Source organism: Streptomyces sp. NPDC013187 (genome assembly GCF_042899705.1).
Taxonomy (GTDB): domain Bacteria; phylum Actinomycetota; class Actinomycetes; order Streptomycetales; family Streptomycetaceae; genus Streptomyces; species Streptomyces hawaiiensis_A.
The window spans coordinates 1-55552 of record NZ_JBIBAF010000010.1; the positions used below are offsets into that span (position 1 = coordinate 1).

Consider the following 55552-nt stretch of genomic DNA (forward strand, 5'->3'; position numbering starts at 1 on the left):
CCCTCCAGCACAGCCCGCTGGGCATCGGTCACCGACAACGGCGGAATCTTAGGACCCGGACGACTCATACCGAACCAACGATGAATCTCCGACTCAGGTCACTAGGACTTGTCCGGCCGATCAGGCTGGAGTCAGACCTGCCACGAGTGCCTGCGCCATCGGGGCCACTCATTGTCATGCGACGCAAGTATCTTGCGGCGCATGACAATGGTTGACTATCTTGTACCGCATGACAAAGGGGCTGCCCGCGACCGGTGACCAGCGTCGTAGTCAGCTGCTGCGCGGAGTGCTCGACCTGTGCCTGCTGTCGCTGATCGCCGAACGGCCGCGTTACGGCTTCGAGTTCGTGGCGGCACTCGCCGACAACGGGCTCGATCTCGTGAGCGAAGGCAGTATCTATCCGTTGCTCACCCGGCTGGAGCGGGAGGGGCTCATCTCCTCGTACCGCGCCCCGTCGGCCAGCGGTGGCGCCCCGCGCAAGTACTACCGCTTGACCGAAGCGGGAAGTGCCGAACTGGCGAGCGGCCGGGCCGTATGGCACGCCTTCAGCAGGCGTGTGGGGCGGATCCTGACCGCTACCGAACCCACGGGGGGAAGCGCACCATGACGGACCAGCGAACCATGACGAACCAGCAGATACTCGCGGTCTGCCGCAGTAATTGGGAGTACCGGGGCATCGACGACGGATCCGTCCGGGAGATGCTCGATGAGCTCTCCGCTCATCTGGACGACGCGGTGGCCGCAGGCCGCACGCCCCAGGACGTCGTGGGCAGCGACGTGAAGGGGTTCGCCGCCTCCTGGGCCCGGGCCCGCGCTCCGTTTGCCCGCCGGCTGCTGCGCACGGCGGCGATGGTCTGTTTCATGATCGGCTGGCTGATGCTGGCCACGTGTCTGCTCCGGTGGACCACCGAACGGGTCGTGAGCGTCAACGATGTTGCCTTCTGGACTGTCGTCGCAGCGGTCACGGTCGCCTGGGAGCTGCGGCGCGGCAGCCTGGGGCTCGGTAGGAGCCTGGCGGTCGCCCTTGCCGTCGGCCTGCCCGCAGTGCTGCTCTCCCAATGGCTGGGCGGCGACGGGGAGCTGTTCGCATTGCCACTGTGGGTGGCCCCGGCGCTGCTCCTTCCAGGGCTTCCGTACGCCGTCGCCGATGCGCGGAGCAGGAAGAACACCGCGCCCGGCGTCGACTAGGACAAGCCCGTCCGATCATGTGACTATCCAACTGTTGTCTCGTTGTCCCAGACATGGGGCGGGGTGACTTGACGGATGCGGAGTGGGAACAGCTGCGGCCGTTCCTGCCGGTCAGCAACGGACGTTGCGGCCGGTGGCGCGATCATCGGCAGGTGATCGACGGGATTCTGCACCGGGTGCGGACCGGGGTGCAGTGGCGCGACCTGCCCGAGCGGTTCGGGCCATGGAAAACGGTCTATGAACGCCACCGGCTGTGGTCGGCCGACGGCACCTGGGAACGCCTGCTGCAGCAGGTCCAGGCCGCGGCCGACGCAGCAGGTGAGATCGACTGGGCCATCGCGGTGGACTCGACCATCGTGCGTGCGCATCAGCATGCAGCCGGTGCCCGCACCGATCCGCCGCCGGCTCCGGAAACAAAGGGGGCGGCAGAAGACGAACATCAGGCCGAGACGCCGTGGCAACGCCTGCTCGCCCGCCTGGTGGAGGTGGCGCAGGAAGTGAGGGCCTGGGCCGCTCGCGGGGCGGGTTCACCAGCAAATTCCACCTGAGTGCCGACGGCCGCTGCCGTCCGCTATCGCTGGTCGTTACCGGTGGGCAGCGGGCCGACTGCTCCCAGTTCACGGCGGTGCTGGAGAAGATCCGCGTTCCCAGGCTTGGACGCGGCAGGCCACGCAAGAAGCCTGAAAGCCTGGCGGCGGACAAGGCCTATAGCAACGGTCCCTGCCGTGAGTACTTGCGGCGCCGGGGCATCCAGCACTCCATCCCGGAGAAGACCGACAGCCAGGCCGCCCGCCTGCGCAAAGGCTCACGCGGCGGACGGCCACCCGGCTTCGACGAAGAGCGGTACAAGAAGCGCAACACCGTCGAGCGGGCGATCAATAGGCTCAAGCAGTCACGGGCCGTGGCTACCCGATATGACAAACGCGGCTACGTCTTCCTCGACACTGTCACTGCGGCGGCTCTCGTCATCTGGCTCCGCACATGATCGGCCGGACAAGTCCTAGTTCACCGGTGGTGCGGTTGCGGCGGATCAGCAGTTGCTGGCTGCCGGGGCGGGGTTCGGCCAGGTCGATGACGGCCCAGGCGTAGAAGCGGTGTCCCTTGGTGCCGTCCCCTGTCGCCAGCTTTTGTCAGGCCCGCTTCGGCACCTTGACCGCCAGGGCATCCGCGCGGAACTTCCCGGCATCGGCCGTGACTTCATGGGAGCAGGCGACGGCGAGCACATAGCCGACGCCGCGCCTTTCCAGCGCCGCCCGGAGTTTCGGGTTGCCGCCGTAGACCTCGTCGCCCGCGACCCAGGCCACGCGGTACCCGGCGTCAAGGAACCGGCCGATCATCCGGGCGGCCAGCTCCGGCTTGGTCGCGAAGACGGTGCCCTCGGCCAGGCCGGCGGTCCGGCAGCGGGCCGGGTCGCACGTCCACGAGCGCGGGATGTACAGCTCACGGTCCACTGCCGCGTGTCCGCGGCGGCCCGAGCATGTGCTGCATGCCGTCCGGACTCGCTTCCCCGGCCCACTCGGCGATGCTTCAGCAGTTCTTGCGCGGCAGGTCCGACAGCAGCCCCAGCACCAAGTCCTGTACGCGGCGCCGGGGTTCAACCCGCGCGAACCGGCCCGCTATCCGGCCCCTCACGACCTCGAACGCCTCCTGCCAGCGGACAGGGTCTACGCTATGACCCGCGGCTATCGCATGATCTACAGTCTTCACACACCGATGATCACCGGTGGCCGCACCGTCTTCACCCCCCCTCGGTCACGACGTGCGAAGACGGGGCCGCATCCGGTGTCCCGCTCGGGCATGCAGCGTCCGCCCGCCGACTCGTACCAGGAGGACACATGCAGCGCGGCGAAGTCTGGTGGGTCGACTTCGACGAGCGACGCCCGGTCGTGCTGCTGTCGGACGACGAGTCATCCGGGTTCCAGGTGATGCAGGTCGTTGCGCCAGCGGGCGTCGATATCAGCGGCCTGGGCATCGAAGTGGCGATAGGCGCCCGGGAAGGGCTGCCTTTCGAAGGCGTGCTGCGGTTCGCGTTCCCCCGTCCAGGCTTTACTCCTTGCACCTGGCTGACCACTGTCGCCCGGGACGACCTGATCGAGCGAGCGGGCACGTTGTCCTCCGCGAAGCTCAGCGAGGTTGGAGCCGCCCTCCATACCGCCGGACAGAGGAGGGAGTGGACCCCGATGTCGGCTGCCAGGCTCCGCGAGATCAAAGATGCCCGCCGTCTCGGAGGACTCGAGTAGCGGACGCCTCTGCTGCCCGGCTCGATCTCGTCGACGACCGACGGCGGCCCCCTCTCCACCGCCCTCCAGCAACAAGATCACGATCTACGGCTGGAGTACTCAAAGACACCGGTGCCAGCAATCTAGGTGCGATCGGCGGCAGTTGCAGGCCGTCGTTGGTCACAGCAGTCAGCGAGCAGTTGCTGAAAGGTGGGCACGTTTCTGCCAGGCGGCCGCAGCGTGGATCAGCCCCGGTTGTCGCTCGCTCGTTCGGCGAACGGGCACGCCGAGCCGTCCTGACCAGCGCGAGGCTCCGGGGCGGACCTCGACGCCGCAGGGCCAGCACCTGGCTCAGGGGTCAGGGCCGCAAGCTCAGCACGCAGACGCCGAATCGTCGGGTCGGGCCCTCGGCCGTCACCCCTGCGTCCTTCGAACGGGTGAAGGTCCTCGTCTTCGCGCAACCGCAGGAGTCGGGAGTGTGTCCTGCACAGGCGACACCACCCGCTCAACCATGGAGGGCCCGCTCTTGCCTCAGGACCACGTCACGGCTGCTGCTGTTGCGGCCGGCGCGCTGACCGCCCCGTCCTTCGTTCCCGCACACGCCGCCGAGTACCGCTCGGCATTGGAGATCCGCAGAGTGCAGTACGACGCGCCGGGCCGGGACTCCAACACATTCCTCGGGCAACACCGACGAGGAGTACCTGATGGTGAAGGACTACTCGTCCCGCTCGACGATCAACCTCAAGGGCTACGCCGTCAAAGACGCCACCAGTAACCGCTTCGCCTCCACCGCCAACCACTACCTGCAGCCCGGTGACTATGTGAAGCTGCGCGGCGGCCACGGCACCGACTCCGACACCCACAACGTCGTCTACCGCGACAACTGCAACTTCCTGTGGCTCAGCCCGCTTTGGACCCTGCCGTCGTCAGTGAGGCGAAGGTGCCAGCACCGCGAACACAGAGCCTCCGTCCCAGCGCACCACCGACCGGCCCGTCGGCGAGCGACCACTGCCCGCGCCGATTCACGCTCCCGCTCGCGCGCATCGGGTCGTGAGCGACGGTTGCCCGCCCAGGGGAGAGAGCTGCTGTGGTCACGGGCACTCGAAGGGATGAGGAAGCTTTATGGGCGACAAAAAGGGACGTGGGTACGGCAACAGCCACGCTGTATGGACAGGTCAGGGAAAGGCTGGCCGATCCAAGCGTGCCTCCGGCAAGGTCGTGCGCCTGTACCGCCGATACCACGCGTGGCGTGCCCCGTTCCCGCTGTGGGCGAGGATCATGTGCGACGTCCTGTTCTGGGCCTTCACCGCCGCAGCGGCCTACATCGCGATCGGCAGCCTGTGCGGGGCCATCCTCATCGCAGCTCCCCTCCTCGGGTTCCTCGGACTCGCATCGAGCAAGGAGCGCGACGACGGCATCGACTGGAGCGACCACCGCATGGGAGGGCAGCCCAGGAACCCTGGGCCCAAAATCTAGTGCTGTCCTTGTCCTCATCAACCTGGGCGCCGACCTCGACGAGCTGGTCGCGCGCACCCCGCGCGGCGGGCTGCGCGCACCGGTCGGGCAGCCCGGCCGGCCCTCTCCCCTCCCCTCCTCGACCGCGCCATGTCCGGCGCCTTTGCCAGGACCACTTACGAGGTCTGCGGTCGGCGCTTCAGTGCTCGAAGACCGCCGTCGCCACCGGCACCGCCAGCAGCAGGCTGAGTCCGATCAGGGGGAGGCGGTCCAGCCACAGGATGGCGGCGAATTCGCGCAGTGTCGCGGCCAGCCAGTAGGCGGGGGAGGTCGGCGCGCCCACGACGTGCACGGGCACGCCGAGGCGGCGGGCCAGCAGGGTCGTGCGGTAGACGTGGAAGTCGCTGGTGACCACCGTGGCACGGTGGCCGGGAGTCGTGTCGTCCACGAGGGCCGCGCTGAAGCGGAGGTTCTGCCCGGTGTTGACGGAGCGGTCTTCCCGCACGATCCGGTCGGCGGGCACTCCACGTCCGCGCAGATAGTCGGCCATCGCGTCCGCCTCGGAGCGGACCTCGTCCTCGCCCTGGCCGCCCGAGACGACGAACACCACACGAGGCGTGTCCGGTGCGCGGGCGGCGTCGATCGCGAGGGCGCGCTCCAGCCTGCGGGCCAGCAGCGGGCCGGGCCGGTCGCCGTTGAGCCCGGCGCCCAGGACGACGACATGGGTGGTGTCCGCCAGGGGGCTGCTACGGCCCCGGACGAACACGTAGCCGGCGAAGACCAGGAAGAGCAGAGTGAGGTATCCCGCGCCCGCGTTCACCGCGACGACGAGGGCACCGAACGCCTCGCCGCCGACCGCGTGGAAGACCGCGTCGAGGCCGAGCACCGCCAGCACCGCGCAGCCGGCGGCCCCACTCGCCAGCAGGGCTGCCTGCGGTCCATAGCGCCGGACCAGGAGGACGCCGTCAGCCAGCAGTAGCAGTCCCAGCGCCAGCGCCAAGAGCAGGGCGGCGACGGCGAGGAGGGGGGCGATGGCCGGGTGGGCTGACGCACTGCGAGCGGCCAGGCCGAGTCCGGCAGAGGCCACCGTGAGGCAGAAGAGGACGGCGGTGGAGAACCGGTGCGGTGCCAGCAGGGCGTTGACGACGCCGCCCGCGGCGAACACGACCGCGGCGAGGTACTCCGGGTACTCCGGCATGTGCCGCACCGCTCCGCTCTCCCGCCCGCCCGCCGGGCCGCTGCCTCTACCCGCTCGCCTCTCGCCGCCCGCGGGTTCCCATCCCGGTACGGACGGCTGCCGGCCATCCTCCCAGACCTGCTGTGCTACGCCGAACCCGGGCGGGCGGCGGTGCGTCCGGCGGGACCGGCACGTCGTGCCGGTGGTGCTGCCCGCCGGCCGCTCGGGACACACAGATGGACGGTGTGGTTTTTGGCCCGGCCCGCAGGCGGTGCGCCGCCCGTGCCGCAGCAGCAGCCGCACTCCACTGCCCGCTCGGCCCTGCTGCGCTCCCGCTTGCACCGGCTCGCCTTACCCGCCCCGAAGCCCCCTTCCGCGTCAGCCAGTCGCCGGAGCCGTAGCAGACCAGCACAGACACAACACAGCACGATCCAGCCGGCAACCTGCCGCCACCCTGACAGCGCACGGACCCGATGAGCGGGAGAACGCGGGGTATCCGGGAGACGACGACGCTGTCCGGGCTCCCCTTGAAGGAGGTCTGCGCTGTGCTCTCGCTCAAGCGCTTACTCGACCGCAGTCTGACCGCGCAGGCGACCCTGGTCTTCCTGCTGGGACTGGGCGCCACGGCCCGGATCCGCAGGGACGAGCACCCGGCTGTCTGGGTGTTTCACAGCGCTCTCTACACCGGGGCCGCCATCGCGGTCCTGGCCGTCCAGCGCCGCCGGGCCGCCCGAGCCGTGGGCACCGACGCGGGCGGCCTCGCCGATCTGAATCGGAAGATCCGCCACCATGAGGTGCCGCAGGACCTCGAGGAGCAGGCGGCCATGCGACGGCTGGTCGCCGAGCAGCTCGGCCAGATGGAGCGGGCGGGCAAGTGGCTGCCGTACTGGCTCGGCGCCATGGGCCTCATCGCGGTCGGCATGCTCGTCCTCGGAGCCGTCAGCGGGTCCCTCGCCTTCCCCCTTCTCTTCGCGGGCGGCATGGTCGCGCTGTGCTCCTGGGTCCTGTGGATGCGCCGCCGCTCCCTGGACCGCCTCCGCCGGATGCGCCAGGTCCTGCGAGAGGAGTGAGCGGCCAGGCAGGGCGGGGACGGTGGGCAAGTCCCGAAATCGGCGGCCTTTCGCACTGGTGCACTCGCGTGGCGGGGGTACCGGCAGGGCTGGTGCCATTCGCCTCCTCATGTACCTGCGCCGCTGGGAGTCAGATGTGGGAAGTGAGGCCCGTTTCCGGGTCGTGGGAGATCAGCGTCGGCATCCCGGGGTCATACCGGACGGTCTCGCCAGTCAGCAGGGCCCTTCGTTGACTGGCCGTTGCGATCTCCGCCAGGAACCGCAGCACGGCGGCCACCCCCGCCCCGTCGAGGACGTCCTCAGGCCAGACGGAGAACTCGATCTCCTCCTCGTCGTAGGGCAGGGCGAAGAACCACACGGCGCCGAAGCGGGCCCGGAAGGAGAAACTTGTCCCCTGCCCCTCCGGCTCGTCTGCCCAGACGCGGAAGAGGTCGGCCATGGCGGGACGTACGGGATCGAGCTGGGGGTAAGGGTGCTCCACCTCGGTCTCGTCGGCCACAGCACGCAGGCGTTCGAGGACGGCGATCCACTCGACGCGGGTCGTACGGAGCACCCGAATGTCCCTCAGGCTGCCGTCACGATGGAAGACATCGCACATCCACGGCTCGGGCAGGCACCGCGCGTGGGTGCCGCGCTCACCACAGTGGATGTCTTCGTGCCGCACCTCACCCGCCCCCTCGCGTTCGTCTCTTCCGTAGCATGAAAGGATTGCCTGGTTCAATGTCAGGGGCGATGATCAGCGGATGACTTCGACTGGTCCGGATGGGCGGGCAGGTATCGACGCAGCGCTGGTGAGGCGATTGCTCGCCGCACAGTTCCCGCAGTGGAGCCGCCTACCGGTCGTCCCAGTGGCGGCGGACGGCTGGGACAACCGCACCTACCGCCTCGGTGACCACATGACAGTCCGCCTGCCCACTGCCGCCGGGTACGCGCCGGCTGTCGACAAGGAATGCGAGTGGCTGCCCCGCCTGGCCCCCTTGTTGCCGACAGCCATTCCCACCATCCTGGCCAAGGGGGCCCCGGCCGAGGGGTACCCGTACCCTTGGTCCGTGCGCCGCTGGCTGCCCGGTGAGACGGCCTCCAGCGGACGCATCCACGACATGGCCCAGTTCGCCACCGACGTCGCCGAGTTCATCCTCGCCCTCCAGCGCTGCGACACCACCGGTGCTCCCCTCGCGGGGCCGCACAGCTTCCACCGCGGCTCGTCGCCCGCACACTACGAGGACGAGACTCGCCGCTGCATCGCGGTCCTGGGCAGCTGCATCGACACCGCGTGGGCCACGGATGTCTGGCAAGCGGCGCTCGCCGCCGAGTGGCACGGGGCGCCGGTGTGGTTCCATGGCGACGTTGGCGCCAACAACCTGCTCGTCAAGGACGGCGAGTTGTCGGCAGTGATCGATTTCGGCACCTCGGGGGTCGGCGATCCGGCCTGCGACCTCACGATCGCCTGGACCATGTTCCGCGAGGACAGTCGCGAGGCGTTCCGTCAGGCGGTCGGCCAGGACGACGGCACATGGGCCAGGGCCAGGGGCTGGGCGCTGTGGAAGTCCGCACTGACTGTTACCGACTGTTCCGACCCCCGAGACGAACGCATCGCCACTCACCTCGAAGTGATAAACGCGGTGCTGACCGACCACGAACGCTTCGCGTGACCAGGACCGTGGGGCCGGCCGCCACCGTCCCTCACCTGCTGCCAGCATCCACTGACTGCGACAGGTCGTCCTCCATGTCTCATGAGACACCCCAAGGTCTGGAGAAGGATGGCTACCGCGCGCAGTTCGGTGGAGCAGGTTGGGCCCGTCGATAATCACCTCGACAACAGTGGCGTGATCGGGGACGCTTCGCGCGATGACCAAGATCGACGACACACCGCCCGCGTGGGACGAGCGCACCCAGCTCACCACGTTTCTCGACTACACACGTGGCACCGCCCGTGCCAAGTGCGACGGCGTCTCTGCGGAGAACGCCCGCAAGGCGCTCCTGCCCCGCTCACCGCTGATGACCATGAGCGGAGTGATCAACCACCTCCGGTGGGTCGAGTACTACTGGTTCCAAGTGGTCTTCCTCGGCGAGGAAGACCAGGGCCCCTGGACCGAGGAAGACCCCGACCGCGAGATGCGTATCGCGGTCGACTTCCCGCTCACGCAGTTGCTCGACGAATACGCTGAACAAAGCGCCCGCTACCGCGAACTGGTTGCGGGGACCGGCCTGGACACCAAGGCCAAGCGAGCAGTCCGCGACGGTCTGCATGTCGACCTGCGCTGGATCCTCCTCCACCTCACCGAGGAGACAGCCCGCCACAACGGCCACTTGGACATCCTGCGCGAGATGCTCGACGGCACGACCGGCGACTAGATCCGGCGGAGATCATGGTCGGAGCCAGAGTCGGATCGAGGCGACGGTGACGGTGCTGTGGAAGATGCAGCCCCGCTTGTCGAACCTCGTAGCCACGGCCCGGGAGTTCGCTGGTTCTTCGGCTCGGGGATGGTGTGCTTGATCTGGCGTCGTCGCAGGTGACGGCGGTTGCGACGGGAGGAGTACTCCTTGTGGCCGCCGTCCCAGCTGCTGCCGTCGGCGAACCTCAGCGTCAGTGTCAGGGCGCGGGCGGCTGGATGACGCGGCGCAGCAGCAGAGCGAGGCTGACCACGGTGTCGAGAAGAGCGGCGCGGACTGCGGCGCTGTCCAGAGTGTGCCGGTGAAAGGCCGTGCGGATGGTGGCGGAGGCGGGCAGCGGACGGGGGACGACCGGGCGCGGGTCGATGCCGCGGGCACGGTCGGCTGCCAGCCGTCCGGCGCGGCCGCCCAGGAGGCGCCGCACCGTGGCGGGCGGGATCGCGGCGGGCAAGCCGACATTGTGGACGCCATAGTCGCACAGCACCTCCGCCTGCCGGAGCCGGATGCCGTGGAGCGCTTCGACCAGGAGTGTGGCCGGCCGGGCGGCGGCGTGGTCGGGGTCGACGGCCAGCACGCCGCCGGGCGCCTCGACCTGTGCGGAGGCGGTGGCAGCGACGGTGATCGAGGGGCCGACCCCGACGCGGACGTCGACACCGAGGCGCGAATGGTCCGCACCCGCAGAACCTCAGCGAGGTGGCGGGCGCCGGTGCCGTGTGTGGGCATGCCGTTTCCTGCTGCTGAGCCCTGTCTTGGCTGACCGGTTGAACCGACAGCCCGACGGCAGGGGGATGGTGTGCGACAGGAGTGGTCGCTCAAGGTCATCCACCACCCGGCCGTCGGCACGCTCGACCTCGAGTACACCGATTTCGACCTGCCCGGCGACCCCCACGTCTCGATCGTCACCTACACCGCCGCGCCGGGCAGCCCGAGCGCCGACGGCCACGTCCTGCTCGCCTCCTGGGCCCAGACGCGTAAGGCGGCCGCGCAGAAGGCGGACGGTCCCGCAGACCAGCGCCGCGGCTGAGCCTCGCCACGGTCCGAGAGGAAGAACCGGGCGTTCGTGGACGCGGCGGGCCTGGTCAGTCCTCCGCTGCGTCTCCGTCCTCGTCGTCGTCCAGCCCGACCGCGTCTGGGTCGCGCAGCGGGCGCAGGGTGCCTCCGAGCTCGACTGTGCCTGCTCCCATGTCACGCGCTTGCTAGTCCCGAGCCTTGAGGGTGTGATGGGCTCGACCCCCGGAGGCCATGACGGCCCTTCCCTTTGACTCACACGACGTGTGGCGCACGCCAAGGTCCTGGCCAGGTGCCCCAGACCTGCCCGAAGCGGGTCCTGTAGAGCCGAACCGCAAGTCTGCAATGAAGGCCACCGAGTGACCGTGCCCTTCCCGGCCGGTGCGGCAGTGCGCAGCGTGGGAGGCATCCGGGCGTGACATGGTCCTTGCCCGAGCCGATGCTTACTGTGGCTGTGGACAGCCCGCTGCCCACTGGATACGCGGCGGAGCCGAAGTTATGGACAGCGTTCGATGCTGTCCGTTGTTCACGTGTACGGCGTGGCCGCAGGTGTCCGCTTTATCCGAGCAGCATGACCAGCGTGCCCGCCGCGATCAGCAGCACGGCCAAGGAGGTCCAGCCGACGCCGAGGCTGACAGGAGACTTCTTCTCGGTCCACCGTTCCGCCTGACCCGGGTAGTGGGCGTCGTAGACCAGGTCGATCGGCTCCCCCACGCGTGGGAACGAATCGGGGTCGGCATCCACATTCCAGCGCATGGAGCGGCCGTCCGCGGTGGTGCCCGTGCAGACGAGCCGTCTCGGATTGGCGCTGTTGCCCTCGTAGATGTGGTCGACGCAGGTGGCTACCACGCGTACGCCGTTGCGTCTCATACTCCGTTCGACGTACCAGATCCGCAGCCCGAACGGCAGGAGGAGCACTCCGAGACCTATCAGTCCGGTCACGTTGCCCCCACTGTCGATTCCCTCACTCAGCGCCGACGGCCCCCGCCCCGGTCGTTCACCAACCTACCTGCCGCCACCTCCATTTCCTCCCGCACCGCCGCCGGCACGGGTACGTTCCTGGCCGTCATGGCCGCTGCCTGCACATCGAGCAGATCATCGAGGCCAAGCACGAACACCGCGCGCCAGCATGGCTGGAGGAGGCGAAGGAGACGACGGACCGGCCGGTGTATGCGATGGCCGCCCAGAGCGAGTCCGTGCTGAAAGCCAGGGCCTCCATCGGCGAAGACCCCGACACACGAGCTGTGGACATGCCCCACGCACAGGCAGTCGGCCGAAAGACCACCGCGAAGAGAACCACGGCGAAGCAGTGCTCAGGCAGCCGCCGGTCGCCGCCGCAGCACCGCCGCCCTGCGGTACGGCTCGGCCGCCTCCTGGCGCCTGCCAGGCGGGAGATGCGGCAGCTCCGTTCTTGTGAGGGCTTGTACAGGTAGATGAGGGCTTGTACAGGTAGAGGGGTGTCCTGGCTGCGCAGACGGTGCAGACCAGGCCGGGCCTGACAGGCTGGGCCACTTCCCGCCCGTTCCTCAGCGGACTTTGGCGGCTGTCTTAAGGCTTCTTGAAGATGACCTCGGACAGAGGTCTGCGCCCCGGCCGGGTCCTAGGCTCTCGAACACCCCCCACAGGTCCGGTGGCCGCGATCGCGGCCACCGGCCACGGGGCCGAGTCAGCCGACCGACCAACCGAGGTGTCCTGCATGGGTTCCCGCCGAGCCGTTCGTCCGTCCCGCTTCCAGGCCCGGCCCCGCAGTGGGCCGAAGAGGCGCGGTCCCGCGCTGGCCATGGGAGCCGTCGCTGCGATCGCCGGCGTCGGGATCACCCTGGCCGTCGTCAGCGGCGAGGACGGCGACGCGTCGGACCGGGTGGTCGCGAACGGCACGGACAGGACGCCGGGCGCCGGCGACACCACCGGCAAAGCGGCGTCGCTCGCCTCAGCGTCGGCGAGCCCGAGCACCACGGCGAGCAGCTCGCCGAGCGCGAAGGCGAAGGAGAAGCAGAAGCGGTCGGCGAGCCCCACCCCCCGTGCACAGAAGACGACCGTCCCCGCGCCGAAGGCACCCGCGGGGACGACGGCGAAGAGCAACGGCGGCGGGGCGGCGAGCGGTTCGGGCGGCAGCATGCGGCCGGGCGGCACCAGAGCGGACGCCGGGCCGGGTTCCGGGTCGGGTTCGGCGTCCGGTGACGGGCCCGAGGCCCAGGTGCTCGCGCTGGTCAACAAGGAGCGGGCCGCGGCGGGATGCTCACCGGTCACGGCGAACGACCGGCTCACCCGGGCCGCCGACGACTACAGCGACGTCATGGCGAACAGCGGCGTGATGTCCCACACCGGCCCCGACGGCTCGACGATGACCACCCGGGTCGAGGCCGCGGGCTACCAGTGGTCGACCCTGGGCGAGAACATAGCCCGGGGCCAGGCGGACGCAGCCTCGGTCATGAAGTCCTGGATGAACAGCCCCGGACACCGCGCGAACATACTCAACTGCTCCTTCAAGGAGCTCGGCGTGGGCGTCCACTTCGGCGACGGCGGCCCCTGGTGGACGCAGAACTTCGGCACCGGTCGCTGACCCCACTCACCACCCCTTGGCCCGCGGGCACAGGTCGCCGCCCCCCTCACCCCCTGACCCGCGGGCACGGGTTGCCGGCCCCCTCACCCCCTGACCCGCGGGCGCGGGTTGCCGGCCCCGCTCACCCCCTGACCCGCGGGCGCGGGTTGCCGGCCCCGCTCACCGCCCCACGCCGCCGGCCCCGCCCGCGTCGGCCAGTACGAACGACACCCGCACGCGGGCGCCGCCCAACGGCGCCCGTGTGATCGTCAGTTCGCCGTCCGCCGCGCGGGACGCCCGGGCCACGATGTCCAGGCCCAGCCCCGTCGAACCGCCGACGCTCACACCCCGCGTGAGCGCTGCGTCAGGGTCCGCCACGCCCGGCCCCGCGTCATCGACCGTGAGGAACACGTGCCGATCCGCCCGCTCCACCCGCACGGCGAAGGCGGTGCCCTCCGGGGTGTGCCGGAAGACATTGCCGATCAGGGCATCGACGACGGCCGCGAGGTCGTCCTCGGGGAAGACGACGGGCACCAGTCGCGGCGTGAGGGAACGCTCGTAGGGCCGTCCTTGCTGGGCAGCGAGAACCGACCAGAAGTCCAGACGCATGGCGACCACCTCGGCGACATCGCACGCCTTCGCCGCGCCGGCCGCCGCACGGGCCGGGCGGGCCGACGCGAGCGGTGTACGGGCCGCGGCGATGATCGAGTCCAGTTCCCTCTCCAGCTGGCCGGCCGCCTCCGCGACCCGCCGGGCGCTGGGCGTCGACCCCATCCGGTCGGCCTCCAGGTAGAGAGCGGTCAACGGGGTGCGCAGCCGGTGCGAGAGGTCGGCGACCAGCTCGCGTTCCACCGCGAGCAGGTCGAGGACGCGCTCGGCCATGATGTTGAACGCCGCACCGGCCTCCTGCAGTTCGGGCGGGCCGTCGGGTTCGACACGCACGTCCAGGTCGCCCGAACCCAGAGCCAGTGAGGCACGCTTGAGACTGCGCGAGGAGCGCACGACGCGGGCGCCGAGGCGGTCGGCCACGAGCACCGAACCGCCGACCAGACCCAGCGCGAGCAGCGCCATGACACCCCAGGACGCGGCCACACCCCGGGTGAGATCTGCGGCGGGCACAAAGGCTTCCACAACCGCCACCCGGTCACCCTGCAGGACGACGGGCTGAAGGTAGACCCAGCCGCCGGCGGTGTCCACGGCCAGCGTCTCGCGCCCGCGCACGGCCCGGTCGAGCACGTCCCCGGGCGCGTGCGGCGTGCCGACGAAACCGCCGTCGGGCAGACGCACGACGAGCTGGTCGGAAGAGCCGAGCTCGGCGACGGCCTGCTGTACGTCGGCGCGCCGGGTGGTGAGGGCGAGCACCGGAGACAAGGCGGACGCCCGCTGCTGGGCAGCCGTGGTGGCCCGGTCCCGTACCTGCTCGCGCACGAGGAGGGCCAGGGGGATGAGGAAGGACAGAGCCACCATCGAGGTGACGGCCAGGGCGATCCCCGCGAGGGCACGTCTCATGGCGAGCTGACCAACTTGATACCCAGACCGCGAACCGTTCGCAGATAACGGGGCTTTCGCGCCTTCTCACCCATCTTGCGGCGCAGCGCGGAGAGGTGGACGTCGACCGTCTGATCCTCGACGTACGGCTGCTGCCACACCTCGGCGAGTATGCGCCGGCGGGTGAGGACCTGGTCGGCGTGGGCGGCGAGGTAGGCGAGCAGATCGAACTCGCGGCGAGTCAGGGGCAGTTCCCGGCCGGCCAGGTGCGCGGTGCGCGCCGTCGGGTCGATGCGCAGGTCTGCCACCTGGAGCACCGGCCGCCGGGCCGCAGTTACATCGGCGGGCACCAACCGGCGCAGCACGGCGGCGAGTCGGGCAGCGAGCTGGCCGCCGGAGAACGGCTTGACCAGGTAGTCGTCGGCCCCCGCGTTGAGCAGCCGGATGATCTCGCTCTCGTCGTCACGGGCGGTGGCGACCAGGACCGGCACACGGGAAATGCCCCGGATCATGCGCAGCACGTCCAAGCCGTCGAGATCGGGCAGCCCCAGGTCCAGCACCACGATGTCCGGCGGGCTCTGGGTGATCTCGCGCAGCGCCTCGAAACCCTGATGGGTGGTTCTGACCGCGTAGCCGTGACCGGTCAGGACCTCGATCAGCGCGGCCCGGATGACGGGGTCGTCCTCGACGACAAGTACAGAGGCCATGTGCAGGCACGTTAGCCGGTCCGACACTATGGTGCCGTGCCCCGCCTCCTGCGCTACCTGATCATATGGCTGGCCTGCACGGCAGCCAGTGTCACTGCTGTCATTCTCACGATCCATTTCGTGGTGGGGTCGACCCGGCCGACCGCGCCGGTCGCGCAGTCCGCACCGAGTCAGCCCCAGAAGTCCGAGCGGCCCGACCCCACCACCACCGCCAAGCCCTCCCCGAGCCCGTCGGCGAGCAACCGCACGCCCAGCCCGCCGCCCCGGAGCAGCAAGCCGGCGATCCGTCCCAGTCCGGCGCCCACACCCACACCCACACCCACACCCACCGGCCCCAGCGCGACCTCGAAGGCGCCGGCCGGCGCGGACGACACGGGGTGCCGGGAAGGCGGCACCGGCGTCTACACCGTGCCGTCCGAGGGCGGCAAGGCCACCGTACGGTTCGGCAACGACGCGGTATGCCTGATCTCAGCGGTCCCGAACCAGGGATTCACAGTGAGAACAAGCCGGACCGAGACACACACACTCACCGTGACATTCACGGCGAACCGCCACCGATCGGAGATCACCACCACCATCCAGCCGCAGAACCAGGCCCAAGTCCGCGAAACGTCATGGTGACACCTCCAAGCAACGCACCCCGGGCCGCCGGCACCGCTCCGGACGAACGACAACACCGTGACCGCACGTCAGTCCAGCGCCTCGCTCCCTACGGCCGCAGATGCGTACTCAGGTGCTGAGGTCGAGGAGACGGTACTCGTATTTGGCAGGCCCGAGGTACTCATCGGCCGGCTCCCAGTCGGGGTGGCGCGAGACCGTGCCGCCGCTGGGCACCCGGTGTGACACCGGGCGCCCCTCGCGGGTGCTCAGGGGCGGGCGCCGGGCTTGTTGACGACGCCCCAGGCGGCGCGAGCGCTGACCATCTCCCCGTCGTCCCGGGTCTCTCCGAGGTAGGCGTAGTTCTCGGGATCGAAGAAGATCTGCTGCTTGCCCTGCCAGCCGGAGGGCGTCTTCTCGGTATAGGTCACGCTCACCCCGATCGCCGCGCGGCCGAGGGGGTCTTTCACACCGGTCGTCACCCGGGCGCCGGGGATCTTGGCGAGAGCCCGGAAAAGGCCCGCTTGGACGTTCGGCGGGATCAGCACCGATCGGTACAGGACGTCGATCTCCCGCCAGTCACGCTGAGCGCGCGTCTCCCCCTTGATGGAGCCGATGGCGTGCTCCTGACGGATGCGCTTCATCATGCGGTCGGGGTCGCTCGGCAGGGTGGCGAGGAAGCGGTAGAACTGCCGCTGAGAACGGTCGTCGTAGCCCTCCTTCTTCCACTTCTCCTCCTGGTTGGGCCCGTGCCAGACCTGGAGCTCGTCCGGGTCGAAGTCCGAGACGTCACCGGCCGGGGGGATGCCGGGCAGATTGGCGTGCCCGGTGCCGTCCCAGCGGGTCCACTCCTCGCTGCTTTGCGGCTTGCCCCGGACGAAGGAGGTGTTTTTCTCGTACACCCACTGCTTCGGGCCGGGTTCTGTGCCGTCGTGCTTCTCGACGGTCGCGGCGGCCAGTTCGAGGGCGTCGGCGGAGGCACCTGCCGACAGCATCTGGGGGCCCTTCGTCGCGGAGGCGCGGGTGCTGTCCTCGGGAAGGGTCGCGACGATCCCGGCGGTCATGGCGAGGGTCCCTGCGGTGGCGGCGCCGACCAGGAGCATCCGGCGCCTGGGAAGGGCGGCGCGCCCGCGGCGGGTCTCCTGCCGGAGTGCAGCGGTGAGCCGGGCCCGCGGCGCGGCGAGCCGGTCGGTGTCGGGAAGCGGTGCGTCGGCGCGCAGGCCGCGGAATTCGGAAAGCTCGTTCATGCGGGGTCACCTTCGTGTATGCGAGCTTCGATGAGGGGGCCGTCGGCCGCGCCGGTTGCGGTGCGCAGCTTGCGGCGGGCGCGGTTGAGGCGGGAGCGGACGGTGCCGACGGGAATGCCGAGGGCTTCGGCGATCTCCTGGTAGCCGAGGTCGGCCCAGGCGAAGAGCAGCAGGACGTGCCGGTCGCCCGCGGAGAGATGAGCCAGCGCCCCGGCCAGTGGGCGGGCGGCGGCCTCGGCGGCGAGGCGGTCGTCGGCGGAGTCGGTCCAGCTGTCGGCGACCGGGTCGTGGCCGGTGCGGGCGAGCAGCTTCAACGCCCTGACCTCCTCCCGACGGTGCCGGCCGATCTGCTTGGCGGCGATGCCGTACAGCCAGGGCCGGACGCCGGCGCGGGCCGGGTCGAACCGCGCCCGTATCCGGAAGGCCGTCAGAAACGTCTCGGCGGTGACGTCGTCGGCCGCGTCCCGGCCGAGCCGTCGGGCGACGTACCGGTGGATCGCCGGGGCGTGACGGTCGAAGAGCGCCGCGAAACGCTCGGGTTCCTCGAGTGAGGCCGCGATGAGCTCGGCGTCGCCGCCGGCCAGGTCGGTCATGGACAGTCCGTCCGTCGGTGGGGTCGGTGGGTGTCACGGTGGTGGGTGTTCACACCCTGTACTTGCCGAGTCGCGGCGAACGGGTTCACGCCGCCGCCCTCTGACGCCGTAGGCCTGCGCGGCCTCTCGCAGCGCAGCCGCCACCTCTCCCACCGCGGCCCCCTCGCGCATGGCCGCCACGATGTGACGGACCGGGCGGTCGGAGCCCAACTCGCGCATGGATTCGCGGTGCAGGCGGATGATACTCGTGCACCCTGGGACGAACCCCGCTCCAGGTACGGCTGCGAACCGGCAGCCAGGCAGGGCCCGGTGGCCTGTCGATCAGGCGTGGGCAGCGCGGAAGAGGGGTTCGAGCGGATCGCCCTCGTACCCGACGACGAGACAAGCCGCTGCTAACGGTCCACGGGAGAGCTTATGAGCCGGGCCAGGGCCGTCGCCTCGGATCGCGGTTCATCCGGGTCGATACCGAGTGCCCGGGCCGCACGATCGCATCGCCGGTCGAAGTCGGGCCTCTCCCCCGGTACTCGTCGGCGACCGTCTGGCAAGCCGGTGCCGTGTCCCGCCATGACGTTGAGGCGGTGCCGTCGTCGGCCGCCGCTCTGGTCTCCTCGGTGAGGATGTTCGACGGTGGGTCGGGGATGGTCCGGGTCACCGGCGGACCGGTCCGTCGGCCTCTGTACTCCACTCCGCCCGTCTTGCAGCCCACTGCCGGCGGCAGAGCTGACCCGGTCGCGAATTGCCACCCGTTGGGATGCGGCCGATCGGAGCGTCATACCTCCGTGAACACCGCTATGAGCTGCATAAATACGACAGTACTCCAAATGGCGGCTCACGTGATCAACACCGGGATCCGAAGCTTCGCATGGCACTAGCCCCTCCTCCCGAAACGGAGCCCCTAGGTGAGACGCGCACGCGTAAAAGCCCCACTGGTCCTGGCGACGGCCGGCGCCGCGCTGGCTGCGGGAACCGTCCTGCTCGGCGCCCCAACGGCGCACGCCCAGCCCAACGCACCATTTCCGGTCCAGCCCAGCGTCCAGGACGCCCTGGCCCTCTTCCCACCGGGCCCCATCCAGCCCATCGTTCGGGACACCCTGACTTCCTTCCCGCCGGACCCGGTCCGGCCCATCGTCCGAGACACCCTGACCTTCTGGCCGCCGGACCCGATCCGGCCCATCTTCCAGAACATCCTGGCCTTCTATCCGCCGGACCCGGTCGAGCCGCCCGGCGACGGCGGCAGTGACGGTGACGGCGGCGGCGACATCCCGCTGAACTGACCGCCCGCGGGGTGGCCGTCGCGGGAGACCGCGGTGCCACCCCACAGGGCCGCCTGCAACTGGACTGGGACGGCCGGCACTCTGCATCACGGGCCCAGGCGATGCCACTTCATCTGACCCGATACGGGCGCCCCCCACGGGGGGCGCTTGCCCCGTGCCAGACGACAGCCGCGGCCGACTCTCCTCAGTACCCCCAGCCACTGTCCCCCTCACGTCCACGACCCGTCACATAGGAGAACCAGCCTCCGCCCTGCAGACGGCAGTTCGGCCCGATCGCGGGCGGGTCGACGGTCTCGCTGAAGGACTTCGGCTGGGGTGTCGCAGCCGTCGGCTGGGGTGTCGCCGGTGTTTCAGTGGCTCATGCGCATGGTTCCCGTCCAGTCCTGGGACTCGCGCTCAGGAGCGGACGCCACGCGCCCTGCGCAGACCGATCGCGCACGCTCCGCAGAGGGCTCCCCAGGCGGCGTTGACGAGGAAGAGCGGGACGATCGCATGGGGCTGAGCGAGAGGGCCCTGGAGTTTTCCGGTCAGGAGTGGTGAGAGGACCGCGCTCAGGACCAGGGCGGCCAGTGCGTAGGCCACGCCGGTGACCACGAGGGTCAGAAGCGGGTCGCGTACGCGGCTGAGACCGACCGCGAGGATCCAAGTCAGCGTGATGCCCACGGTGAGGATCACAGGGGTCAGGGGCTTCCCGAGAGCTTCGCTCCAGCCGGCGATGGAGAACAGCGGCCGCACGAGCGCGAGGGCGGTCAGGGCGGCCACCAGCGGCCAATTCAGGCCGTGCAGGCGTCGGCCGATCGGGAGACGGCTATCTGCGTTCACGGCTCCATCATCGGGAAACGGATACCGCCGGGGCGTCCGTCTGCGGCGGACACCTGTAGTACCCCGGCGGTTGTGGCCACCGTGCGGGTGCGTACCACGGAGGTTGCGAGGGATGGCCGGACCCATTCCGCCGCGCGGAGGAGGGCACCGGGATGGCGGTTGCCTAGGCTGGCGGCATGAGCCCCGGTGCTGTCTCGCGTCTCCGGCTGCGCCCGCCCAGCGGCCGTGCGGCGGACGCCGCTCTGGCCTGTGGTGTCTTCGTGCCGGTGGCGGTGGGCAGTCTGAGGTCGCTCATCGGTGAGCGGGAGGAGTCCTGGCCGGCCACTGTCCTCGGCTGGACACTGATCATCGCCGCCTGCGCGGCGCTGTACGTGTGCCGTCGCCGTCCTGTGCTCGTCGCCGCGTCCGTGTTGGCTGCCACAGCCGCCTACTACCTCGTCAGCGTCTACGACGGTCCTCTCGTGGTCGCGTTCGTCGTCACGCTCTACGTGGTCGCGGCCAAGGGGCACCTCCAGGCGGCGATCGCTCTGGCGGCCCTGACCGTGATCGCGACCGGCGTCGGCACACTCGCGGGAAACCACGACGTCAACGGTGTCGCCGTGTTCATGCTGACGGGGTGGCTGGTGGGGGTGGTCGCACTCGGCTGGGTGCGGCACAACCGCCTGGCCCTTGCTCGGGAGACCGAGGAGCGCGCGGCCAGTGAGGAGCGGTTGCGTATCGCGCGAGAACTGCACGATGTCGTGGGCCATCACCTCTCGCTCATCAACGTCCAGTCCGCCGCTGCCTTGCGCCGCCTGCGCAAGGACCCGGCCAGCGGTGCACGGAGCGCGGAGGAAGCGCTGGGGGCGATCAAGGACACCAGCCGGGACTCCCTGCGGGAGCTGCGGGCGACTCTCGGGGTGCTGCGGCAGGTCGACGAGAGGGCGCCCATCGCGCCCACGGCCGGACTGAACCGCCTCGACGATCTGGTGGCATCCGCGCGGCTCGCAGGACTCGACGTGCGGGTACGGTGCAGCGGCGAGCGGGAGCAGTTGCCGACGGAGGTGGACCTGGCCGCGTACCGCATCGTCCAGGAGTCGCTCACCAATGTGAACCGTCACTCCCACGCGACAGCCGTCACCATCGGCATCCACCGCGGGGCGCGGCAGGTGACGGTCGAGATCACGGACAACGGGCACGGGCCGGCGGCCACGGGCGGCCGCATGCCGGGCAGCGGCATCCGCGGGATGCGCGAACGGGCCCACGCGCTGGGCGGCGAGCTGACCGCGGGCCCCGGCCAGCAGGGCGGATTCACCGTACGCGGCCGGATCCCCTACACGAACGGAGCGCGACCCCTCTCATGACGCAGGCCGTGATCAAGATCCTGCTGGCGGACGACCAGCGCCTGGTGCGTGCCGGGTTCCGTTCGATCCTCGAGGACGAGGACGACTTCGAGGTGGTCGGTGAGGCGGGCGACGGCGGACAGGCTGTGACCGCCTGCCGCACGCTGCACCCCGATGTGGTGCTCATGGACATCCGCATGCCGGGCGTCGACGGCCTTCAGGCAACCCGGCAGATCGCCGGTGATCCACGTCTCGACGGCATCAAGGTGGTCATCCTGACCACCTTCGACCTGGACGACTATGTGTACGGCGCGCTGCGCGCCGGTGCCACCGGCTTCCTGGTCAAGGACACCGAGCCGGAGGAGCTGGTGCACGCCGTACGGGTGGCGGCGCGTGGTGATGCGTTGATCAGCCCTTCCGTCACACGCCGGCTGATCGCGGAGTTCGCCGTACGGATCGAGGCACCTGAGCCCAGCCCACGTCTCAAGGTCCTCACCGACCGCGAGCGGGAGGTCATGGAGCTGGTCGCCGCCGGCCTGACCAACGATGAGATCGCCGCCCGCCTCGTCCTCAGCCCTGCGACGGCCAAGACCCACGTCAGCCGCATCATGACCAAGGTGGATGTCCGCGACCGTTCCCAACTCGTGGTTCTGGCGTACGAGTCCGGCATGGTCCGCCCGGGCTGGCTGAGCGGTGGGCCACCACCGTAGCCGGAGCGCTGCCGGGAACCCACCAGCGGCGTAAATCGGCCCGGGGGCGCGCCACCGGCGGGGTAGGGCAGGTGTCCGCCGCAGGGCGATGCGCCGTCGCATGCCGCGGCCGGACGCTGCGGGGCATGAGTACACGCTCCCCTGCTTCCCCGCCTTCCGCCAAGGGCCCGGCCGTCCTCGTCGGCGTGCTTGCCGGCGGCGCCGCCGGTTTCCTGCTGACCGAGTCCGTGGGTGCCTTCTCCGCCTTCGTACTCGGCCGCGCCCTCGACGTGGCGGGCTCCGGCGGCGTGCTGCTGGCCGCCTTCGTCGCCGTGCCGTTGATCTGCGCGGTGCTCGGTGGCGTCATCGCCTGCCGCCGCGCCGGGCAGAACCTCCGTTCGCACGACCGGGGCCGGTGAACCCATGTCATCGGCACGCGACATGATCGCGGCCACCGGTCCCGTCACCGACTGGCGGGCGTCTTCGGACGTCTGGCCCTCTGGTCCCAGCGCCACCGCTGGGGCGCACTGCTTCTGTGGGTCCTCGTGGTCGCGGTCATCGCCGTCGGCGCTCGGAGCGCAGGACATGCCTGCCGCAACGACTTCACCCTGCCCGGCACCGACTCACAGGCCGCGCAGACCTGTTGAAGCGGCACGGCTCCGCGCGGGCGGGCGGCACCGTGCACATCGTCTTCAAGGATTCCGACGGGCTGAGCGGTGATCGCCCGGCCATCGTGCGGACCCTCGACCGGGTACGCGGCCTGCCCGGCGTCGCCGACGTCCGCAGCCCCTACGCGGATGCCTCCCGCCGTCTCCGAGGACGGCACCATCGGCTATGCCACCGTCATCCTGGACGCCAAGCCCGAGGACGCCCCGAACAGGACGTCGCGCTGACCGTCCTGGTCACCATGGCCGCCTCGGTGACCCTGCTGCCCGCTCTCCTCGCGCTCTTCGGCGGCCCAATCCGACGGGACGGCACGTACTCACGCCGTTCGCCAAGGCGCAAGCCAAGGGCAGGGACGAGGGCGTGCGCTGGCGGCGGCTGGCCTCCGCCGTACAGCGGCGCCCGTTGCCCGTCCTGTTGGCCGCCGGAGTGGCGCTCCTGGCCCTGTCCGCCCCGGCTCTGGGCATGCCCCTCGGCTTCGCCGACGCGGGCAACGACCCGGCATCGTCCACGAGTCGCAAGGCATACGACCTGCTGGCCGAGGGCTTGGGCGCCGGGTTCGACGGTCCCCTGCTCGTGGTCGGCCGGGGCGACACCGACGCCGCCGAGCAACTGCGGATCGGGCTGGCCCGTACTGCGGGCATCGCCGCCGCCACGCCGCCACCGCCTTCCCCGGACGGCGCTGTGTTCACCGTCATCGCTTTCCCCACGACCTCACCACAGGACGCGAGCACCGCCGGTCTCGTTCACGCTCTGCGCGCCGATGTCCTGCCTCGGCTCAGCGAACGCACCGGCGCCGATTACCTGGTCAGCAATGTCAAGACCTGTGGATCGGTTCCGGGAGGGCACACGGAGGGCGTACCTTCCCGAATGATCCTTTGATGGTCACCGAATAGGCCCGCGTTCGCAGCGCAGGCCGGGAGGGCACGCCCTTGCTCAGCGTAGTCACCGACGACGGTTCCACCGAGTTGGTGGTCGGCGACGGCGCCATGGGCCTGTGGAAGGCCCTCGCCGAAGTGTTCCCCGGCGCCCGCCGTCAGCGCTGCTGGGTGCACGGGGCCCGCAATATAGCGAACACCCTGCCGAAGTCCGCGCAGCCGGGCGCGACGAAGGCGACGGAGGAGATTTACTACGCCGAACACCGCTCACACCCCGAGAAGGCGATCGAGGCGTTCGCCAGAACTCACGGCACCAAGCGGCCCAAGACCGTCGCGAAGATCACCACCGACCGGGACGAACTGCCGGCGTTCCATGACCTCCCGGCCGAGCACTGGATTCACTCGCGGACCACGAGCCCGATCGAATCGACGTTCTCCACGGTCAAGCTCCGTACCAAGGTCACCCGCGGCGCCGGAAGCCCGGCCGCGGCCCTCGGGATGGTGTTCGAGCTCGTCGGGTCCGCCCGGGTCCGCCGACGCGCGATCACGGGCAACCGCCCGGTGCCTCTGGTCCGTGCAGGTGCCCGGTTCGAGAACGGCGTCCTAGTCGAGCGGCAGGACCGGGCCGCATGAACCACGACACTTCGCAGCAGGAGGAGCCCGGCGAGCATCTCCGCTTCTGGAACTACCTGAGCGAGCTTGAGCAGGTCGCGCAGGCCGACGAGGTCGACCTGGTCAGCAGAGTCCTCACCGACCCGGTCCGGGCGATGGCCCAGTCCGCCGTCCTGCGGCATCTGGACCGCCAGGCCGCCGACCTCCACGGCGGACCCCACTACGAATCCTGGGCCGAGAAGATGAGCCAGGCCACGGCGCGCTACCCGTTCCTGACGCAGCGCCTTCACGAATGGTCCCTCTTCCGGGCCGTCACACTGCGGCAGTCGTGGCGTCCGGATGCCTTGCTCGACGCATCCAACTGGCTCCAGCTCAAAACGGCCGAAGCATCGAACGCAGCCGCCCTCAAGATCCTCGCCGACGGCGGTCGCACCAAGCGGATCCGCAACACCGCCCGGATCAACCTGAAGAAGCAGAGTCAACGCTGACCGAAGTCAACTCATCCACAGGTCTTGACGATTACTCTCGAAGTCCGGGGGTGTCGGCCGCAAGTGACTGAAGAGCCAGAAGCGCGTCGTCCCTGGTTGAGCACCCCCAGGCCGATGATGCTGTGGCCGAAGGCGCCGCAATGGTTGGTCCGCGTCTTCCTGCTCACGGTGACGGAGACGACAACAGGAAGACGCGCTGGTCGGTACGGAGAGCGCCCTGTCGCTCGTAGAAAGCAATGGCACGTGGGTAAGCGTCAACCGGCGAGAGAGTCGCTCTGAAGGCGGCCCCTGGTGGCGGTAGTTGTGTACAGCGCAGACACGGGCGTCACCGCGTCGAGCCCCATGTACTCTGCGTCAGCCCAACTGGGTTGCCGGGCGGCACAATTCCGGAGTTCAGGACGCGTCGTGCGAGCGGTTCAAGAAGGTGAGCGAGGCGGGTGGTGCCGTCGGCGCCGAGCGTCTGCCACGGCGTGCCCGCCGCCGCGTCCGTGTCCGCCTCGATCTGCTCGTGAGCGGCCGCTCCAGCCCTGGTGAGGCGCCGCCCGTCCTCGTCGATCCAGCCTCGCTCGCGCAGCTTCGCCTGCGCCGAACGCCATTCCTCGACGCTCCACTGACGGATGCGTCGCTGGAACTCGGCGTCGGTTTCTCCAGAGGCGCTCTTGAGCACCAGCGCCTCGACCGGCCCCAGACGGCGGCCCACCAGCACGGCCACATGTCCGTCGCCACGGTGTTCGCGCAAGGTGGTCACCGCTTGCCAGAGTCTGACGTGGGGTTGAGCAGGGCGGGGCAGCGCCTGGTTGGCCGCACCGAGCGCTCGTCCCGCAGTGTCCGCGGCGCGGGCTGCCTCCCAGGCGAGGTCGGCGGCCTCGGCCAGCTCGGTGGAGGCAACGACGTCCGGACCATAGAGACTGGTCATCGCGGCGCCCACGGCCCGTTCGCGGGCCTCGATCACCTGCTGGGGAGAGGCGAGAGCCCAGGCGTCCGGCAGCGCGCTCGCCGCCCGGTCGGGGTGGAAGACGTAGAAGCAGCTGGTGACGACGGAGGGAGGAACAGGGCCGAGCGGCGCCGCGCGCAAGGCGAAGTAGCCCATCCAGTAGCCGCGCAGTCCGAGACTCTCCACGGCCTCGCGGACCTCGGGGGTGAAGTAGACCAGTTGGTGGACCGGTTCGAACCTCTCCCACATCGCCCGTGCGACGCTTTCGCTCACTTTCAGGCCCTCCCGGCTCGTCCTGCTCGCTGCGGCGTACACCGAGGGGCAGCATCCATCATGACGGCGGTCATAACAAGCCTTCGGCCCGGAGACCCCCGGGCCGCGGAGCGTTCGGTGGTGTCGTAGGTGACGATGTCGTCGGCCGGGGTGTCATGGACGCCTACGTGACTGGGTGTCCTGTCGCCGGCCTGCGGGCGGTCGGCGCGGGAACAACACCCGTCGCACGGCGTCCGCGCCCTTCGCCGAGGGTTCGCCGGGTCCGGTGGCCGGGTCCGGTGACCGGGTTATGCGGGGCCCGTGCCGGTCTGCTGACGTTCTTCTCGCGCCGCGTAGGCGGCGGGGGTGAGGCCGGTGCGGTGGCGGAAGAATCGGCCGAAGTCGGCGGCGTCGGGAAAGCCCAGGTGGGCGGCGACGGCCACGGCTGTCCAGCCGCTACCGCCGAGCAGGCGACGGGCCTCGAGGAGACGCCGTTCATCGATCACCTGCCGCGCTCCGGTGCCGGCGACGGCCTGGGCGGCTCGGGTGAGGGTGCGGACCGAACAGGAGAGCAGGCGGGCGTAGTCGTCCACGTGGTGCAGCTCGCGGAAGTGCAGTTCCAGTGCGTCGAGGAATTGCCGGTGGACCATGGCGCGTCGGCCGCCGCGGGCGGTGGGCGGCGGTGGGGCCGCGGCGCCGGGGCTGTGGGCGAGGCGGAGCAGCAGGGCCTCCAGCAGACTGCGCCGCAGGGCGTGGTGAAGGTCGAGCGGGCGCCGCCCCAGGGCGCGGTGTTCGTCGAGGAGCTGCAGGGCGGTGCGTTCGGCCCAGGGGACGTCGTCGGGGCGCGGCGTCAGCACGGCGGGCGCGTGGTGTGCGGTGACGGGGGTGAGCAGCCGGGCGGTCTCAGCCTGGAGGACGTCCGGCTCGAACAGGATGAAGGGGCCTTTGGCGGTGCCGGGCGGGTGCCAGCACTGCGTGTGGCCGGGTCGTACCCACAGCCACTGGTCACGGGTGACGGTGCGGGTGACGTGGTCGACGTCGTGGTACAGCACTCCGGACGTCACCAGGATGAGGTAGTGGAAGGTGGCCCGGCCAGGGAGCGGCGGATTCCACGGCCAGTCGTCGTGGTGGGCGTGGAAGTCCTCGATCGTGGTGACCTCCAGGCTGTACGGGGTGCCCACCGGGGGCTGGAAACCGTACAGCGGGGTGGGTGCGCCTTGGGGGGAGGCGGATGGCATCGCCCTGCCCGACTGTCCGCTGGTGACCATGATGTGTCCGCAGCTTACTGCACGAGATGGTCAACCCGAGGCAAGCATGGTGAGTGCGGCCCGCACCCACGGGCCGTCGGCGCCGCACGGCGCCATGAATCGCCCATTCGTGCCGGCCGGGCAGGTGAGGCCGGCACACGCATCCATCAAGGGAACGGCATGAGCGTCGACAAGGAAGAAATCAGCAAGACGATTCTCGAATTGGAGAAGTCCTTCAACGATCGGTGGAGCGGTGGCGACAACCGCGGCTACCTCGACAACTACGCCGAGACCATCAGCTACTTCGATCCGGTGCTGAAGGAACTGCTCGTCGGTCGTGACGTGGTGATCGCGCACATCGAATCGCTCTATTCGAATCCGCACATTGTGCGCAGCGAGTACCTCAACCCCGTCGTGCACGTCAGCGACAGCGGTGATTCCGCGGTCCTGGCCTACAACCTGAACACGTACACGCTCGACGACGACGGCAACGAGCAACAGCTCCGTGGGTGGAACGCCACGGAGGCCTACCGGCTGATCGACGGTGAGTGGCGGATCGTGCACTCCAACTGGGCTTTCACCCAGACCGCCGAGGACGCGATCGCGTCCTGACCGGGGTGAGGGTGGCGGGATGCGAGATCTGCGCCCCGTCGCGCAAGGAGGAAGGAACCGTACATCGTGAACGGCAGGACACTGCAGCAGACGGCCGCCGACCGCGCCGAGGGCCTTCCTGGCGCCGTGCTGGAGCACCCCTTCGGACCGGAGTGGGACGTGCACAAGGTGCGCGGCAAGGTCTTCATGCTGATCACCGACGTGGCCGGGGAACCGATGGTGATCCTCAAGTCCGCCCCCGACGAGGCGGCGGCTCTGCGTGAGCAGTACGCCGAGATCACCCCCGGTTACCACATGAACAAAAGGCACTGGATCACCCTCCACGGCGGCGACTCCCTCGACCGCGGACTCGTCGAGGAACTGGTGACCGACTCCTACCTGCTGGTCGTGTCCAAGCTCCCCGCGGCACAACGGCCGGTGGAGCCGACGGCGTTCACCCGGCGCGACCAGGCCATCCGATGACCTCGGCGGGATGCGGCTCCAGCAGGCGGCGCGGCCGCGCGGCTGGTGCACTGCCCGGCTCGGGCAGCGGGCGACGCGAAAGGGTCCTGGAGCCCCTCCGACGCGAGAGGCACACCGCGTGACGGGCGTTGCTCGTATGTGACGAGGGGCCCGGCATCAGCCGGGCCCCTCGTTCTCGTGGCAGGCACAGGATTGGGCCTGCGACCTCTGGGTTACGAGCCCAGGGAGCTAACGAGCTGCTCCACCCCGCGGCGGGTGCCACCGTACGCAGTGGCTCATGCGAGGCTTACGCGTTTCCTTCGTCAGCCGCGCACGATGTTCTCGGCCTGCGGTCCCTTCTGTCCCTGGGTCACGTCGAAGGTGACCGGTTCGCCCTCGACCAGTTCCCGGTAGCCGTTGCCGGTGATGTTGGAGTAGTGGGCGAAGACGTCCGGGCCTCCGCCGTCCTGGGCGATGAACCCGAAGCCCTTTTCGGCGTTGAACCACTTAACGGTGCCGCTGGCCATGCTGCTTGTCCTTCGATATCGCCGAGAGGTCTCGGCTGGTCCATGGGTGGGGCCGTCCGGAACCGGAAGGCACCCGCGAACCGTTCTACCCCCTCGGCCGCCGATTATCCGACCTTTCCGTTGATCGTGGGGGGGCGTGTCGACGACGAGAGCCAGGACTGTGCCTGTCCCAGCGACGATCACGGTGCAGACCTGGTGCGAACTCCCGCCATGGCGGTGGCACGAACACGCCAGGCCGGTATCGGTTCTACCGTGCCCATACGCGGTGGGAGGACATCAGGTCCTGGAGTCCCTCCAGTACCGAGGTTCCGCTTCGGCCGACCACGATGCCGGGTCCGTCGGCGGGGATCCCGACCGCTTCCAGCGCCGCTTCGCCGCCCGCCCAGGCACCGATCGCCTTTCCGTGGCGGAACGCCTCCGACAGCAGCAGGCTCACCCTCGGGTCGATCGTTCCGGGCGCACCGGCGGGCAGTGCCTTGGCCTCACGGGAGCCGCGGGCGTCGCCGTCGGCGGCGGGTGCCCCGGCCACCAGCAGTGCGTCGAATTCGATGGACCGGGCGGTCACGAAGGTCCGCTGGACGGTGACCGCGCCGTCGCCCGTGCCGAGTTTGCCGCCCGTCGGGGCGATGACCAACGGCACCATGCCGGCGGCGAGCACCGCCTCGCGTACCGCGCGCACGCCGTCCAGGTCCCCGTCCGGGCCGGTGACGATGCCGATGAGGCGGCCGTCGGTGGGCCAGGAGCGACCGACCTGGGACAGCGCCGGGCTCGGTTCGACATCGGCGAGGGGGACGGTCGGTTCGGGTACCGGCAGCCCCAGGCCCTCGGCGACGCGCGCGCACAGCTCGGCGTCGATGTTGGCCAGCACGTTCAGGGCCCGTTCCCTGATGGCCTGTTCGTAGCATTTGCCGAGCTCGAAGGTGTAAGCGGAGATGATGTGTTCCCGCTCCACCGGGCTCATGCTGAGCCAGAACCGGCGCGGTTGGCTGAAGTGGTCCGAGAACGACTCGGGTGCCTCACGGACCTTCTTCGCCTCAAGCACTCGTACGGGTGTCTCGATGTACGCCCCGGTTTCCGCCCCCGCCAGGAACGGGCAGCCGCCGTCGAGCGAGTTGGGCCGGTACGGCGCGACGCCCCGGTGCACGGCGTCCTGGTGGAAGCCGTCCCGTTGCATGTCGTTGACCGGCGAGTGCGGCCGGTTGATGGGGATCTGCGGGAAGTTCGGGCCGGCCAGCCGGGTGATCTGGGTGTCCAGGTAGGAGAACAGTCGCCCGGCGAGGAGCGGGTCGTCGGTGATGTCGATGCCGGGCACGAGGTGACCGACATGGAAGGCGACCTGCTCGGTCTCGGCGAAGTAGTTCGACGGGTTGCGGTTGAGCGTGAGCAGTCCGATCGGCTGGACGGGGGCGAGTTCCTCGGGGACGAGGTTGGTCGCGTCGAGCAGGTCTATGCCTTCGAAGGTCTGGTCGGGGGTGTCGGGGAAGGTCTGGATGCCCAGCTCCCACTCGGGGTAGGCGCCCGCCTCGATGGCGTCGGCCAGGTCGCGGCGGTGGAAGTCGGGGTCGACGCCCCCTGCGATCTGCGCCTCCTCCCACACCAGGGAGTGCACACCGAGCTTGGGCTTCCAGTGGAACTTCACCAGCGTGGTGGAGCCGTCGGCGGCTACCAGGCGGAAGGTGTGGACGCCGAAGCCCTCCATCATCCGGTACGAGCGCGGAATGCCTCGGTCGGACATGTTCCACAGCGTGTGGTGGGCTGCCTCGGTGTGCAGCGTGACGAAGTCCCAGAAGGTGTCGTGCGCGCTCTGGGCCTGCGGGATCTCCCGGTCCGGGTGCGGTTTGCCCGCGTGGATGATGTCCGGGAACTTGATGGCGTCCTGGATGAAGAAGACCGGGATGTTGTTGCCGACCAGGTCGAAGACGCCCTCCTCGGTGTAGAACTTGGTCGCGAACCCGCGGGTGTCCCGCACCGTGTCGGAGGAGCCCCGGGAGCCCAGCACGGTGGAGAAGCGTACGAACACCGGAGTCTCGGCGCCCGGTGCCAGGAACGCCGCCTTCGACACGGCGGCCGCGGTGCCGTAGCTCTTGAAGACGCCGTGCGCTGCCGCGCCGCGTGCGTGTACGACCCGCTCCGGGATGCGCTCGTGGTCGAAGTGCATGATTTTCTCGCGCAGGTGGTGGTCCTGCAGCAGCACCGGTCCGCGCGGGCCCGCCTTGAGCGAGTGATCGGTGTCGTACAGCCGTGTGCCCTGAGCATTGGTGAGATGGGTGCCCGACTGGGCCATGCGTGCCTGGGCCGCGCCGGTGGCCTGCCCGGTGGGCGACATCGTGTCCGGGCCGCTCTGGTCGGGCTTCGGCGGCAGGGGTTCGCGCGGTTCGGTGGGCTCCGCGACGCCGGGGGAATCCGGGGCAGGCTTGCCCGGAATTCCTTCGTCCGGTCCCGTGCCGGTGCCCTGGATGGCTTCGGTGACCTTGTCCGCCGCCCGCTTGAGGGGATTGGGCTGGCTCATCGTTATCGTTCCTCCGCGTCTGACCGGCCACGGCCAGCGCGGCCATGTCATGGGGGTGCCGTGAGATCCGGCGCCGGGTACCCGGCTGTTCCGTACTCATCACTGTCGGGCTTGTCGGGCACGGTCACCGCCCGGGTTCCAAGGAGGGCTGCCGCGAACACGGTCATGCCGAGGCTCTGGCGTGAGTTGACGCGCTCCATGAGCGACCTCCCGGCCTACATCCGGGTTCGGCGGCGGATGACCACGACCCGCATGGCCAGCGCGACGGCCAGCAGCACCCAGGCTCCGACGCAGTAGCCCCACGCCGTCACCCCGCGCACGACGCCGACGGAGGCCCAGACGGCCCACAGGGCGACGAGGACCCACAGTGAGGTCCAGGCGATGTCAGCGATACGGCTGGGCAGTTGGGCGCGCTGTCTGGTGCCGGGTTCGAGCCTTCCCGGCCCCGATTGCTGCTGCGTTTGGTGTCGGGTCATCGATGCTTCCTCCGGGATACGAGAGTGCGCCTCTGGGACACTTCGGCTTCCCTCGGCGAGATACGGCATGCCGTCAAAAGCAGACCCATATACGGAAGATGGGGCTCCGCAGCGTGCTCATGCAGTTGTGTCAATTGTTCGGCTGTTGCCAGACCCGGCATGCTGCCCCCATGCCACTGAAGACGATCCCTCCGCTCTCCCGCCGTACGCTGCTGCGCGCACTGGGTTCCGGCGCGGTGCTCGGCGGACTCGCCGGGTGTGGCGTCCCGGCCGCGTATGTACGCCCCGGCGACCGCGCCGCCGTCGACCTTTCCTCCACCGATCACCGGCTGAACTGGGCGAATTGGCCGCTGTACATCGATACCGATGACGAGCGTCCCTCGCGGCGGCCCACTCTTGAAGCCTTCGAGAAGCGCACGGGCGTCTCAGTCGAGTACGTCGAGGAGATCAACGACAACGACGAGTTCTTCGGCAAGATCAGTCCGGCGCTGATGAACCATCAGCCCACCGGTCGCGATCTGATCGTCATCAGTGACTGGATGAGCGCGCGGTTCGTGCGGCTCGGCTGGGTGCAGGAGATGGACCGGGCCCGGCAGCCGAACGTGACCCGGTACCTCGACCCGCAGTTGCGGTCGCCCGCGTTCGACCCCGGCCGCAAGTACACGGTGCCGTGGCAGTCGGGCATCACCGGCATCGCGTACAACCGGCGCAGGGCCGGCCGGGAGATACGGCAGGTGTCGGATCTGTGGGCGGGCGACCTGAAGGGCCGGGTCACACTGCTGTCCGGTCTGGACGAAGCGTTCGCCCTGCTGATGCAGGGCAACGGCGTCGACATCACCCGGTGGACGGCCGACGACTTCCACACCGTCTGTGACCAGGTGGAGAGGCAGGTGAAGGCGGGACAGATCCGGCGCTTCACGGGCAACGACTACATCAAGGACCTGTCCAGTGGTGACGTACTGGCATGCCAGGCGTACTCGGGAGATGTGATCCAGCTCCAGGCCGACGACCCGGACATCGCATTCGTCGTCCCCGAAGAAGGCGCCGAGCTGTGGGCCGAGTCGCTGATGATTCCCAACCTCGCCCGTCACAAAGCGAACGCGGAGCGGCTCATCGACTACTACTACGATCCCGCCGTCGCCGCCGAGCTGGCCGCGTGGGTCAACTACGTCTGCCCGGTGCCCGCAGCCCGGGACGTACTGGCCTCCGCCAAGGACGAGGAGAGCGCCGCCCTCGCCGAGAACCCGTTGATCTTCCCTGACAAGGAGATGCGCGGCCGGCTCGCCGTCGCGCGGGACGTCGACTCGGCTGAACGCGTGGAGTTCAGCAAGCGGTGGAATCAGATCGCGGGATTGTGAGTGCCGCCGCGGGCGGGACCGGGTGAGGTGCCCGGTCCTGATGACCGGTGCGCGAGGCGTGGTCGTCCTGACGCTGCTGCCCCGAAGCCGGCGATGTGCGGGGTGAAGGCGGGCCGGAGCTGATCGGTTCCCAGCGTCCGCGGACCGCGTCGGAATCCTCGCGACCGTCAGTGACGGCCCGGCGGTACCGGGTCCTGGTGGGCGCGGTGCCGGGCCGGGCCGGGGCGGCAGCGCAGCAGGCGTGCCAGGATCAGCCGGCCGCCGCGGAGGGCGCCGTGGTGGTGGAGGGCCTGTACGGCGTACGTGGAGCAGCTCGGGGTGTACGGGCAGCACGGCGGCCGGGTCGGGCTGACCGCGACGCGGTAGTGCCGCACGAACCGGTACATCGCGGCGGCCAACCGGCCACGCGGCGGGGGCGCGGCCGGGTCGGCGCCGTGACCGGCGGTGAGCGAGGGGCGTAGCAGCGTGAGCCACAGGGCCGCCGCCTGGGACCACGCGCCCCCGCAACAGCACGGGTGCGTCAGCGTGTCGAGGGTGGCCGCGCAGCAGCCCTCCTTCTCGCTGTCCTCGTTCCTCCTGCGGCCGCGCTGACCGTTCCGCGCCACTGCCCACCCCGCTTCTTCGCAACGGGGAAGATCATACGAAGTAGCGGCCTCGAGACGCGCTGGGCCCCTTCACCGTGCGGCCGGACATCCCTGGAGGCCGGTGCGGTGTGCTCCTCCACGTTCACCGACCAGCCGACCGTGTCACTGGCCGCTGCCCCGTGGAGGAAGAGACGTGCCGGGCCTCAACGGCCTTCAGCCGAGGTCGAAGGCGTTCGGCAGGCCGAGGAGGTAGCGGGTGCGGTCGTGGCGTCTGAGGGGTTCCAGTTCGGGGGCTCGGTACAGGGGGGTCACGGTGCAGCGTTGTGCGGTGGATCCGCATCGGTCCAGCAGGGCGTTGACGGCTTGTCTGGCCGACGAGTTGGCGCCCTCCATGGTGGCGAGGTCGATGGGTACCGCCACGTAGTCGCCGGCGAGGAAGAGGTTGGGGATCTTCGTGGCCGATTGCGGGCGGTGGTGGAAGGTACCCACCGGGTGGATGAGCAGTTGCTCGTCGTTGACGGGATGGGGCGTGCCGAGGCCGTCGACAGCGGGGTCGAGGAACCAGGAGTGCAGCACGGAGTCCTTCAGGACCGTACGGCCGCTGTCGTTGAGCGACGCCTTCAGCTGTGCCCACACCTCGCGTGCGACTTCGGTACGGGTGCACTGCTTGGCGGTCTTGCCGTACAGGATGCCCGGCCGGTCCCACTCGGAGACGTCCACGGACAGGCAGTCCGCGACCGTACCGTCGCCGTAGTCGGCCGGGAAGTCGCGGCCGGGCCAGTGCTGGGCTTGGGCGATCGCGGTCAGCGACCACGGGGAGTCGATGAGGTCGAGGTGGCCGTGCACGATCGGCACGCGTTCGGTCAGGTAGAACTGAATGCCCGTCATCCAGTCCGTTTCCAAGCGGTCACACTCGGCCAGCTGGGGGTCGGCCGCGCGGACGGCGGAGTTCCATGTGCGGCGAGCGTGCTCGACGGGCATCGCCGAGATGTAGTGGTCGGCGGTGACGATTTGGCGCACGCCTGAGCGGTCCTCCACCACGGCGCCGGCGATCACACCTGCTTCCAGGGTCAGGTCCCGTACGGTCCAGCCGACGCGGAACTCGACCCCGAGTGACTTCAGGTACGTCACCCAGGGGTCGATCCACGCCTCGTTGGTGGGTGCGTTGAGGATCCGGTCCAGTGGTCCGTCCGCGCCCCGTCCGAGGACGTTGAAGGCGAAGGCCTCCAGCAGGGTGCCGACCGTACGAGTGCTGGCCTCCTCCGCCTTGGTGGCCACGATGTTGCGGGTGATGCCGACTGCGAGGACCCGCTGGTAGTCGTAGGACATCCGTCCGGCCCGCACGAAGTCCCACCAGGGCGTCCGCTCCCATTCCCCGTCGCGGCGCTGGTCGCAGCTGGTGAGAAAGACCAGGAAGCGGTTGGCGAAGTAGAGGGCCTCGTGGAGGGGGAGGTTAAAGGTCGTGTCCAGAACGGCGGTGAAGGCGCGGCGGATTTCGTCGGGGGTGAGTTCGGCCGGGGTGTTGTCGGGCCAGGGCAGCGGAATCCGGATGTCCTCACGGCCGCCCGACCTGGCGAACAGCATCTCCTTCGGGGCGACGAGGTTGTCGTGCACGCCGCCCGGGTTGCCGGGGAACGGGATGCGCCGCATCGTGTCGGGCAGGTTGTGGTAGATGCCGGGGATGAAGCGGAAGCCGTGCTCGCCCGGCAGGGGGCGCCGGCCGCCCGTGTCACTGTCCGGTACGTCCATGCTGCGGGCCTTGCCGCCGAGTGACTTGCGTTCGTAGACCGTGACCCGGAAGCCGCGCTCGGCGAGTTCGTGGGCGGCCGTGAGCCCGGCGACGCCGCCGCCCAGGACCGCCACGGTCTGCGGTGCGGAGGCGTTCTGGGCCGATGCCCCTTGCGGGGTTCCGAGGGCCACCCCGCCGCCGGCGGCTGCGGCAGTGCCCAGGAACTCTCTGCGCGTGGTGCCACTCATCGCCACCCCTTACCGTTGGTAACGTCGGGCGCACGAGGATATGGGCGAGGCACCCATCCCGGAAGGCAGCCGACGCAACTTGGCCTGATGGCACGTCACTGGCGCGGTCGCGGCGCACGTCCCTTCCCCGTATGTCATTTCCGCGCCGCTCTCAGACCGCGCGCGACCTCACTCACCGCCGAGTTGACGCCGCCATGAGTTCACGTCCTGATCGACGGTGCTCTTGGGCACGGGGTGCGGTCACTTGCCGCCTCGAGTGCGGCAGCGCCAGAGTCGTCCCGATCTCCGGCAGCGGAGGACGGCGGCATGCGGGGATGTCACGCCTGAAACGGCATTCCGGCACCGGCGCTAGGGCAGGGCCTGTTCTGCCCAGATCACCTTGCCTTGCGGGGTGTACCGGGTGCCCCAGCGCTCAGCCATCTGCGACACCAGGAACAGGCCCCGGCCACCCTCGTCCGTCGTCGCGGCGTAGCGCAGATGGGGTGAGGTGCTGCTGCCGTCGGCGACCTCGCAGATCAGCGCGCGGTCGCGGATCAGCCGTACGTGGATCGGCCCGGAGCCGTAGCGGATGGCGTTGGTGATGAGCTCGCTCAGGATCAGCTCCAGGGTGAAGCCGAGTTCCGACAGGTCCCATGCTTCGAGCTTCCGGGACACGGCGTCGCGCATCCCCGCGACGGCGGCAGGGTCCGGGGGGACGTCCCAGTCGGCGACCCGGTCGGGCGGCAGTTGCCGCGTGCGGGCGACGAGGAGCGCGACGTCGTCCTTGGGACGGCCCGGAAGCACCCTGTCCAGCACGTCCTGGCAGGTCTCCTCGGGTGGTCTGCCGGGGTTACCGGTGAGCGCCTCGCGCAGCAGCTCCATTCCGACGTCCAGGTCGCGCCTGCGGTCCTCGATGAGGCCGTCGGTGTACAGGACGAGCTGGGTTCCCTCGGCGAGGCACAGCTCCGCGGTCCGGAACGGCATGCCGCCCAGGCCCAGCGGTGGACCGGCGGGCACGTCCGGGAAGGTGACGGTTCCGTCGGGCCTGACCAGCGCGGGCGCCAGATGCCCCGCCCGCGCCATGACGTAGCGGCGCGTCACGGGGTCGTAGATTCCGTACAGGCAGGTGGCGCCCACGACGCCCGCCGCGCTCTCCGCCGTCTCGCTCTGGTCGATGCTTCCGACCAGGTCGTCCAGGTGGCTCAGCAGTTCGTCGGGGGGCAGGTCGAGGGCGGAGAAGTTGTGCACCGCGGTACGCAGCCGTCCCATCGTGGCGGCGGCGTGGAGGCCGTGGCCGACCACATCGCCCACGGCCAGTGCCACCCGGCTGCCCGGCATGGGAATCACGTCGAACCAGTCCCCGCCCACGCCCGACTGGGCGGGAAGGTAGCGGTAGGCGATGTCGAGGGCGTTCTGCTCAGGAATGGCCTGCGGCAGCAGGCTGCGCTGGAGGGTGACCGCCAGGGCGTGCTCGCGGGTGTAGCGGCGGGCATTGTCGATGCTTATCGCGGCACGGGCCACCAATTCCTCCGCCAGCGACACGTCCTCCTCGTTGAAGGGTTCATGCTGCTGCGTGCGCCAGAAGCTGGCCATGCCCAGCACGACGCCACGGGCCTGGATGGGCGCCGTGATGAGGGAGTGGATGCCGTGGTCGATGATCGCCTTGGCCCGCTCCGGGTCCTGCACGCGCCAGCCCGTGGCGCTCGGCAGATCGCTCACCAGCTGGGAGCGGCCGCTGCCGTAACCGCGGGCCTGCGGCGTGGAGGGAAGGTAGTCGAAAAGCCTGCCCTGCTCGGTGAGCGGGTGGTTGTCCACGATGCCGGACACGGCCGCACGTCGCATGTCCGTCCCCGTGGGGGCCGGCTCCTCGCCGTGCAGGACGGCGTCGGCCAGGTCCACGGTGACGAAGTCCGCGAAGCGAGGAATGGGGACTCTCGCCAGTTCGTCGGCGGTACGCAGCACGTCCAGGGTGGTACCGATGTGGAGTCCGGCGTCGTACAGGAGCCTGAGCCGCTCCCGCGCCACCTCCGCCCTGCCCGTCACCGCCTGCAGCTCGGTGGAGTCGCGCAGTGTCACCACCGTCTCTCTGGGACCTCCCGCGCGCCCCGTGGGCCGCTGGTTGACCGCGATCAGCCGTTCTCCCGCGAGGTGCACCTCGTCGGTCGCCTCGCGCCCGGAGGCGAGCAGCGCCTTCATATCGGGATCGAGGCCCGGCAGGTCCAAGACCAGCCGCCCCTCGACGTCCGGGGGCAGCTCCAGCAGTCGTCTCGCTTCATCGTTCGCCAGCATCAGCCGCCCGTCGGCGGCCACGATCAGCACCCCTTCCCGAACGGAGTGGAGCACTGTGTCGTGGTGCTCGTACATCAGGGTCATCTCGTCCGGGGCGAGGCTGTGTGTCTGCCGTCGCAACCGCCGGCCCACCAGTGCCGTCACGCCGGCCGACAACGCGAGCGCTCCGGCCCCCGCGCCCAGGATGATCGGTAGTTGCTGGTTCAACTGGCTTTCGACGTTCTCGACCTTCATCCCGGCCGAGACGAGGGCCACCACCTCGCTGCCGGCGTCCTCGACCGGGACGGTGGCCTGCACCTCGCGACCGAGCGGGCCGTCGACGCTCTCCACGTAGACCCTGCCTGCCAGCGACGGCCCGATCTCGCCCACGAACCGCTTTCCGATCCGGTCCGGCAGGGGATGCGTGTATCGGATGCCCGTGGTGTCCATGACCACAATGAAGTCGACGTCGGCGGCCCGGCGTGCCGCCTCGGTGAGCGGCTGGAGAATCCTGCTGGGATCGGGGGTCCGCAATGCCGCCAGGACACCCGGTGAGTGCGCGAAGGTCTCCGCCACGGCCGTGGAGCGGCGCCTGGCCTCGGCGCTGCTGTCACGCTCCGACTGCAGGATGAGAGCGAAGACGCCACAGGCTACGAGCAGCACGACCAGAGCCACCTGGAAAACCAACACCTGCCCGGCTACAGTCCGCGTGCTCTTGCTGATCAGACGCTTGACCGACAGGTGTCGAAGACGGGCGAAAAGACTCGCCATGCGACCTTTCTAACACCGGTGATCCCGAGGGGCCAGGGCACGCCCTGCCCCTGTCCGGTCGGCCTCGGGTGTCGACGCCGCAGTGCGCCGCGGCGCCTCGCCCCTCTTCGGAACGTGGCCGTCCGGCGCACATTCGCGTGTGCGTGTGATCACCCCAGGCCCTGTGACCGATTAGACCGATAAGATACTTTTGTGATCATGTCTGCATGGCCGTGGCGCCGTCGCCCCGCCTACAGCGGCCGATGGGAAGCTGCCCGGCTGGCGCCCTTGGTCCTGACCGTTCTCATCGCCGTCCTGGCGTTCTCCACCCCGAGGGAGATCGCCTTCAGCCGCCTTCTGCCCGTCGCGCCCGCCCTTGCGGCCGCCATGTGGCCCGTGCTCCCCACGATGGTGCTGGGGGCGTTCTGCCTCCTGCTCATGATCGTCCTCAGCTTCTTCCACACCGATCTGGGGACGCCGTACACGTCGGCCGCGATCATCGCGGTCACCTTGGCGGCCGCATACGGCAGCCATGTACGACTTCAGCGGGAAGAGACGCTCTTCCAGGTCCGGCTGGTCGCCGACGCGGCCCAGAAGGTGCTGCTGCGCCCACTGCCGCGCCGCATCGAAGGCGTCGAGATCGAGTCGCTGTATCTGGCAGCGCAGGAACAAGCGCGGATCGGCGGTGACTTCTACGAGGCGATCGGTACACCGTACGGTGTCCGGCTGCTCATAGGCGACGTACGGGGCAAGGGTCTGTCCGCAGTGGGGGCGGCCTCGGCGGTGATCAGCTGCTTCAGGGAGGCCGCCTACGACGAGCCCGACCTGCAAGGGATCGTCCACCGCCTGGAGACCACCGTCACGCGCCACAGCGCCGCCTTTCCCGTCCAGGACCAGCCCGAGCACTTCGCCACCGCGCTCCTCGCAGAGATCCCGCACGGCGGCGGCCGCCTGCGCCTTCTCAACTGCGGGCACCCGCCGCCGCTGATCGCGCATGCGGGAGAAGTCCGGGTCCTGGAGCCCACCATCCCCTCCCCGCCCCTCAACCTCGCATCGATCATCGGTGACCGCTACTGGGTCGACATCGTCGCCTTCGCCCCGGGCGAGCAGCTGCTGCTCTACACGGACGGCGTATCGGAGACCCGGGACCAGGCGGGCCGGTTCTTCCCGTTGCCGGACTGGATGCGGCGTCAGGACCCGAAGCATCCCCGCGAGCTGCTGGACCAGCTGCATCGGGATCTGCTCCGGCACAGCGGCGGAAGACTCGACGACGACATCGCGGCCCTCGCGCTGAGACGCACCACCGCGCAGGATCGGGGAGTCGTCGATGCCGGGGGCTGAATCGTCGTGTCGGCGACCGATGGATGGTGAACCCGCCGCCCCGGCAGACGACGGGTGGCCACTCGCCCGACGGCCCCGGGCAAGGTTCATCGGTGGGGCCTGGGTACCCGGCCCGTGTCCAGCCACATCCCTTTGTCACCTGGAGGTGACAGGAATGGCCACTTCACCCCGGTCGTCCATGGAGACGCACCCCGACATCCTCGAGATGCGGACCCGCCACGAGATGGCCGAACGTGCTGCCACCACGCCTCGAGCGCAGGCCGTCGAAACCCTGGCCTTCATCACCGGCATCTACCTGGCGGCGTCGCCGTGGATCGTGGGGTTCGACAACCTCACCAGGCTGGCCGTCACCAACGTGATCGTCGGCATCGCGTACGCGCTCTTGATGAGCGGCGGCTTCGGCCGGGCCTACGAGCGCACCCACAGCATGGCGTGGGCGGCCTGCGCCCTCAGTGTGTGGACCATCGTCGCCCCCTGGGTGATCGCAGGCGACGTCAGCACCACACGGAGCGTCGTCAACAACATCATCGTGGGTGCCATCGCCCTGGTGCTGGCCCTGGCAGCCAGCGCCGCCGCCGCCCGCTCAGAACGCTCGCCCCGGTCGACCGCGGGCGACCGCGGGATGTCCGGTCCCGGTGGAATGACCTGAGAGGACCCCAGTGGCAGACCGAGTTGGCCGGCGCGCCTCAGGCGTCGGCCAACAGGTCGCTCTCCTGCACAGCCGGCAGGGACAGCGTCTTGTAGCCGACCTGTTCGAACAGCACAACGACGCGGTCTTCTTCCACCCGCATGACCGTCCCCTCACCCCACTCGGGGTGGCGGACCCTGTCATTGGGCTCGTACGGCGCGCGGTGCCCGGGCGCGTTGCCGTTTTCCCGGTGCCCGGCCCCGATGGTCCGGTCAGGGTCCCGGTCGCACACGTCGCAGTGACCACACGGCCCGTCGAGCTGCTCACCAAAGTACCCCAGGAGGTACTGCCGACGGCAGGACGGCGTCTCCGCGTAGCCCCGCATCATCTCGATACGGGACCGGTCCGTGCGGCGCCGCCGCTCGAACACCTCTTCCGCCCGCTCGGTCGCCTCGTCCGCCGTGTGGCCGGGAGTGACCCGGACGGCGCGGCGCCTGCCCTCGACGGTCACTGCTCCGGCCTCTTCCAGCAGGCCCAGCAGATCGGTGGTCTTCCGACGCGACAGTCCGGACAGCTGCGCCACGCGGCTGCGGCCTTGGGGGGCGTCCTGGCAGGCCAGGGTGGTCATGATCAGGCGCAAGCCCTGGGTGTCGAGGGCCCGGGCGGTGAGGAACTTCTGCAGTCCAAGGTCCTCGGGACGGTAGAACAGCACCGCGCGGGCCGGATCTCCGTCCCGGCCGGCCCGCCCGATCTCCTGATAGTAGGAGTCCAGTGACTTCGGGACGGAGGCGTGGGCGACGAACCGGATGTCGGGTTTGTCGATGCCCATCCCGAAAGCGGACGTGGCCACCACCACGGCGGGCGCGCCGGCCATGAAGCCGTCGTGGATCCGGCTCCGGTCCGCCGCCTTCATCCCCGCGTGGTATGCCTCGGCGTCCACGCCGTCCTGCCGCAGTCGCACCGCGTAGGTGTCGGCGTCCTTACGGGTGGCCGTGTAGAGGACGCCCGGGGTGCCTGCTCCGGCCATCCACCGCGAGACCGCCTCGCGTTTGGCCGCGTCGTCGGTGAAGGTGCGCACGGAAAGCCGGATGTTGGGCCGGTCGGTGCCGGCTGCCACCACATGGGCGTCACGCATGTGCAGGTGCTCGACGATGTCGGCCCGGACCGGGGCGGCGGCCGTCGCTGTCAGGGCGAGCACCGGCGGGCGGCCCAGGCGTTCGGCCACCTCGCCCAGGCTCAGGTAGTCGGGGCGGAAGTCGTGTCCCCACGTGGAGACGCAGTGGGCCTCGTCGACGACGAACAACGAGGGCTTCAGCTCATGCAGCCGCGTCACCACATCGTCCTTGGAGAGCTGCTCCGGTGACAGGAACAGGTACTCGGCATCGCCCTCCCGGACCGCCCGCCAGCCCCTGTCGGTGGCCGACACGGACTGCGCGGAGTTCACCGCCACGGCATCCGGTGCCCCGCTCTCGCGCAGTCCGGTGACCTGGTCCCGCTGCAGGGCGATCAGTGGCGACACGACGACGGCGGGTCCGCCGAGCACAACGGTCGGTATCTGGTAGATCGCCGACTTGCCGGAACCGGTGGGCATGACGACCAGCACGTCACGCCCCGCGAGCAGCTCACACATCGCCTCCGTCTGCTCGCGGCCCAGGTCGCTCCAGCAAAAGCGTTCACGGGCGACGCGGCGCAGCTCCGCGATCCGGTCGCGCCTGCCTGCCTCCCGGTCTTCGGGGCTTTCCGCGTGGCGAGTCATGGCGTCCCCGGCCGGCCCGCAGCCCGCTCATGTGGTGCGCGACGTCCATGGGCAGCGGCTGCCGCTCTCACTTCCACGGGCACGAAGCCTCCTTCCGGGCGTTGAGACCTTCTGGCGAGCCAGACCCGGGTACCCCCGGGGGCTGCCAGGATGCGGAGTTCCCTGCCGTTCGGCCCCGTGCGGTCGCGATCACCCTTCGCCGGGGACAGCCTGGACGGAGTCCGGTCCAGCCGATGATCCGGGCCGCCGCACTTCGGTACGAACCCCGGGAGGACCCCTTGACCGGCGCCATGCCCCACCTGGACGAAACGGGCGAGAACGACGACGTCGTGACCCTGCTGACGCAGCAGCACAACCACATCCGTGATCTCTTCGCCGAGGTCGAGAACGCCACTTCCGACGACCGGGCGGAGACGTTCCGCAGACTCGTCCGCCTGCTGGCGGTCCACGAGACCGCCGAGGAAGAGGTGGTCCACCCCGCGGCCCGCCGGCTCTTGCCCGACGGCGCGCAGGTGGTCGACGACCGTCTGGAGGAGGAGAGGGCGGCGAAGGAGAAGCTGAGCCGACTCGACGACATGAGCCCCGAGGACGCCGGGTTCATGCCCGCCTTGCGGGAACTGCGCGCGGACGTGCTGCAGCATGCGGCATCCGAGGAACAGTACGAGTTCCCCCGCATCCGCGAGAATGCCGACGCGCAGCAGCTCGCCAGGATGGCCACAGCTGTCCGGGCTGCCGAGGCCATGGCGCCCACCCGCCCGCATCCAGGAGTCGAGACCGCGGCGGAGAACATCGCCGTCGGGCCCATGGCAGCCCTGGTCGACCGGACCCGCGACGCCGTCCGCAAGGCGATGGGCAAGGACAGCACCTGATCCGCTCCCACCGGTCCGCTACGGACGACAGTGTCACCCGACACCGGCGCCGCGAGAGCAGTCGGTTCCGCGAAGTTGCGGGCAGAAGAGCGAGCGCGGCGAAGTGCGGGCAGAAGAGCGAGCGCGGCCGGGCCGGAACGCTTCGCCCGCGGCGCACCGCTTTGTCTCTCAGGGGCGGCTCGGCCCCTCGGGACGGCTCGGCCGCCGCAGCGCGGCCGGCCATGGAATCGACCTCGGCTCCCTGGGTACCCCGCATCCGAACCCGACACGTACGAGCTGCTTTCGGAGAGTCATGACGCAGAGGATCGAGAACGGGAAGGGCAATCGGTTCTGCAAGGCATGCGGCACGCCCGCCGAAGACGGGAAGCTGTGCAGCCACTGCGGGGCGGTTCTGGACTTTCCCGATGCGGAGGGGCTGATCGAAGACGAAGGTGCGGCAGTGCGCCGGGACTTCGAGGGACGCGCTGGGCAGCAAGAACAAGAGTGACTGGAGCTGCAACGAACCCGGCCTGTCGAGAGCGGTACGGCCGCACTCCCCGGGCACCACTGACGTACCGTCAGCCGACCGCTCGCCGCCGCGTCCGACGTCTGCGTCACAATCCGACAGGGAGCGACGCGGGACTTGTTCAGTCGGCTTGCGCGTCCCCGCCCCCGTCGTCGCTCCTGTTTCGCTGCACGGCGGTGAGTGCGCCGAGCACTGTACCGACGGCCACGATCGCAAGTCCGCGCAGCCAGACCTGTGCCTCGATCTGCGCGGCGAGCACGACGCAAGACACGATGCCCAGTACCGGCAAAGCGGTTGGCGAGCGGAAGTGGTCGGCTTCGCCCGGGTCTCGGCGAAGTACCAGCACCGCCGTGTTGACCATGAGGAACACGATCAGCAGCAACAGGATCAGGGTGGATGCCAGGGTGGCGACGCTGCCGGTGAGTGCCAGCAGCATCGCCGGCACCGTGGTGACCGCGATCGAGGCCCAGGGTGTACGACGGCCCGGCAGCACCCTGGTCAGTGCGGCGGGCAGCAGCCCGTCCTTCGCCATACCGTAGGCCAGGCGTGAGGACATGATGCCCGTGAGCAGTGCGCCGTTGGCCACGGCGACGAGTGCGATCGCACTGAACAGGCGCGTGGGCACGCCACCTGCCTCCTCCACGACCTCCAGCAATGGCCCGCTCGACCCGGCCAGCCGGGCGGTCGGCACCGCTGCGGACGCGGCGATGCCCACCAGCACGTACACGGCCCCGGCAGTGGCGAGGGCGCCGAACAGTGCGCGCGGGTAGGACCGCCGCGGGTCGCGGGTCTCCTCGGCCACGTTCACCGAGGTCTCGAACCTTACGGGCTCCCGAGCGCGGCGGCGATGGTCAGCGCGGCGGCTCGTACTCGCAAGTGAAGTCGCATGAAAATTTCCTCCATGCAGGTCCTGACCCCTGGCGAGACCTGGACGGGTGCACGAGTCACGAAGTCCCGGCCGTCTGCAGAATCAGCCGGAGAGGCCTCGGCACTTGGTGATCGAACGACACGCCCCGCAGACCCTGCTCGGTGCGAGCGACCTACTTCTTGTGACGGCGGCTGACCTCAGCCCGCCGTGACACTGGTGACGGAACAGTGACGAAGCGCCCCACAACTATCGGTGAGGAGCCCGGGTCTCATGATGCGTGGACGGCACGACCCGCCGTCTGCGACGCATTCACTGAGACCACAACCGGGGGAACACCATGAAGTCGACGCGCCGCAAGGCAGCAACCGCCGCTGTCCTGACCGTTCTCGCCCTGGGCGGAACACTCGCCGCCACCGCACCGGCCTCGGCTGCCACGCCCACTCACTACAACGGCGCCTGTGGCACCGGATACGACGTCATCCGGGCTACGCCGATCCACTCCTCGCAGTCCACCATCCCCGCCACCACGTTCGTGACCTACAACAGCGACGCCGGCAAGGTCTGCGCGGTCACCGTGCGCACCAACCCCGGCCCCCGCGTCTTCATGGAGGTCACACTGGACACCTGGCCCTACAGCAGCGGTCAGGCCAAGGAGTCCGGCTCCTACACCAGCTACGCGGGCCCGGTCTACAAGGACGTCCCCGACGATGGGCAGTGCCTGACGTGGAGCGGCTCGATCGACATCTACTTCAACTCGGACAACGGCAACTGCACCTGACCGGACGCCTCCGAGTCGCACAACCCGTCGACCGGCAGGCTTCCTTCGCGGTCAACGACGGCACCCGCGGAGAGGAGTGTCGCTGCGGCCAGGCCGCCCCAGAGGGCGGCCGGGCCGCGGAAGGCGAGCGTGGTGATGACCACCGGGGAAACGACGAGGCCGAAGCCCGTGGGAAGTTCGAAGCGAGCCAGTGCCCCGCCCCAGGACATGGGCCGGGGCAAGTGCGGTGATTCCTGATGCCGCGCGGCAATCTGGGCGGGCGCCGGCACCGGCGCCTGCCCGGTGCGCGGCCACAGCAACGTCCAGGGCGACCGCACCATGCTCAATCAAGGCGATGCGCGAGGACCGCGTCAAGGTCTTCCTCGCCCTGGCAGGCAACGTCGTCCGCGCCGCTCCCGACAGCGAGATCACCGAGGAGGCGATGCGCTCGTGCCGGCTGACCGCCCATAGCTCCACCGAGCTCAACCGCTCGCACACCGTCCGCGGCGACCCCGCGCTGATCATGCCGACCCTCGGGCGCACCGAGCGTGACGTCCGGGCCGACAGCGAGCAGTTCGTCACCGTCGAGAACTCCATGAGCGAGGTGCACACCTCCCAGGGCCGCCTTGAACCGGCCTCCCGGCTGCTGCGCAGCGAAGTCGCCATCCTGTGCCGGCTCGCTCGCCGCACCGTGGACGGCAAGGCGGACATCCCCTGGGACAGGTTCGAGGGCGACTACGGCACCATCCGCGATCGCATCTCCCGCATCGTGCCGGGCTTCCACGACTTCAACGCACGGGTGACCCGCCCCGGGGGGCTTCCAACTGCCCAACTCGGTCAACGAGGGTGTCTTCAACAACCAGGTCGGCAAGGCCCTGTTCACCTGCGACGAGCGCGTGGTCCCCCGGCGATCGAGGGACACCTGCTGCTGCAGACGCTGCGCTCGCACGACGGTTCCGAGCGCCGGGCCGAGAACTTCGAGGTCGTGTCCTACCCGGCGGCCAAGGGCTCGGCCGCCGCCTGCTACCCGGAGACGAACGTCCTGGTGCCGCTGGACAGCGTCGCCGACATCAGCAACCAGCCCACGTCGAAGGGCATCGTCGTGCGCTTCGAGCCCACCCTCGATCAGGGAGCATGACGCGCCGGTCAACCGAGGTCGGTGGCTCCGGTCAGCAGGAACTGCTGCAGGACGACGAGCTGCTCCCGCACGAGGATGAGCTGCTCCCACAGGAGGACGAACTGCTGCCACAGGACGACGAGCTGCTCCCGCATGATGAGGAACTACCGCTGGAGCAGCCACTCGAAGTGCCTTCGCCGGTGCCTGCCTCCCACCAGGACGAGTGGTCGCCTGGGCTGTAGGCGTCATGCGGCGTCGTCGCGCCGTGCGTTCCGGTGCCGGTCGGCCACGCTCCAAGGCCTGGCCCGGCGCTCGACCCGTGCGCGGTTGCCCGCACGCCCAGATCGTCCCAAGCGCGACGCCATGCCCGGCGCACCATCCAGGTCACCACTGTGACGAAGGCCAGTACGGCCACCCATACGAATGCGATCAACACGACGCCCCCTTCCGCCGAGCTTCGCCCGGATTGCCCGCAGTATGCCCGGCGTCGCGGTGCCCTGAAGCGTCTCTTGAGCAAGTCCAGAGCTTCGCCCGAGCCGTCCCTTGGGGACGTCGGCGGCTTGACCCGCCTCATGGGAGGCAGTGGAGGGCCGCCGAGTTCTGTGCAGCGCCCAGCGTGCGGGTCCAGCGAGGACAGCGATGTGGAAGCAGTGTCAGTCCGCTGAAGTATCCTTCCCGCCACCGCACACCGACTGTGAGGACCGAGAGAGTTGACCGGCTCGTCTGCTTTCCCCTTGCCTTTTCACGCTTCCCGTTCCATATCGTTCACGCCACCGCGAACGCTGCGGGAACTCCAGATGATGCAGTGCAGCGCACATATCCGGGAGAAACCCGGGTGGTTCGAGAAGATGAATGATGCCGACATCGTCGCGAGGTGGACGCAAGAAGCAGTCTCCCAAGGACTCACCGAAGCGCAAGTCCGCTACGTGCTGGACGAACTCCCGCATTACGCCGCCCTGAGAGATGAGCGAACCGGCATCGAGGTGTCCGCCGTCGACGGGGTGTGGCAGTCGGACATTCTGGTCGACGACACGCTCGGATCGCGGTTGCGCAAGGCGGTTCAGATTCTGGAACAGGTCCCCGAAGCAGAACTGGACTGGCACCCCGGATCCGACGGGCAGGTATTGGATCTGGTCCATCCCTCACTGTTCTGTCTGGTGAGGGGGGTGAGCGGCGCGCCCGAGCGGGCTTGGCAGAACCCGACGAACCACTACTCGAAGTACGAGTTCTCGGAGAGATTCCAGTGGCTTCCCACGGACGTCGACGTCAGTGACGACGGCGATGTGGTCTTCCGTTCGTACGTCAACAACGTCCACCCCGAGACTCACCACGAACTGGCCTCCGTCCTGCCGGACCTGTTCGCGCGTATGCGCCCGCTGCTGGAGAACGTGCTGACCGATCTGCGCCATCCGCGGCCCCTGCGGATCGAGGCCGATCCCTACGGCTGGTACGACTCGGAGCCGGAGTATCCGGACAAGTCCTCCTACAGTGATGACGAGGCTTACGCTGAAGCCAGACGCGTATGGGCAGTGGCCCACGACGAATGGTGGGAAAACCGCCGGCCCGTCGTACCGGACGCCCCCGTCTTCACCCCTCCCGAACCACCAGCCGAATCCCCCCGAGTCGACCTGCGCGGCCACCGTCTCCAGGTCATCGTCAAGCTCGCCACCATTCACCTCACCCCCGGCAAGCCCGAGTATGCCGGCGGATCCTGGCATGTCGAAGGAATGCTGAACGAGCGGATCGTCTCCACCGGAATCTACTACTGGGACAGCGAGAACATCACCGAGAGCCGGCTGAGTTTCCGCGCGGCACTCGACGACCCGGATTACGAACAGAACGACGACAACGGCCTGCGTGAGGTCTATGGCCTGGAGGACGAAGACGCGCTGAACCAGATGCTGGGATCGGCTTCGACCCCGGCGGGCCGCTGCCTTGCGTTCCCGAACGTTCTGCAACACCGGGTCGGATCATTCCGCCTCATGGACCCCACCCGGCCGGGATACCGTAAGATTCTCGCGTTCTTCTTGGTGGACCCATCGGAAAGCATCGTCTCGACGTCCGATGTGCCACCGCAGCAACCGTGGTCCGACACCTCGACCATGACGCTGGAACAGGCCAAGGGCTACCGCGAACAGCTCATGCAGGAACGCAAGTTCTTCGTCGACGAACACAATGAGCAGCTTTACGAGCGAGAGTTTTCCCTCTGCGAGCACTGAGCTTCTTCCAATCCGGACACGGACAGGAAGGTGCGCACAGCCTGAACGACCGCGCCGATGCGACGGGTGAGCACCTGACCCGTGGAGCGGTCTTCAGTCCTGGTGCCGCCCTGGGGTTCTCGGATGCAGCCGATGCGTTGCAGCCGCCGAGGGGCTGACTCTTCCCGCCGACGTGGAGTCCCGCCCTGCGACGAAGCGGGAGTCCGCTCTGTCGCAGGGCGACACGCAGCGCGGTCAGTCCTGAGCCGGCATCACCCTGGTCACCTTGCCCTTCAGGTCGGCGGCCAGATAGCCGGTGGCGTAGTCGTCACCAAGGTAGACGGACAGTCCCAGCGGAGTGTCGAACGTGTCGTCGGCAGGGTTGACCAGGACGTAACGCACGGTCGGCCGCTTCACATTCAGGTCCTTCTCCGCCCGCTTCAGCAAGGAGGGAATGACGTCCCAGTCGAAGTCGTCCAGACTGAAGGGGCGTTCACCGCCGATGATGGAACTGCTGATGATGCCCTTCTCGACACCCCGGCCCGGGCGGTAGGTGTAGCTGACGTACTTGGTGTCGCTTCCCTTCACCATGATTTCCGCGGACACGTAGCCCGGATAGACGGTGAGATCGCATGCGCGGTCCGTGCCTGTCGCGGCTTCGATCTCCTTCACCGCCGTCCGGATGCCGTCCGGGGTGAGCAGATCCGTCTTCGTGTCGGCCTGGGATGTCGATGCCGTCGCCCTCGGCGGTTCGGACGTCGGGTCCTGCGTCCTGGTCGAGGCCGAGCCGGGTGATCTGGCTACGTCTCCGTCGTCGGGGTCTCCCTCGTCCGGCACCAGGGTCCACACCAGGACTCCCGCCAGCACGGCCCCTACGGCCGACGAGGCGATCGTGATTCGGCTCTTCGTACGGTTCGAGGGTCGCGGCGTCCGTCGTGCGGGGCCCACGGGGTGAGGGGTGGGCGGCACGACGCTGGGGCCGGGCACGGCGTCGTGTGGTCCCGCCGGTCGGAAGCCGGTGGGCGGCCCGAAGCCCGTAGGCGGCCCGAAGCCTGCCGGCGTGGAAGGTATGGGTGCCGGCCCCGCCGGAGGCGCCAGCCGGTACGAGGTGGTCGCACCCGCCCCTTCGGGAGCGCTCGGAGCCGCGTTGCGGCCGTTGGCCGCGTCCGCGAGCATCCGGTGGGCGGTCTCCACGTCCGCTCGGCCGGCCGGATCTTTGACAAGGACGGCATTCAGGAAACCGGTCAGCATTCCGGCCCGGACGGGCGGCGGAAGCTCCTCGCTCAGGAGCGCAGCCAGCGTCGCCAGGGTGGTTCCCCTGCGTAGCGGATGATGTCCTTCGACGGCGACGTACAACATCATCGCCAGCGACCACAGGTCGGAACCCGGGCCGCCCTCACCGCCGGAAATGCGCTCGGGCGCCATGTAGTCGGGTGTGCCTATGAGGGAGCCGGTCGCGGTCAGGACGGTCGACTCCCTGATAGCCGCGATGCCGAAGTCGGTGAGGACGGGACGCCCGTCGGGCCTCATCAGAACGTTGGCGGGCTTCACGTCCCGGTGCTGGATCCCGACCTCGTGTGCGGCGCGCAGTGCTGCCAGCACCTCGCGGCCGAGCCGGGCGGCCTCTACGGGCGTCAGCGGGCCCTTGTCCAGCCGGTCCTGGAGCGATCCACCGGTCACCAACTCCATGACGAGCCATGGGTGAGGGTGTTCCTCGCCGTCCACCACGTGGTGGAGGGTCACCACATTGGGGTGGTCGACACGCGCGAGTGCTCGTGCCTCCCGCAGTACCCGGGCCCGGAGCATCTTCGCAGCCTGCGGATCGTACTCGGCAAGATCCGGATCGGACGGCCGTACTTCCTTCAGCGCCACGGCTCGGTCGAGGATGAGATCGCGAGCCAGCCACACCAAGCCCATGCCGCCGCCACCGAGCCTCGCCTGCAGTTCGAAGCGCCCGTCTATGACCCGTCTGCCGGATTCCCCGTCGTTCATGGCCCGGAGCCTACAAGGATGCCGACGGCACGGGCCTCACAGGTGCCTCCCATGTTCCGAGGGCTGGGCGGCCGGGGGAAAGCCCAACTGGTCCAGCAGCGCGCCGAAGAGGTCCTCCGCAAGGGTCTCCCGCGAGCGCAGTAGGTCTTCGATCCGGGACTGCTGCGCTGTGGCTGGGATGCCAGCCGCTCTGGCCCAAACGAGGGCGCCTTCGGCGTCGGCCGGGACGGCCATGTCGAGCTCCGCGCGCTTGCGCCTCACAGCCTCGTTGAACTCGGGTGTGCCCACCCACAGGCTCACGTCGTCCAGGTCCTCGGGTTCCTCGGTGAGAAGTGCCGCAGCGTTATCCAGGTTGAGCCACGCCTGCCAACGCTGCCCGTTGGTTCCCAGCCCGGTCACGAGGGCGATGTCGCTGTCAGAGACCTCTGCGACGCAGGCCGGCGCGTTGGTCCATCTGACCAGGGCGGACAGGTAGTCGTCCTCCCACAGTCCGTGATCGAACTGGAGGGTCTGCCAGCCGCCCGCGCGCGGCCACCAGGCATGCACGGGTGTCGTTCAGTTCCTGATGGATACTGTCGAACACGGGTGCTTCCAGCAGCGGACGCCGGCTACGAGCAAAGACCACGTGCCCCGAGAACCCCATGAGAGCCCCTCGTTGGTTACGTTGCGCACACCTTATGGGTTGCCACGGACACAGCAGGCTTGGGCCGGTTCAACTGGCATGTTGGCGCCGGAGATACCGGGAGACTGGGGCCCCGCCGTGGGTCATGCCGGCCCGAACCGCTCAATCAGATCCGTCATGCACGGCTCCATGACCGATCACGCCATGAGAGCCGGCGTCTCATTGATCGCTCTGCGGACTACAGGGGCTGCAGTAGCTGGTCCACGGGGGCGTGATCGTCGGTAAGTACGTGGGCAGCGCCGGTCCAGGAGGTGAGGTCCTCGCCGGTGGTGATCTTCCAGCCGGTCCGCCGGAAGTCGAGCGCCGATTGCGTCGCGCGGAGGTCCACCGGATGGTCGGAGGCGAGCACCACCAGGTTGCCGCCCCGGGAGTCGGCAGCCGGGCGGCCCTGGCCGATGTCGGCGGGTTCGCCGAGGACGGCGACGTGCTCGAAGATCTGGCTGAGGGTGGCTACTTCGGCACGTGCGAAGTCCATTCCCCCGTGATCGATGAGGTTGGCGACGTACAGCCCTTCCTCGTCCAGGACCCGCCGTACGTCGGTCATCGCTTCGACAGTGGTGAGGTGCCACGGCACGCTGACGCCCCCGAAGGCGTCGCCGACGACGAGGTCACGGCTTGCGGTGTCCAGTCGCCGCAGTCCCAGCCTGCCGTCCTCGACGCGCACGTCGATACCGGCCTGCGCTCGCAGACCGAGTTGCTCACGGTTGATGTCCACTACCCCGGCGTCGATCTCGGAGACGAGGCTGTGTGTGCCGGGCCGCGTGGCCGCAAGGTAACGGGGAAGAGTGAGTCCGCCCCCGCCCACGTGGTGGGCGGCAAGTGGTTCACCTTGCGGAAAGGCCGCGTCGACCACCGAAGCGATGGCGCGCACATACTCGAACTTCAGATGGGCCGGGTCGTCGACGTCCACGTACGAGTGCCGAAGACCGTCCAGTACGAGCGTGCGCCCGGCGCCCCCGTCGGGGTCCGCGACGACTCGTGCGCAGTGGTACTTGGTCTCCACGTCACAGCCCCCGGGCGCGACTGTGACGGCGAGACCGCCCGCTACGACCATGAGTGCCAGAGCCGGGGCACCGCTCCACCCGCGCGTTCGCCACTCGACCCATGCCGAGCCTGCCACCAGCAGTGCTCCGAGGCCGAGCAGTATGCCGCTGACGGGCAAGCGCGACACCAGCACGAAGCCGGTGAGTACGGTGCCGACGATGGCGCCGACGGTGCCGACTCCTGAGAGTCGGCCGACCACCGCTCCGGTCTCCGCGAGGTTCGTGAGACGCAGCTTTGTCACGAAGGGGGTCACCGCGGAGAGCAGCGCGCCCGGCACCAGGATGGTCAGCGACGCGATCACCAAGAGCACCGCCGGTGCCCACTCAGCGGTGCTGCGCAAGACGGACGGGGTGAGAGCCACCACCGCTCCGGACACTCCGAGCGCAGGACCGATGAGCCGGCGTGGATCGACCTGGTCCGCGATGTGCCCGCCCAGCCATGAGCCGAAGGCGATGGCGGTGAGCGCGATGCCGATCACCATGGTGCTGGTCTCGAGAGTCAGGCCGAGGTAGGGAGCGAGCAGCCGCAAGGCGACGATCTCGACCACCAGAACCGCCGCCGAGGACCCGAACACCAGCATGCCGGCGGCACGCGGGCCCAGGCCGGCGCGGCCGGGCGTGCTCTCAGCGACAGGCGAAGACGACGATCCGGTCACGGGCGACAGTCTTGCATGCGGTCCACGAACCGAGCGGCACCCTGCGCGATTCTCATCCCGCCACCGCACGGCGTGACTTGCCATTGATGCAGCACCGCCTGCGGCCTCTGGCGGGGTTGATGAAGCTGCGGTCAGCGGTCACACAGGGTCCGAAGCAGGTAACCGGAGAAACAGCTGTTGCTCGCGGTGTGCACGGGCGCCTGACGTGAGCACTCACACCGACGACGCATCGACAATCCGAGAGAAGACCAGGCCGCCACAGGGTCCGCAGGCACTCGGAGAGCTTCGGGGTACCCGGGCCGATCCGTAAGGCGCCAGGTGTCAAGATGGGGGCATGACTATCAAGGTATTTTTTGACATCACCATCGACGACGTTCCCGCCGGCCGGATCAACATGAACCTGTTCGACGACGTCGCCCCCAAGACCGTGGAGAACTTCCGCGCCCTGGCGACCGGCGAGAAGGGCTTCGGTTACAAGGGCTCGTCCTTCCACCGCGTCATCCCGGAGTTCATGCTCCAGGGCGGCGACTTCACCCGCGGTGACGGCACAGGCGGCAAGAGCATCTACGGCGAGAAGTTCGCCGACGAGAACTTCACGCTCAAGCACACCAAGCCCGGCCAGCTCTCCATGGCCAACGCCGGCCCGAACACGAACGGTTCGCAGTTCTTCATCACCACGATCGTGACGTCGTGGCTCGACGGCAAGCACGTCGTGTTCGGTGAGGTCGCCGACGAGAGCAGCATGGAGCTCGTACGGAAGATCGAGAGCTACGGCTCTCGTTCCGGCCGTACGTCGGCCACCATCACCATCGCCGACTGCGGCACTCTCTGACCGTACGCCGCTTGTGCGGACCGGTCGTCGAGGTGATCGGCGCGACTCGAGCTGCATACCGGGTACAGCCGGTAGCGGCTGCCCGACAAGAGGCCGGAGGCAGCATCGGCTGTGGGTGTCGGGATCACATGGATTCCCGACACCCGCTCCGCCCCATCTCACCGGCCCGCGGCCGCCCAGGAATCCTTCTGCGGCCCTCGGGTCGGTTGCTGAAGAAGTACACGATCCCCTGCTCCGCTGGCGCCACGGGGTGATGCCGACCCCGGACGCGTCGGACTGAGTACGCGCTCGGCCGGGGCGGACGGACTTGTACCGGCGGTGGGGCGATGGCCCGGCGCTACTCGGCCGCTTCGCCTCGGCGGTGAGCCCGCGCCCGTTCACCTGCTCTCCGCGCCTTCCCCATGAGCCGGTCCCGGCCCCATGACACCAGGAGCGCCAGTGGTGTGGCGAGCAGGCCGATCAGTAGGGCCGGACCCCAGTCCATGCCGTCTCTTCGGTAGCGCATGAGCAGTACGAGAAAGACGTAGGTCAGCAGGATGATCAGTGCGGTCCCCAACGGTTTGGGCAGTGTCATGAGCCGCCAGTGCCCTGATCGCTCACGTACATGGCGGAATCTCTCACCTCACTTCTCCCGTACCTCACACCGGCCGGTGAGGGGCGTCAGGCCGGGCGGATCGCGCCCTTGATCGCCGACTGACCGGCGAAGAAGACCGACTCCTCACGGATGAGCGCTCCCGGCCCCGGGGCGTGAATCATCATGCCGTCGCCGCTCCAGATGCCGACGTGGCCGAGGTCATCGTGGAAGAAGACCAAGTCTCCGATCTGGGCGTCAGCGAGCGAGACCGGTACTCCCGCTCCCCACTGGGCCTGGGTGGTCCGGGGAAGCGTGACACCGGCGATCTTCCACGCGGCCTGGGTGAGACCCGGGGCGTCGTACGATCCCGGCCCGACCGCGCCCCATACGCAGGGCCGACCGATCTGCGCACGGGCGAAGGCGATCACCCGCTCGGTCCGGGTGCTGTGGCCCGGGCCCGGCGACAGCCAGGATCCACCGTAGGCGCCGGGCGTGTGGGTGGTGGTGGAGGTTCCACCTGAGGTGGGGATGTCCGGCAGGCCGGCGCCGTAGGTAGCGGTGGTCACCTCGGCCGGTGGACCGGAGGGGTGGTGAGCGGTGAGATCGGCGGTCAGAGCGGTGGCGTACGGTGCGGTCGCGACGGCCGCACGACCGGCACCGTACGTCTCCGCCCCGGTCGTTGGAAGATCCGCCTGGTGAGGACCGGCGGTGGGGGCAGGGGCAACGGGCAGCGCCGCTGCGGGCTCAGGAACCGTGGGCAGCGCCGCGGTGAGGTCCGGAACGGCGGGCAGCACCGCAGTGGATTGCGGGCTGAACTCCGGTGCGGGCGCCGACGAGGGCTCGTACAGCGGCCACGCCGCCTTGTCGGCGTCGAGGACCGACTGCGCACCGGCTCGCCAAGTGCTCTCGTCCTGCCGGGGCTTGCCTGCCTCGGCCGATGCGGCACGCTGGGCGGGGAGCTCCGGGAGGAACTCAGTGGCCGGTGCCTGAGCTGATCCGCCGGTCAGCTCGAACGCAGCAACCCTGGGTGCCGGGGGCGCTTCGAGGGCACGGGGTTCCGCAGGACGTTCCACCTGACGCATGGGGCGTGCTGCCTCAGGCGCGCGGTCGGGCCGGGCCGGCACCCTCTGGCCCGTGTGCCACGCCGGCACGGTCGGGCCCAGCTTGGCGCGGGCGGCGTCGAACCACTTCCGGGCCAGGGTTCCGCCCGCCGGCTCCGCGTCACTCTGCGACCGGCTACGGGCGGCCGCGTCTCGCTGACGCGGGATCGCGGCGGCACGGGTCGCGTTGAAGGTGCCCGTGTCGCTCTCGGCCCGGTCGTAGAGCCTGTCGACCCACCGCCGCACTTCGTCGGGGCTCGGCCCTTCGCTGTCAGTCGCCAACGCGG

At 69.4% G+C, this 55552-nt stretch carries 52 protein-coding genes, 1 tRNA gene and 6 pseudogenes; 29 read left to right on the plus strand and 30 right to left on the minus strand.

Annotated features, from left to right (window positions below; all coding sequences use genetic code 11):
* The first annotated feature begins 229 nt into the window (after positions 1 to 229).
* From ACFY5B_RS21905 to ACFY5B_RS21915, 3 genes are all read left to right on the plus strand, one after another.
* Positions 230 to 607, plus strand: coding sequence for a PadR family transcriptional regulator (locus ACFY5B_RS21905; protein WP_389971654.1), 378 nt, complete (start codon positions 230 to 232; stop codon positions 605 to 607).
* Entirely contained in the window at positions 604 to 1188 is a 585-nt protein-coding gene (locus ACFY5B_RS21910) for a hypothetical protein (protein ID WP_389971656.1), read from the plus strand. Before ACFY5B_RS21905 ends, ACFY5B_RS21910 begins: the two co-directional genes overlap by 4 nt.
* A gap of 53 nt (positions 1189 to 1241) precedes the next feature.
* Positions 1242 to 2173, plus strand: a protein-coding gene (locus ACFY5B_RS21915) for an IS5 family transposase (RefSeq protein ID WP_389971658.1) whose coding sequence is annotated in 2 segments (ribosomal slippage) — positions 1242 to 1577 and positions 1580 to 2173 — 930 coding nt in all. Because the reading frame shifts where the segments join, the coding sequence is not laid out codon by codon here.
* A gap of 4 nt (positions 2174 to 2177) precedes the next feature.
* Here ACFY5B_RS21915 and ACFY5B_RS21920 read toward each other — a convergent pair.
* Positions 2178 to 2820, minus strand: a pseudogene (locus ACFY5B_RS21920) (transposase); the annotation flags it as partial.
* 203 nt (positions 2821 to 3023) lie between these two features.
* Here ACFY5B_RS21920 and ACFY5B_RS21925 point away from each other — a divergent pair.
* From ACFY5B_RS21925 to ACFY5B_RS21935, 3 genes and pseudogenes are all read left to right on the plus strand, one after another.
* Entirely contained in the window at positions 3024 to 3428 is a 405-nt protein-coding gene (locus ACFY5B_RS21925) for a type II toxin-antitoxin system PemK/MazF family toxin (RefSeq protein ID WP_389971660.1), read from the plus strand.
* Positions 3429 to 3918: 490 nt separating this feature from the next.
* Positions 3919 to 4306: pseudogene (locus ACFY5B_RS21930) on the plus strand (lamin tail domain-containing protein); the annotation flags it as partial.
* Between the two features lie 379 nt (positions 4307 to 4685).
* Positions 4686 to 4883, plus strand: coding sequence for a hypothetical protein (locus tag ACFY5B_RS21935; protein WP_389972215.1), 198 nt, complete (start codon positions 4686 to 4688; stop codon positions 4881 to 4883).
* Between the two features lie 178 nt (positions 4884 to 5061).
* Here the strand turns inward: ACFY5B_RS21935 and ACFY5B_RS21940 are convergent, their stop codons facing one another.
* Positions 5062 to 6060 (minus strand): YdcF family protein, encoded by a 999-nt coding sequence (locus tag ACFY5B_RS21940; RefSeq protein ID WP_389971662.1) that lies wholly within the window; start codon positions 6058 to 6060, stop codon positions 5062 to 5064.
* Positions 6061 to 6584: 524 nt separating this feature from the next.
* On the opposite strand from ACFY5B_RS21940, the gene ACFY5B_RS21945 reads away from it, so the two are divergent.
* Positions 6585 to 7109 carry a hypothetical protein gene (locus tag ACFY5B_RS21945; RefSeq protein WP_389971664.1) on the plus strand — a complete coding sequence of 175 codons (525 nt, stop codon included), beginning with the start codon at positions 6585 to 6587 and terminating at the stop codon, positions 7107 to 7109.
* Positions 7110 to 7239: 130 nt separating this feature from the next.
* Here ACFY5B_RS21945 and ACFY5B_RS21950 read toward each other — a convergent pair whose 3' ends face one another.
* Positions 7240 to 7662: a hypothetical protein gene (locus ACFY5B_RS21950; protein ID WP_389971666.1), complete on the minus strand. Its 423-nt coding sequence runs from the start codon at positions 7660 to 7662 to the stop codon at positions 7240 to 7242.
* A 190-nt stretch (positions 7663 to 7852) separates the two neighbouring features.
* Between ACFY5B_RS21950 and ACFY5B_RS21955 the strand changes: the two genes are divergently transcribed.
* Both ACFY5B_RS21955 and ACFY5B_RS21960 read left to right on the plus strand, forming a co-directional pair.
* Positions 7853 to 8761, plus strand: coding sequence for an aminoglycoside phosphotransferase family protein (locus ACFY5B_RS21955; RefSeq protein WP_389971668.1), 909 nt, complete (start codon positions 7853 to 7855; stop codon positions 8759 to 8761).
* 196 nt (positions 8762 to 8957) lie between these two features.
* A complete protein-coding gene (locus ACFY5B_RS21960) occupies positions 8958 to 9464 on the plus strand; it encodes a DinB family protein (protein ID WP_389971670.1) in 507 nt (168 codons plus the stop codon).
* Positions 9465 to 9476: 12 nt separating this feature from the next.
* On the opposite strand, the pseudogene ACFY5B_RS21965 reads toward ACFY5B_RS21960, so the two are convergent.
* Both ACFY5B_RS21965 and ACFY5B_RS21970 read right to left on the minus strand, forming a co-directional pair.
* Positions 9477 to 9661, minus strand: a pseudogene (locus ACFY5B_RS21965) (IS5/IS1182 family transposase); the annotation flags it as partial.
* 41 nt (positions 9662 to 9702) lie between these two features.
* The gene (locus ACFY5B_RS21970) at positions 9703 to 10077 is read right to left on the minus strand and encodes a hypothetical protein (RefSeq protein ID WP_389972217.1); all 375 of its coding nucleotides are present in this window, start codon (positions 10075 to 10077) and stop codon (positions 9703 to 9705) included.
* Positions 10078 to 10296: 219 nt separating this feature from the next.
* On the opposite strand from ACFY5B_RS21970, the gene ACFY5B_RS21975 reads away from it, so the two are divergent.
* Positions 10297 to 10527, plus strand: coding sequence for a hypothetical protein (locus ACFY5B_RS21975; protein ID WP_389971672.1), 231 nt, complete (start codon positions 10297 to 10299; stop codon positions 10525 to 10527).
* A gap of 542 nt (positions 10528 to 11069) precedes the next feature.
* On the opposite strand, the gene ACFY5B_RS21980 is transcribed toward ACFY5B_RS21975, so the two are convergent.
* Positions 11070 to 11453 (minus strand): hypothetical protein, encoded by a 384-nt coding sequence (locus ACFY5B_RS21980; protein WP_389971674.1) that lies wholly within the window; start codon positions 11451 to 11453, stop codon positions 11070 to 11072.
* Between the two features lie 754 nt (positions 11454 to 12207).
* On the opposite strand from ACFY5B_RS21980, the gene ACFY5B_RS21985 reads away from it, so the two are divergent.
* A complete protein-coding gene (locus tag ACFY5B_RS21985; RefSeq protein WP_389971676.1) occupies positions 12208 to 13074 on the plus strand; it encodes a CAP domain-containing protein in 867 nt (288 codons plus the stop codon).
* A gap of 159 nt (positions 13075 to 13233) precedes the next feature.
* Here the strand turns inward: ACFY5B_RS21985 and ACFY5B_RS21990 are convergent, their stop codons facing one another.
* The 5 genes from ACFY5B_RS21990 to ACFY5B_RS22010 all read right to left on the minus strand — a co-directional run bounded on the left by ACFY5B_RS21990 (position 13234) and on the right by ACFY5B_RS22010 (position 17685).
* Positions 13234 to 14562, minus strand: coding sequence for an ATP-binding protein (locus ACFY5B_RS21990; RefSeq protein WP_389971678.1), 1329 nt, complete (start codon positions 14560 to 14562; stop codon positions 13234 to 13236).
* Complete coding sequence (locus tag ACFY5B_RS21995) at positions 14559 to 15248, minus strand: response regulator transcription factor (RefSeq protein WP_389971680.1); 690 nt, start codon at positions 15246 to 15248, stop codon at positions 14559 to 14561. Before ACFY5B_RS21995 ends, ACFY5B_RS21990 begins: the two co-directional genes overlap by 4 nt.
* Positions 15249 to 15418: 170 nt before the next feature.
* Positions 15419 to 15622: a hypothetical protein gene (locus ACFY5B_RS22000; protein ID WP_389971681.1), complete on the minus strand. Its 204-nt coding sequence runs from the start codon at positions 15620 to 15622 to the stop codon at positions 15419 to 15421.
* A gap of 492 nt (positions 15623 to 16114) precedes the next feature.
* Positions 16115 to 17092: a CU044_5270 family protein gene (locus ACFY5B_RS22005; RefSeq protein ID WP_389971683.1), complete on the minus strand. Its 978-nt coding sequence runs from the start codon at positions 17090 to 17092 to the stop codon at positions 16115 to 16117.
* Positions 17089 to 17685, minus strand: a complete 597-nt coding sequence (locus tag ACFY5B_RS22010; protein ID WP_389971685.1) for an RNA polymerase sigma factor — start codon at positions 17683 to 17685, stop codon at positions 17089 to 17091. The genes ACFY5B_RS22005 and ACFY5B_RS22010 overlap by 4 nt, the downstream gene beginning before the upstream one ends.
* Before the next feature lie 899 nt (positions 17686 to 18584).
* Between ACFY5B_RS22010 and ACFY5B_RS22015 the strand changes: the two genes are divergently transcribed.
* A complete protein-coding gene (locus ACFY5B_RS22015; protein WP_389971687.1) occupies positions 18585 to 18959 on the plus strand; it encodes a hypothetical protein in 375 nt (124 codons plus the stop codon).
* Positions 18960 to 19355: 396 nt separating this feature from the next.
* Here the strand turns inward: ACFY5B_RS22015 and ACFY5B_RS22020 are convergent, their stop codons facing one another.
* On the minus strand, positions 19356 to 19781 hold the full coding sequence (locus ACFY5B_RS22020) for a hypothetical protein (RefSeq protein WP_389971689.1): 426 nt from the start codon (positions 19779 to 19781) through the stop codon (positions 19356 to 19358).
* A gap of 176 nt (positions 19782 to 19957) precedes the next feature.
* Between ACFY5B_RS22020 and ACFY5B_RS22025 the strand changes: the two genes are divergently transcribed.
* The 6 genes from ACFY5B_RS22025 (at position 19958) to ACFY5B_RS22050 (ending at position 24433) form a co-directional block, all read left to right on the plus strand.
* Entirely contained in the window at positions 19958 to 21124 is a 1167-nt protein-coding gene (locus ACFY5B_RS22025; RefSeq protein ID WP_389971691.1) for a sensor histidine kinase, read from the plus strand.
* Between the two features lie 8 nt (positions 21125 to 21132).
* Positions 21133 to 21813: a response regulator gene (locus ACFY5B_RS22030; RefSeq protein WP_389972189.1), complete on the plus strand. Its 681-nt coding sequence runs from the start codon at positions 21133 to 21135 to the stop codon at positions 21811 to 21813.
* Positions 21814 to 21938: 125 nt separating this feature from the next.
* Entirely contained in the window at positions 21939 to 22211 is a 273-nt protein-coding gene (locus tag ACFY5B_RS22035; RefSeq protein ID WP_389971693.1) for a hypothetical protein, read from the plus strand.
* Positions 22212 to 22818: 607 nt separating this feature from the next.
* Positions 22819 to 23337 (plus strand): hypothetical protein, encoded by a 519-nt coding sequence (locus ACFY5B_RS22040; RefSeq protein ID WP_389971695.1) that lies wholly within the window; start codon positions 22819 to 22821, stop codon positions 23335 to 23337.
* A 50-nt stretch (positions 23338 to 23387) separates the two neighbouring features.
* A complete protein-coding gene (locus tag ACFY5B_RS22045; protein ID WP_389971697.1) occupies positions 23388 to 23966 on the plus strand; it encodes a transposase in 579 nt (192 codons plus the stop codon).
* On the plus strand, positions 23963 to 24433 hold the full coding sequence (locus ACFY5B_RS22050) for a hypothetical protein (RefSeq protein ID WP_389971699.1): 471 nt from the start codon (positions 23963 to 23965) through the stop codon (positions 24431 to 24433). The genes ACFY5B_RS22045 and ACFY5B_RS22050 overlap by 4 nt, the downstream gene beginning before the upstream one ends.
* A gap of 325 nt (positions 24434 to 24758) precedes the next feature.
* Here ACFY5B_RS22050 and ACFY5B_RS22055 read toward each other — a convergent pair whose 3' ends face one another.
* A complete protein-coding gene (locus ACFY5B_RS22055) occupies positions 24759 to 25640 on the minus strand; it encodes a hypothetical protein (RefSeq protein WP_389971701.1) in 882 nt (293 codons plus the stop codon).
* A gap of 287 nt (positions 25641 to 25927) precedes the next feature.
* Entirely contained in the window at positions 25928 to 26887 is a 960-nt protein-coding gene (locus ACFY5B_RS22060) for a helix-turn-helix domain-containing protein (RefSeq protein WP_389971703.1), read from the minus strand.
* Positions 26888 to 27046: 159 nt separating this feature from the next.
* On the opposite strand from ACFY5B_RS22060, the gene ACFY5B_RS22065 reads away from it, so the two are divergent.
* Positions 27047 to 27478 carry a YybH family protein gene (locus ACFY5B_RS22065; RefSeq protein WP_389971705.1) on the plus strand — a complete coding sequence of 144 codons (432 nt, stop codon included), beginning with the start codon at positions 27047 to 27049 and terminating at the stop codon, positions 27476 to 27478.
* A 66-nt stretch (positions 27479 to 27544) separates the two neighbouring features.
* A complete protein-coding gene (locus ACFY5B_RS22070; protein WP_389971707.1) occupies positions 27545 to 27940 on the plus strand; it encodes an MmcQ/YjbR family DNA-binding protein in 396 nt (131 codons plus the stop codon).
* Positions 27941 to 28118: 178 nt separating this feature from the next.
* Here the strand turns inward: ACFY5B_RS22070 and ACFY5B_RS22075 are convergent.
* The 4 genes from ACFY5B_RS22075 to ACFY5B_RS22090 all read right to left on the minus strand — a co-directional run bounded on the left by ACFY5B_RS22075 (position 28119) and on the right by ACFY5B_RS22090 (position 31431).
* Positions 28119 to 28190 (minus strand) — tRNA-Thr (locus ACFY5B_RS22075).
* Between the two features lie 52 nt (positions 28191 to 28242).
* Complete coding sequence (locus ACFY5B_RS22080; RefSeq protein WP_030850640.1) at positions 28243 to 28446, minus strand: cold-shock protein; 204 nt, start codon at positions 28444 to 28446, stop codon at positions 28243 to 28245.
* 247 nt (positions 28447 to 28693) lie between these two features.
* The gene (locus ACFY5B_RS22085; RefSeq protein ID WP_389971709.1) at positions 28694 to 30955 is read right to left on the minus strand and encodes a catalase; all 2262 of its coding nucleotides are present in this window, start codon (positions 30953 to 30955) and stop codon (positions 28694 to 28696) included.
* A 215-nt stretch (positions 30956 to 31170) separates the two neighbouring features.
* The gene (locus tag ACFY5B_RS22090; protein WP_389971711.1) at positions 31171 to 31431 is read right to left on the minus strand and encodes a hypothetical protein; all 261 of its coding nucleotides are present in this window, start codon (positions 31429 to 31431) and stop codon (positions 31171 to 31173) included.
* 170 nt (positions 31432 to 31601) lie between these two features.
* On the opposite strand from ACFY5B_RS22090, the gene ACFY5B_RS22095 reads away from it, so the two are divergent.
* Positions 31602 to 32789 carry an extracellular solute-binding protein gene (locus ACFY5B_RS22095; protein WP_389971713.1) on the plus strand — a complete coding sequence of 396 codons (1188 nt, stop codon included), beginning with the start codon at positions 31602 to 31604 and terminating at the stop codon, positions 32787 to 32789.
* A 167-nt stretch (positions 32790 to 32956) separates the two neighbouring features.
* Here the strand turns inward: ACFY5B_RS22095 and yidD are convergent, their stop codons facing one another.
* The 3 genes from yidD to ACFY5B_RS22110 all read right to left on the minus strand — a co-directional run bounded on the left by yidD (position 32957) and on the right by ACFY5B_RS22110 (position 38368).
* A complete protein-coding gene (gene yidD / locus ACFY5B_RS22100) occupies positions 32957 to 33394 on the minus strand; it encodes a membrane protein insertion efficiency factor YidD (RefSeq protein WP_389971715.1) in 438 nt (145 codons plus the stop codon).
* A 192-nt stretch (positions 33395 to 33586) separates the two neighbouring features.
* The gene (locus tag ACFY5B_RS22105; RefSeq protein WP_389971717.1) at positions 33587 to 35350 is read right to left on the minus strand and encodes an FAD-dependent oxidoreductase; all 1764 of its coding nucleotides are present in this window, start codon (positions 35348 to 35350) and stop codon (positions 33587 to 33589) included.
* A gap of 348 nt (positions 35351 to 35698) precedes the next feature.
* Positions 35699 to 38368, minus strand: coding sequence for a SpoIIE family protein phosphatase (locus tag ACFY5B_RS22110; RefSeq protein WP_389971719.1), 2670 nt, complete (start codon positions 38366 to 38368; stop codon positions 35699 to 35701).
* A 198-nt stretch (positions 38369 to 38566) separates the two neighbouring features.
* Between ACFY5B_RS22110 and ACFY5B_RS22115 the strand changes: the two genes are divergently transcribed.
* Both ACFY5B_RS22115 and ACFY5B_RS22120 read left to right on the plus strand, forming a co-directional pair.
* Positions 38567 to 39688 carry a PP2C family protein-serine/threonine phosphatase gene (locus ACFY5B_RS22115; RefSeq protein WP_389971721.1) on the plus strand — a complete coding sequence of 374 codons (1122 nt, stop codon included), beginning with the start codon at positions 38567 to 38569 and terminating at the stop codon, positions 39686 to 39688.
* Positions 39689 to 39842: 154 nt separating this feature from the next.
* Positions 39843 to 40337: an SPW repeat protein gene (locus ACFY5B_RS22120; protein ID WP_389971723.1), complete on the plus strand. Its 495-nt coding sequence runs from the start codon at positions 39843 to 39845 to the stop codon at positions 40335 to 40337.
* A gap of 37 nt (positions 40338 to 40374) precedes the next feature.
* On the opposite strand, the gene ACFY5B_RS22125 is transcribed toward ACFY5B_RS22120, so the two are convergent.
* Positions 40375 to 42072: a RecQ family ATP-dependent DNA helicase gene (locus tag ACFY5B_RS22125; protein ID WP_389971725.1), complete on the minus strand. Its 1698-nt coding sequence runs from the start codon at positions 42070 to 42072 to the stop codon at positions 40375 to 40377.
* A 290-nt stretch (positions 42073 to 42362) separates the two neighbouring features.
* Here ACFY5B_RS22125 and ACFY5B_RS22130 point away from each other — a divergent pair, with 290 nt between their 5' ends.
* Positions 42363 to 42941 carry a hemerythrin domain-containing protein gene (locus tag ACFY5B_RS22130; RefSeq protein ID WP_389972191.1) on the plus strand — a complete coding sequence of 193 codons (579 nt, stop codon included), beginning with the start codon at positions 42363 to 42365 and terminating at the stop codon, positions 42939 to 42941.
* Positions 42942 to 43233: 292 nt separating this feature from the next.
* Positions 43234 to 43428 carry a hypothetical protein gene (locus tag ACFY5B_RS22135; RefSeq protein ID WP_389971727.1) on the plus strand — a complete coding sequence of 65 codons (195 nt, stop codon included), beginning with the start codon at positions 43234 to 43236 and terminating at the stop codon, positions 43426 to 43428.
* A gap of 139 nt (positions 43429 to 43567) precedes the next feature.
* Here the strand turns inward: ACFY5B_RS22135 and ACFY5B_RS22140 are convergent.
* A pseudogene (locus tag ACFY5B_RS22140) lies at positions 43568 to 44272 on the minus strand (APC family permease); the annotation flags it as partial.
* 379 nt (positions 44273 to 44651) lie between these two features.
* Here ACFY5B_RS22140 and ACFY5B_RS22145 point away from each other — a divergent pair.
* A complete protein-coding gene (locus ACFY5B_RS22145; protein ID WP_389971729.1) occupies positions 44652 to 45092 on the plus strand; it encodes a hypothetical protein in 441 nt (146 codons plus the stop codon).
* On the opposite strand, the pseudogene ACFY5B_RS22150 reads toward ACFY5B_RS22145, so the two are convergent.
* Positions 45059 to 45335: pseudogene (locus ACFY5B_RS22150) on the minus strand (MFS transporter); the annotation flags it as partial. The gene ACFY5B_RS22145 and the pseudogene ACFY5B_RS22150 sit on opposite strands and share 34 nt — an antisense overlap.
* Between ACFY5B_RS22150 and ACFY5B_RS22155 the strand changes: the two are divergent.
* Positions 45323 to 46209, plus strand: a pseudogene (locus tag ACFY5B_RS22155) (hypothetical protein); the annotation flags it as partial. The pseudogenes ACFY5B_RS22150 and ACFY5B_RS22155 overlap by 13 nt on opposite strands.
* 8 nt (positions 46210 to 46217) lie before the next feature.
* Here the strand turns inward: ACFY5B_RS22155 and ACFY5B_RS22160 are convergent.
* Entirely contained in the window at positions 46218 to 46343 is a 126-nt protein-coding gene (locus ACFY5B_RS22160; protein WP_389971731.1) for a hypothetical protein, read from the minus strand.
* Between the two features lie 555 nt (positions 46344 to 46898).
* Between ACFY5B_RS22160 and ACFY5B_RS22165 the strand changes: the two genes are divergently transcribed.
* Positions 46899 to 48407: a DUF4246 domain-containing protein gene (locus ACFY5B_RS22165; RefSeq protein WP_389971733.1), complete on the plus strand. Its 1509-nt coding sequence runs from the start codon at positions 46899 to 46901 to the stop codon at positions 48405 to 48407.
* A 234-nt stretch (positions 48408 to 48641) separates the two neighbouring features.
* Here ACFY5B_RS22165 and ACFY5B_RS22170 read toward each other — a convergent pair whose 3' ends face one another.
* The 3 genes from ACFY5B_RS22170 to ACFY5B_RS22180 all read right to left on the minus strand — a co-directional run bounded on the left by ACFY5B_RS22170 (position 48642) and on the right by ACFY5B_RS22180 (position 52759).
* Positions 48642 to 50378 (minus strand): serine/threonine-protein kinase, encoded by a 1737-nt coding sequence (locus ACFY5B_RS22170; RefSeq protein ID WP_389971735.1) that lies wholly within the window; start codon positions 50376 to 50378, stop codon positions 48642 to 48644.
* Between the two features lie 36 nt (positions 50379 to 50414).
* Positions 50415 to 50924, minus strand: coding sequence for a hypothetical protein (locus ACFY5B_RS22175; protein WP_389971737.1), 510 nt, complete (start codon positions 50922 to 50924; stop codon positions 50415 to 50417).
* A gap of 314 nt (positions 50925 to 51238) precedes the next feature.
* The gene (locus tag ACFY5B_RS22180) at positions 51239 to 52759 is read right to left on the minus strand and encodes a fused MFS/spermidine synthase (protein WP_389971739.1); all 1521 of its coding nucleotides are present in this window, start codon (positions 52757 to 52759) and stop codon (positions 51239 to 51241) included.
* 334 nt (positions 52760 to 53093) lie between these two features.
* Between ACFY5B_RS22180 and ACFY5B_RS22185 the strand changes: the two genes are divergently transcribed.
* Positions 53094 to 53591: a peptidylprolyl isomerase gene (locus ACFY5B_RS22185; protein WP_389971741.1), complete on the plus strand. Its 498-nt coding sequence runs from the start codon at positions 53094 to 53096 to the stop codon at positions 53589 to 53591.
* Between the two features lie 337 nt (positions 53592 to 53928).
* Here ACFY5B_RS22185 and ACFY5B_RS22190 read toward each other — a convergent pair whose 3' ends face one another.
* Together ACFY5B_RS22190 and ACFY5B_RS22195 are read right to left on the minus strand one after the other, a co-directional pair.
* Entirely contained in the window at positions 53929 to 54165 is a 237-nt protein-coding gene (locus ACFY5B_RS22190) for a hypothetical protein (protein ID WP_389971743.1), read from the minus strand.
* 86 nt (positions 54166 to 54251) lie between these two features.
* Positions 54252 to 55547 (minus strand): NlpC/P60 family protein, encoded by a 1296-nt coding sequence (locus tag ACFY5B_RS22195; RefSeq protein WP_389971745.1) that lies wholly within the window; start codon positions 55545 to 55547, stop codon positions 54252 to 54254.
* Positions 55548 to 55552 lie beyond the last annotated feature (5 nt).

Bases quoted from the DNA above. Each gene is read 5' to 3' on its own strand.
- ACFY5B_RS21905 (WP_389971654.1), top strand. From the start codon at position 230: ATGACAAAGGGGCTGCCCGCGACCGGTGACCAGCGTCGTAGTCAGCTG.
- ACFY5B_RS21910 (WP_389971656.1), top strand. From the start codon at position 604: ATGACGGACCAGCGAACCATGACGAACCAGCAGATACTCGCGGTCTGC.
- ACFY5B_RS21925 (WP_389971660.1), top strand. From the start codon at position 3,024: ATGCAGCGCGGCGAAGTCTGGTGGGTCGACTTCGACGAGCGACGCCCG.
- ACFY5B_RS21935 (WP_389972215.1), top strand. From the start codon at position 4,686: ATGTGCGACGTCCTGTTCTGGGCCTTCACCGCCGCAGCGGCCTACATC.
- ACFY5B_RS21940 (WP_389971662.1), bottom strand. From the start codon at position 6,060: ATGCCGGAGTACCCGGAGTACCTCGCCGCGGTCGTGTTCGCCGCGGGC.
- ACFY5B_RS21955 (WP_389971668.1), top strand. From the start codon at position 7,853: ATGACTTCGACTGGTCCGGATGGGCGGGCAGGTATCGACGCAGCGCTG.
- ACFY5B_RS21960 (WP_389971670.1), top strand. From the start codon at position 8,958: ATGACCAAGATCGACGACACACCGCCCGCGTGGGACGAGCGCACCCAG.
- ACFY5B_RS21985 (WP_389971676.1), top strand. From the start codon at position 12,208: ATGGGTTCCCGCCGAGCCGTTCGTCCGTCCCGCTTCCAGGCCCGGCCC.
- ACFY5B_RS21990 (WP_389971678.1), bottom strand. From the start codon at position 14,562: ATGAGACGTGCCCTCGCGGGGATCGCCCTGGCCGTCACCTCGATGGTG.
- ACFY5B_RS21995 (WP_389971680.1), bottom strand. From the start codon at position 15,248: ATGGCCTCTGTACTTGTCGTCGAGGACGACCCCGTCATCCGGGCCGCG.
- ACFY5B_RS22005 (WP_389971683.1), bottom strand. From the start codon at position 17,092: ATGAACGAGCTTTCCGAATTCCGCGGCCTGCGCGCCGACGCACCGCTT.
- ACFY5B_RS22010 (WP_389971685.1), bottom strand. From the start codon at position 17,685: ATGACCGACCTGGCCGGCGGCGACGCCGAGCTCATCGCGGCCTCACTC.
- ACFY5B_RS22025 (WP_389971691.1), top strand. From the start codon at position 19,958: ATGAGCCCCGGTGCTGTCTCGCGTCTCCGGCTGCGCCCGCCCAGCGGC.
- ACFY5B_RS22035 (WP_389971693.1), top strand. From the start codon at position 21,939: ATGAGTACACGCTCCCCTGCTTCCCCGCCTTCCGCCAAGGGCCCGGCC.
- ACFY5B_RS22050 (WP_389971699.1), top strand. From the start codon at position 23,963: ATGAACCACGACACTTCGCAGCAGGAGGAGCCCGGCGAGCATCTCCGC.
- ACFY5B_RS22060 (WP_389971703.1), bottom strand. From the start codon at position 26,887: ATGGTCACCAGCGGACAGTCGGGCAGGGCGATGCCATCCGCCTCCCCC.
- ACFY5B_RS22065 (WP_389971705.1), top strand. From the start codon at position 27,047: ATGAGCGTCGACAAGGAAGAAATCAGCAAGACGATTCTCGAATTGGAG.
- ACFY5B_RS22080 (WP_030850640.1), bottom strand. From the start codon at position 28,446: ATGGCCAGCGGCACCGTTAAGTGGTTCAACGCCGAAAAGGGCTTCGGG.
- ACFY5B_RS22085 (WP_389971709.1), bottom strand. From the start codon at position 30,955: ATGAGCCAGCCCAATCCCCTCAAGCGGGCGGCGGACAAGGTCACCGAA.
- ACFY5B_RS22090 (WP_389971711.1), bottom strand. From the start codon at position 31,431: ATGACCCGACACCAAACGCAGCAGCAATCGGGGCCGGGAAGGCTCGAA.
- ACFY5B_RS22095 (WP_389971713.1), top strand. From the start codon at position 31,602: ATGCCACTGAAGACGATCCCTCCGCTCTCCCGCCGTACGCTGCTGCGC.
- ACFY5B_RS22105 (WP_389971717.1), bottom strand. From the start codon at position 35,350: ATGAGTGGCACCACGCGCAGAGAGTTCCTGGGCACTGCCGCAGCCGCC.
- ACFY5B_RS22110 (WP_389971719.1), bottom strand. From the start codon at position 38,368: ATGGCGAGTCTTTTCGCCCGTCTTCGACACCTGTCGGTCAAGCGTCTG.
- ACFY5B_RS22115 (WP_389971721.1), top strand. From the start codon at position 38,567: ATGTCTGCATGGCCGTGGCGCCGTCGCCCCGCCTACAGCGGCCGATGG.
- ACFY5B_RS22120 (WP_389971723.1), top strand. From the start codon at position 39,843: ATGGCCACTTCACCCCGGTCGTCCATGGAGACGCACCCCGACATCCTC.
- ACFY5B_RS22125 (WP_389971725.1), bottom strand. From the start codon at position 42,072: ATGACTCGCCACGCGGAAAGCCCCGAAGACCGGGAGGCAGGCAGGCGC.
- ACFY5B_RS22130 (WP_389972191.1), top strand. From the start codon at position 42,363: ATGCCCCACCTGGACGAAACGGGCGAGAACGACGACGTCGTGACCCTG.
- ACFY5B_RS22135 (WP_389971727.1), top strand. From the start codon at position 43,234: ATGACGCAGAGGATCGAGAACGGGAAGGGCAATCGGTTCTGCAAGGCA.
- ACFY5B_RS22145 (WP_389971729.1), top strand. From the start codon at position 44,652: ATGAAGTCGACGCGCCGCAAGGCAGCAACCGCCGCTGTCCTGACCGTT.
- ACFY5B_RS22160 (WP_389971731.1), bottom strand. From the start codon at position 46,343: ATGCGGGAGCAGCTCGTCGTCCTGTGGCAGCAGTTCGTCCTCCTGTGG.
- ACFY5B_RS22170 (WP_389971735.1), bottom strand. From the start codon at position 50,378: ATGAACGACGGGGAATCCGGCAGACGGGTCATAGACGGGCGCTTCGAA.
- ACFY5B_RS22185 (WP_389971741.1), top strand. From the start codon at position 53,094: ATGACTATCAAGGTATTTTTTGACATCACCATCGACGACGTTCCCGCC.
- ACFY5B_RS22190 (WP_389971743.1), bottom strand. From the start codon at position 54,165: ATGACACTGCCCAAACCGTTGGGGACCGCACTGATCATCCTGCTGACC.